This is a genomic window from Lysobacter sp. A378, from assembly GCF_054052125.1.
Map to the genome: position 1 here is coordinate 56,314 of NZ_JBSVRK010000005.1, position 57,671 is coordinate 113,984.

The window sequence follows — 57,671 nt, forward strand, 5'->3', positions numbered from 1 at the left end:
TCCTACAACGGTGAGCCGATCCATCACTACATGGGCTGCAGCACGTTCAGCGAGTACACGGTCGTGGCCGAGGTGTCGCTGGCCAAGGTCAATCCCGACGCGCCGCTGGAGAAGGTCTGCCTGCTCGGCTGCGGGGTGACCACCGGCATCGGTGCCGTCCACAACACAGCGAAGGTGAAACCGGGCGACACGATTGCCGTGTTCGGCCTGGGCGCGATCGGGCTGGCGGTGATCCAGGGCGCGGTGCAGGCGAAAGCCGGGCGGATCATCGCGATCGACACCAACCCGGACAAGTTCGAGCTGGCGAAGTCGATGGGCGCGACCGACTGCGTCAACCCGAAGGATCATGACAAACCGATCCAGGACGTGATTGTGGAGATGACCGACGGCGGCGTGGAGTTCAGCTTCGAGTGCATCGGCAATGTCAACGTCATGCGGGCCGCGCTGGAGTGCTGCCACAAGGGCTGGGGCGAGTCGGTGGTCATCGGTGTCGCCGGCGCGGGCCAGGAAATCAGTACCCGGCCCTTCCAACTGGTCACCGGCCGGGTCTGGCGCGGTTCCGCGTTCGGCGGCGTCAAGGGACGCTCCGAGTTGCCGGGCATGGTCGAGCAGGTGATGCGCGGTGAGATCGACCTCGATCCGTTCATTACCCACCAGTTGCCGCTGGAACGCATCAACGAGGCCTTCGACCTGCTGCATGAAGGCAAGTCGATCCGCACGGTGATCCACTACTGACGGGGAGCGCACATGCAACGTATCGAACAACACGCATGCTTCGGCGGCAGTCAGGAAGTCTGGCAACACGCCTCCAGCACGCTGGGCTGCGACATGAAATTCGCGGTCTACCTGCCGCCACAGGCAAGGCAGGGCCCGTGCCCGGTGCTGTACTGGCTGTCGGGGCTGACCTGCAATGAGCAGAACTTCATCACCAAGGCCGGTGCCCAGGAGTACGCCGCGCAGCATGGCGTGATCCTGGTCGCCCCCGACACCAGTCCGCGTGGCGAGGGTGTCGCCGACGACGAGGCCTACGACCTCGGCCAGGGGGCGAGCTTCTACCTCAACGCCACCCGCGAGCCGTGGGCGGCGCAGTACCGGATGTATGACTATCTGGTGCAGGAACTGCCGGCGCTGGTGGATTCGCATTTTCCAACCACTACGGCGCGGGCGATCAGTGGCCATTCGATGGGTGGCCACGGCGCACTGGTGATCGCGTTGCGCAATCCCGGCATGTACCGCAGCGTATCGGCGTTCGCGCCCATCGGTGCGCCCAGCCAGGTGCCGTGGGGCGAGAAGGCCTTCAGCAACTATCTCGGCGACGACCGCGAACAATGGAAGCAGTGGGACGCCAGCGCGCTGATTGCCGGCGCCGGCGAACGTCTGCCGTTGTTGATCGACCAGGGCGATGCCGACGACTTCCTCCAGACCGAGCTCAAACCCGAACTGCTGCGTGCCGCCTGCGAAGCCGCCGGCCATCCGTTGACGCTGCGCCTGCAGCCCGGTTATGACCACAGCTACTACTTCATCGCCAGCTTCATCGGCGAGCACATCGCCTACCACGCGAAGGCGCTGAAGGGCTGAGCCGCCGGGGTTCAGAGCAGCGGTTGCGCCGGGTTCGCCAGATGGAAATCGGTAAACGCGAACCGGCCGTCACGCAACACGGTTTCCCCTTGTCCCAGGCGCAGTGCCGTGGCGAACATCGGGCCATCGTGAACCAGGGTGTGGAACTCGCCGTTCTCGCCGCAAGGGTCGCAGCGGTCGGGTAGCTCGGCCAGCAATGACGCATCGAGTGATCGACCGCTGAAGCCGGCGTCGAGTTGTTGGGTATCCACGCAACAAAGACGGGTGCGCAGGCCGCCGGCGATCATCTCCCGGGCCAGGGAAGCGGTATCGGCGCCGAACAGCGGGGTCTCGATCCGCCAGCCATGGCGATCGCACAATGCCTCTCGCCAGGCACGTACATCGGCCAGCAACAGGTCGCCGAAGGCGATGGTGTCGATGCCGGGCCAGCGTTCGCGCGCGGCCGCCAGGGTTGCGGCGAAGGCCGCCTCGTAGGTGTCGTTGTCGCCGCCGTGCGGGATCACCGACTCCAGCAACGGCAACCCCACGGCGGCGACCTGCGCGTAAAGCACATCCCGGCGGATGCCATGCATGGCGACGCGATCGAAGTCCCCGTTGAGCGTGGTCAGCAAGCCGACAACGCGGACATCGTCGCGCTGGCGCAGATGGTGCAGCGCCCAGGCCGCGTCCTTGCCGCCGCTCCAGGCGAGCAGGAGGTCCTTTTTCATGCGTACGGTAGCGGCGTGGCGCGCGGGCTCAAGCGGCGGTCACGTCGCGCAGTTCCCAGGCGCTGCCGGCCAGCAGTCGCAAACGTTGTTTGAGCACGTTGCCGGGGATGGACGTGGTGACCACCAGGTCGATGTGCAAGTCATCCTGGGCACCTTCCACGGTCGCCCCGGGGTCGGTCGCGGCAAGGGAGCGGTCGACCTCGTCGGGCTGGTCCTGCTTGCGGCGCCAACGCTCGAACAAGGCATTGCTGCGCAGTGCGTCCTGCAGCTCCGCGGCGAAGCCGGGGCCGCTGTGTGCGGTGAACGACAGGTCCGGATCAGCACCGCGGGCACGGGCCCCGTCGGGCAAGGTGATGTAGTAACGAGTGGCCATGCAGCCTCCTTCAGCGGTGGATGACAGCCTAGTCGCGACGGCATTGGGTCTTCGTGAAATCACGCCGTCGGTTCAATCCAGGTGCACGTGCGCGCCGTGGCCCTTGGGACAATGGCAGACCGCGGTAGGACCGAATTCGGTGCCGAAGGTCTGGCCGTCGCGGTGGCGCTGCCAGTAGAAATTCGGCTCCGGGGTCTGGTCGTTGCCGATCTCGGCCATGTCGGCGTCGACATCGAACAACCGACCGTCGACCATCACGTAACGGGTATCGATGGTGGCGCGGATGTCCTCCAGCGGGTTGCTGTTGAGCACCACCAGGTCGGCCTGCTTGCCGACTTCCAGCGAACCGATGTCGCCGTCCAGCCCGAGGTAGTCGGCACCATCGATGGTGGCCGCGCGCAAGGCCTCGAAATTGCTGAAGCCGCCGTGGGTCAGCAGCCAGATCTCCCAGTTGGCGCTCAGGCCCTGCAACTGGCCGTGGCCGCCGATCTGGATGCCGACGCCGGCATCGCGCAGGACCTTGGCGGCCTTGGCCACATCGACGTGGTGATAGTCCCAGTCCGGCGCGGTCTCGCGGCGGATGCTGCGCGCATCCAGCGTCTCGCGCGGGAAGAAGCGGTTGAGCTTGTCGTTCTCCCACACGTTGTCGCGCGCGTACCACCAGTACTCGCCCGACAGGCCGCCGTAGCTGACCACCAGGGTCGGGGTGTTGCGCACGTCGGTCTGCGACCACAGCTCGACCACGTCCTTGTACAGCGGCGCGACCGGGATGTTGTGCTCGATGCCGGTGACGCCGTCGAGGATCATGGTCATGTTGTGGTGGAAGGTCGAACCGCCTTCCTCGACCACCAGCATGCCCAGCTCCCTTGCGGCGGTGTTGATCTGCTGGCGTTGCTCGCGGCGCGGCTGGTTGTAGCTCTTGACCGAGAACGCGCCGTTGGCCTTCATCCGGCGCAGGTGGCTGCGGGCGTCGTCGAGCGAGTTCACCTCCGCCTTGAAGTCGCCATCGGCGCCGTACAGGATCGTGCCGGTCGAGAAGATCCGCGGGCCGACCATCTTGCCGGCCTTCTGCAACTCGGCCTCCGAGAACACGAACTCGGTGGTCGCCGACGGGTCGTGCATCGAGGTGATGCCGAACGCGAGGTTGGTGTAGTACGCCCAGTTTTCCTGCGGCACGACCCCCTGGCCGAAGTGCGCGGCGTGGGCGTGGACGTCGATGTAACCGGGCAGGATGGTCTTGCCGGTCGCATCGATGACGTTGGCGCCGGCCGGCACCTGCACCGCATCGCTGGTGCCGACCGCGACGATCTCGTCACCGCGCAGCACGATGGTGCCGTTCTCGATGACGTCCTCGGAATCCTCCGCATCGCGCATGGTGATGATCCGAGCGTTGGTGAACGCGACCAGTTCGTCGGGCGCGTCGATCGGCACGGTCAGCCCGACCGCGATGCCGCCGCCGTGGACCGGTGCGGGGATCTCCGTCGGCGCGCCGGGCAGGAATGCGACGCTCTCATCGAGCCTGCGCGAGTGGTACCTGTCGCCGACCATCCAATGCAACGATTCCGAGTCGGCTGCCCAGTGCAGGTAGCTGCCGACATCGGCGCTGACCGGCGTTACCGGGATTGCCTTGGAATCCTTGCCCAGTTCGATCGGCTTGCCGGTCGACACCATCGGTGCGACATAGGCGTTGAACAACTCGGTGAACGCGACCCACTTGCCGTCCGGGCTGACCTGCACCGCGTCGACGTACTTGAGGTTGAACACCTCGCGCGGGTCCTCGCCGTGCAGGCCGACCGACATCAACTTCTTCTCCAGACCGCCGCCGGTCAGGTACAGCACGCGGCTGCCGTCGTCGTTGAACTGCGGCGCGCTGCCCTTCTCGGCGACCCGCACCGGCTCGCCGCCGCCTGCAGGCATCACGTAAACGCCCCGATCAACCGACCACAGGCTGCCGGTCAGGCCGCTGCCGCCGGTCTTGGAGTAGACGATGCGCTTGCCGTCGGGCGAGAACCGCGGGTTGTAATAGAAACCCTTCTCGTCGGTCAGGCGGGTGCCCTTGCCGGAACCGTTGGCGTTGCGCACGTAGATCGCGCCCAACGCCGCGTCCGACCAGGTGGTGTAGAGCAGCTTGCCGCCGTCGGCGCTGAAGCTGGGCTCGTATTCGTACAGGCCCTCGTTGCCGGTCAGGCGTTTGGGCTCGCCGCCCGGCAGCGACTTGTGCCACAGCTTGCCGAGCGCGTGGAACACCAGCGTCTCGCCATCGGCCGAGGTGGCGACGTCGCGGATCATCTTCGGCGCGAAGCGGCCCTCGTCGATGACCTGCTCGAAGCGCAGCGGCTCGGTCACGGTCTGTTCGATCTGCGCGGTGAACGGAATTTCGGTCGCCTGGCCGCCCGGCATCGCGATCCGCCACAGCTTGCCCTGCGCCCACAGCACCACGGACCTGGAGTCGGGCATCCAGTCGAAGCCGGTGTACGGGCCGAAGATCGCCCAGGCTTCCTGCTGGTCGTGGCTGAGGCCGTCCCACACCGGTCGCACCTCGCCGCTGGCCAGGTCGAGCACGTGCAGCACCGACTTGTCGCGCACGCGCTTGACGAACGCCAGTGACTTGCCGTCGGGCGAGGGCTGCGGCCGCACCGCGCCACCGGGAGTCGCGAGCAGGGTGTCGGTCTTGCCGGTCTGGCGGTCGAGCCGCTTGATCGCGTAGATCACCCCATGCGGGTCGCGGTTGTAATTGAACGCGCCGCCGTCGCTGACATCCTCGGAGTAATACACGTAGCGGCCGTCGGGCGACACCGCCGGCTCGCCGAGATCCTGCTGGTCGTTCTTGCGCTCGGTCAGCTGCAGGCCTTCCTTGCCGCCGCTGACGTGGTACATCCACAGCTCGCCGGCGCCCAGTGAGCGCTCGGAGGTGAAGTGCTTGCGGCCGATGATGAAACGGCCGTCCGGGGTCCACGCCGGATTGTTGAGCAGACGGAAGTCTTCCTGCGTGACCTGCACCGGGTCGCTGCCGTCGGTATCAATGCGCCACAGGTTGTTGCCGCCGCCGCGGTCGGAGGTGAAGGCGAACTCGGCGCCGTCGGGCGAATAGCGTGGCTGCACGTCCCACGCCGGACCGCTGGTGATGCGCTGCGCCGTGCCGCCACCGATGGGCAGGCGGTACAGGTCGCCCAGCAGCGAGAACACCAGCTCGTTGCCATCGGGGGCGACATCGACATCCATCCAGGTGCCTTCATCGGTGCTGAAGCGCACCGTCCTGGTCGGGCCGTGCGCGGCGGTGATGTCCCATTTCTCTGCTTCTTCGTCCTCGCCATCGCGCTGGGTCCTGCCCTTGGCGGCGTCGGGCGCGGCCTGCGCGGGGTCGGTGCCGACCGGGTCGAGCGCGTCCTGCTCCAGTTGCACCGGATCCTCAGCGGTGTCGCTGGTGTCGCGATCCAGCGGCGGAGTCGGCGTCGGTTGCGGGGCGGGCTGCGGTGCCGGTTGCGGCGGCTTCGGCGGCGGGTCCTGCGCCAGCACGGGCAGGGCGAGGGACGCGGACAGCACGCTGGACAGCGCAAGGACAAGCAGGCGAGGGGTCATGGACAGGCACGCATGGCGGACGAATCGTGCAGCCTAGCCTGCATCCGACGCGCGGTCGTAGGCTGATAGTCCCGGATCGAGGCGTGGCCGTGTGACCGGCCACCCAGACTAGTCGAAGCGGATGCCGCCCTCGGACGCGAAGCCCACTACCACCGCGCCCTTGCCGACATTGACCATACCGGTCAGGCTCATCACGCTTTCGAACACCTCGATGTTGTTGGCGGCGCAGGCCGCGCGCAACTCGCCATAGCCCGGCAACTGGCGCATTTCGTCGAGTTCGCCGCCATAGCTAAGGCACACTGTCGGGGTCATCAAGCCGGTCTGGATGCGCTTGATGGTGCCGGCGAACACCTTTTCCACCGCCGCCTCGAAGCCCTTGATCTTGGCTGCCGGGCCAGTCTCGCCACGGTTGCAATGCAGCACCGGCTTGATGTCGAGCGCGCTGCCCAGCGCGGCGCTGAGCAGGCCGACGCTGCGATCGCCCTTCTTGCGGGCCCGGGCGCGCAGGTAGTACAGGTCGCGCGGCACCAGGTAGCCGTGGGTGTGCAGGGCGAGGTTTTCCAACCGTGCGCGGATCTTCGGCGCGCCCTCGCCGGCATCGCGTAACCGCACCGCCTCGACCGCGGTAATGCCCTGCGCGGCGAACAGGTTCTGGGTGTCGATCACGCGCAAAGCGAACGGCGTGTTGTTGCCAGCTGCGGCGCGCGTGGCCTTGTAGTCATTGAGGATCGCGAAGCCGGCCTGCTGGGCGTTGTCGAAGATCGGGCTGCGGCTCTTGGTGATGGTCATGCAGAACACGTAGTCGTAGTCGATCACCATCCTGCCCAGGAACAGCTCCTGGATCTGCTGCACCGTGAACGGCATGGTCTCGGCCTCGGCGCCGCCCTCGGCGACGTGCGCGTGCAGGAACTCCAGCGTCGCCTGCTCGTTGCGGTGATCGGCCAGCACCGCCTCCCCGATCCGCACCGTGATCGGCAGGATCGTCACGTCGTGTTGCTGCAGGTATTCCAGTGGCAAGTCGCAGGCCGAGTCGACAACCAGTCCAATGCGCATGAATCCCCCTGAAGGAAGTGACGACGGCGTCACAAAACACTTGCAGCATAGCGCCGCTGGGGTGGTCGTGCGTGGTGTCAGTCCGTGGTGTCAGTCCGACGCGCAGCTTGTCCGCTTCTGGCTGTTGGCGGTCCACGCATCTTTACGAAATCCTAACGTAACATTCCCTTCGTAGCCTATGCGGGCTCAGCGATGACGAGCTGATCCCCGCCCTCGATGGTTGGGTCGGTGCGCCGCTGCAGCGGACCCCTTTCAATCACGAGAACAGCATGTCGCATCGCAATCGGTCCACCCGCGTTTTCGCGCCGCAACCCAGGCCGCTGAGCCGGATCATCCACGGCCTGCTGATCGCCGGAATGGCATCGATGCCGCTGCAGGCCCTGGCCCAGAGCGAGTCGGACGCCCCGGCCGAGCCCACCGAACTCGACGCCGTCCAGGTGACCGGCAGCTACAGCCGCAGCCTCGAGCAGGCGGTGGATATCAAGCGCAGCAACATCGGCATCTCGGACTCGATCGTCGCCACCGACGTGGTCGACTTCCCCGAGCAGAACCTGGCCGAGGCGTTGCAGCGCATGCCCGGCGTGACCATCGAGCGCAACAAGGGCCTGGGCACCGCGGTCAACGTCCGCGGCCTGCCGTCCGACTACACCCACGTATCGATCAACGACCTGGCGACGGCCTCGGGCAGCGGCGGGCGCGACGTCGAGTTCGACATCTTTGCCTCGGAGATCATCCAGCAGGTCACGGTGCAGAAGTCGCCCATCGCCTCCGACGAGGAAGGCGGTATCGCCGGTTCGGTCAAGATCTCCACCGCGCGTCCGTTCGACTACAGCGAGCGCAAGCTGGCGTTCTCCGCGGAAGGTGCGCACAACTCCATCTCCGGCGAGACCGATCCCAAGTACTCGTTCCTGGCCAGCGACACCTGGGGCGACTGGGGCGCGCTGGTGTCGTTCTCCAAGGCCGAGCGCACCAACCGCACCGACTCCAACTCGGGCATCAACTTCCGCCCGATGTCGCGCTTCCTGGGTGCCGGCGGCGACCGCAGCGCGCAGGCGGCGTCGGTGCTGGAGCGCGATGCCGGGATCGTCGTGCAGGAGCCGAACAACAGCGACGAAACCAACCTCATCATCTTCCAGGACAAGGTCGGCGACCGCATCTACGTCAACGAGCAGGACAAGTGGGGCGCCACCGCGGCGCTGCAGTACCGGCCCAGCAGCGACTTCAGCCTGACCTTCGACGCCATGGTCGGCGGCTACGACACCACCGAGGACGAGTACGACGCCGCGGCCTACTCGGCCTCCAGCCGCAGCACGCTGGACACCATCCACGAGTACGACGCCATCACCCTGGACCAGTACGGCATGGTGGTGTTGCGTGACGTGTCCTACACCGCCACCCAGCACGAGTTCCTGAGCAAGGAGCGCATCAACAAGAGCGACTTCGGCCAGTACAGCGTGGCGCTGGACTGGAAGGGCGACAGCTGGACCGTCGATGGCCTGCTCGGCTATTCCGGTGCGGAAAAGACCCTGGACCACGCCAACCTGAAGCACGTGGCCTATGCGCCTTCGCGCACGCGTTGGACCGACACCGGCGGCGAGACGATCACCAGCGGTGACCCGGCCACCATCGACATGTACGACGCGCCGGAGAGCTACCTGTTCGAGGCGTACGAGACCAGCCTGGAAAAGGTGAGCGACGACAAGTACGCCGCGCAGGTGAACTTCCGCAAGACGCTGGACCTGGCGTTCTTCCCGGCGCTGCACAACGTGCAGTTCGGTGCCCGTTACACCGACAAGTCGAAAGAGCGCAATCGCGGCGAACGCAACATCAAGGGACCGGGCGCGGGCGATGAGTCATGGGCCGGCGACCGTACCCTGGCCGACAGCGAGCTGGAGTGGGTGACCGACATCGTTCCGGGCGGGAAGTACGAGGCGCGCGACCTGGCCTGGAAGCAGGTGTCCAATGACTACGCGCGGGCCACCTTCCGCTACCCCGGCTTCTCCACGCCGTTCGACGAGGGCGAGTACTACCGCGTCGACGAGGAAGCGACCGCCCTGTACGCGATGGCCGACTTCAACTTCGACCTCGGCAGGATCCCGATATTCATCAACGCCGGTGCGCGCTACGTCGACACCTCGGTGGTGTCTTTCGGCTACCACCCGATCCAGAACCCCGACGGCACGCCGGGCTTCACCGAGGACCCGGTGTCGCAGAAGGGCGACTACTCGGACGTGCTGCCCAGCCTGAACATGACCGCCGAGCTGTCCGACGGCCTGCTGCTGCGCGCCGCCGCGTCCGAGGCGATGATGCGTCCGGCTCTGAGCGACCTGGCCTACAAGCGCACCGCAAGCTGGAGCTCGTTCCGCTTCACCGACGGCAACCCCAACCTGGCGCCGACCTCGGCCGAGCAGTGGGACGTCGGCCTGGAGAAATACCTGGACAACGGTGGCCTGCTGGCAGCGTCGTACTTCCAGAAGAAGATCGACGGCGTGGTCATCAACGCGCTGACCGGGGTGGTCCCGGACGTGGCGGTGTACAACGCCAACGGCACGCTCGCCGGCTACTACGACTTCGACGTGTACCAGCCGGTGAACGCCAGCGGCTCCTACGATGTCGACGGCTTCGAACTGATCGCGCAGTTGCCGTTGAGCATGCTGCACCACTCGCTGGAAGGCTTCGGCATCAACGCCAACTACACCTCGCTGGACAGCTCGCTCGCCGGCGAGTCGGCGCTCGGCATCAAGACGCCGATGCCGGGTCTGGCCGAGGAGACCTACAACCTGACCCTGTACTACGATAACGCGCGCTTCGACGCGCGCGTGTCCTACAACTACAAGGACGAGTACGTCGAGAGCCTCGGCTACAACATGTATCCGATCTACCGCGATGCCTACGGCCAGACCGATATCTCGGTCGGCTATTGGATCACCGACAACGTCAAGCTCAGCCTGAAGGGCATCAACATCACCGACGAGGAGACGACCGGCTACACCATGGACCCGTCGTTCCCGACGATGCACGAGTTGTCCGGCCGCCGCCTCAGCCTGGGTGTCCGGGTCGATTTCTGAGCCGGCAGTCACGCGTGGCGATGAGTCGATGAGGGCGCGGATGTCCGTCGGCCGCGCGCTGGCGGTGCCGGCGCTGGCCGGACTGCTGGTGGCCTGTGCCGCCAGCCACGGCGGCCTGCCGGCGGTACGTGCGGACGCCGCGCCACCGACGTCCGCGCCCGTCCGCGCGCCGGTCCGGATCGCCTTCATGCCGGACATCCACTTTCACGATGTCTACGCGGAGTTCCAGGACGGGTCCTTCCCGGGGGTGCGCAACCCCCGCAACGGACGCAACGCCACCATCCGCACCATGCAGGCGCAGCTGACGTCCACGCGCCTGTTCAACGAGAACTACTTCGCGTTCATCGCTGCGCTGGACGACGCGGCGGCACGCGGTGTGAAGTACATCGCGCTGCCCGGTGACTTTTCTGACGACGGCCAGCCGGTCCACATGCGCGGACTCGCCCGGCTCATGGACGAGTACTCGGCCCGGCACGGCATCGAGTTCTTTGCCGCACCGGGCAACCACGATCCCGTCCGTCCATTCGACCAGGCTGGCGGGAAGGACGACTACCTCGGCGTCGATCCCGCCACTGGCGAGGTGGGTTTTCCGCAGCCCATCTACAGCCGCGGTGGCAATACCGACTGCAGCAGCGCGCCGTACGTGGGCGAGTGGGCCAGGTTAGGCGCGAGCTACTGCACGCAGGAAGTTCGGCACCTGGGCTACGCGGGCATCACGCAGATGCTGGCGCAGCATGGCTTCATGCCGAAGCCGCAGTACCTCTACTACGAGACGCCGTACAGCAGCTACACCTACGACGATTACGACTACCCGACGGCGCTGGAGCAGGCCAGCTGGGCGAACCGCCAGTACGAGATCTGCCAAACCTTCTGCAAGACGGTCACCGATACCTCGTACGTGGTGGAGCCGGTCGAAGGTGTCTGGCTGGTGGGCCTGGACGCCAACGTTTATGTACCAACCGGCCCCGGCCGCAACGACTTCACCGGCTCGGGCAACCAGGGCTACAACGCGATGCTCCGCCACAAGCCGCAGGTGGTCGAGTGGTTGCGCAGTGTCGTGGCCCGCGGCGAAGCCCGGGGCAAGCAGGTGATCGCATTCAGCCACTTCCCGATGGCGGAGTTCTACAACGGCGCCTCGGACGATATCGAGGCGCTGCTCGGCGCGGATGCGATGCAACTGGTGCGCCGTCCCGCCGAAGACACGACCCGCGCGCTGGCCGAAACCGGCCTGAAGGTGCACGTCGGCGGCCACATGCATTTCAACGACACGGCCGTGCGCGACTATGGCGGTGGTACCGCGCTGTTCAACATCCAGGCGCCGTCCCTGGCCGCGTATGTGCCGGCCTACAAACTGATGACGCTCGACCGCACCGACCAGATCGAGGTCGAGACCGTCCGGCTGGACGAGGTGCCGCGCTTCGACGAACTGTTCGACCTCTATCGCGCCGAGCATGCCTACACGCAGCCCGCGCTATGGAACCTCTCCATCCTGGACGCGACGAGCTATGGCGATTTCACCCATCGCTACATGACCGAGCTGGTGCGCCTGCGCCTGTTGAACGACGATTGGCATTGCGATATGCGCGAGCTCGTCAAAAGTCCGCTGACTGGGGCCGACCTGCTCGTGCTGTCACAGCTGCAGACCGAGGTCACGCTGAAGGAACTGGCCAACACCGGCGCGCGCGCTGAGCTTTCGACGGAGTTCTTCGATTGCCTGTCCGACGCGGGCGGAAGCGGTGCGGGCAATCCCGCGTTCGCAGCCGACTTCGCCGCCGCGGAAACCAAGGCGCGTGCGCTGGCGCAGGCAGACGGCATGCCGCTGGAGGATTTCGCCCGGTGGCAGGCACTCGAAATGGTCGGTGACTTCGTGCGCCTGGCCAATGCAGGCGATCTCGCGTTTGCCGACATCTCCACCGAGCGCGCGGCCCACTACCAACTGCTCGCCCGGGCCTTGCAGCAAACCGATGCGACACTGGTGATGCGCGGCGCGAGCGTCAGCAACGCCAACACAATCGGCGACGTGGTGCAGGCGCGTTTCAAGCCGTTGATGGCGATCCTGCTCAAGCTCGCCGCGGGCCCGCCGTCCGAGCATGTCCGGTTGGACCTGACGAGCAACGAACTGATCGACCTGTCGGACAATCCCTCGCCGTTCTGGCGGTGATGCGTTCGGATCTGTTTGACGCGCTCTTCGGCCGAACAAAGCACCTCGTGGGTCGAGCGGGTGTTCGATGTCAAAAGGTGGACGCCTATGCCCAAAGGCGGGCACTTCGCTGCCATGGAACAGCCGCAGCTCCTGGCGGAAGAAATCCGCGCGTTCTTCCGTCCGTTGGGGACTCCTGTTAGCCGCCAACTCAAGGTCGGCAGCTATTTCGTTGACCAGCGGTCGACCGGTATGGCTAACTGTGCCTTCCTGATCGACGGCCTGAAGGTCGTCCAGAAGAGGGTTTCATGTTGGAGCTTGTGACCGTCCGATAACCGCGCTCCGACCTTCCAAGGTTGGCCGGTTATCAATGCGCGAATCCTTCAGTGGGCACTATGTGTCCGCTGGTTTTGCCCATTCCGGATGAGTCCAGCACCCAATGAACATCTCCAGATCGGAACAGCGGGCACTGCATGTGCTCGCGAAAGGCGGCGCCATTGTCTACGGCCGCGATACGTCGGGACGCGTCACCACGGTGGAGTGTTACTCCGCCGACGGGTACCTGCTCGTCGATTGCACGTTGGCTGTCTTCAAGAAGCTCAGGTCCAGGCGCCTCATCAGGTCCGTCTCCGGCCAGCCCTACCGCATCAATGCGGCGGGCCTGAAAGCGGTCAGGCCGCAGCTCGACAACCGGTAACCACCACAACCGCCCATGCGTCGGCGTGATGGTTCGTGAGCGAACCTCACAGGCGCTCGGCGGACATCAACTGAGAGCTATTCCATGACGTCAAACCACACCCCAAACCACACCTCCAACATCGTGCAGCCGCAGGCCCTCTTCGAAGCCGGCGTGACCATCCGCGACGAGGCAGCAAAGGAAGCCGATGCCATCGGTCTGCTGACCCAGGTGGCCTTCATGCGCGAGACGTACTCGAGCCACACCGAGCAGTTCATCGTCGAGGCACTCCGTCGTGCAGGTCAGTTGACGGTTTCGCTGGTCGCGGCCAGCGGTCCCGGACTGATCGGACATGTCGCGGTTTCCCCCGTCAGCCTTTCGACGGGAGAAACCGGATGGCACGGCCTGGGGCCACTGTCGGTCCACCCGCAGTGGCAGAAGCAGGGAGTCGGATCCGCGCTGGTAAACACTGCGCTGGAGCGACTGCGGCAGCTGCACAGTGCAGGTTGCGTACTACTCGGGGATCCCGCCTACTACTCGCGCTTCGGGTTCAAAGTCTGGCCAGGACTGGTGTTGCCCGGCGTACCGGCGGAGTACTTTCAGGCCTTACCTTTCGGCCCCGATGTCCCACACGCTGAGGTGTCGTATCACACGGCGTTTGTTGCCACGTCGTAGTCGCTGGCGTCACCGGCTGCGGGTCGCGTCCCGCGTCCCGCAGCTTGTCTACGCGTGCGGTCGTAGTGAGCCGCCGTTCCGTCCCGGCTGAACGAGCTGCTGGTGCTGATCGGGTGGAATCTGGTTTCGACCCGAAGCGGGCCAGTTGCTCGACATCAGTCGCGACGAATGGCGCACCAGTGTCGTCGCCATCGACAAGGTCTGCGTTGCCGGCGGCAACAAGTCGGTCATCGCCAGGCTGGTGACTGAGCACGGAAAGCCGGGCATCGAGAGGGCGTAGGCATGAAACTGACACACATGTGCCCCGTCGTCCCCTACGGTGATCCCCCCGTGGAGTTGGCATTGAAGCCATCGTCTTGCTCATTGACGCGTCGCCACCCCCTCGGCGACACCCCGAGCACCGACTTGAATGCCCGTGACAGCGCGGCCTCGCTGCCGTAGCCGACCTCGCTGGCGATCAGCTTGAGCGGGCGCCCTTTGCGCAGCGCCTGCCGGGCCAGGCCGATGCGCCATTGCTGGAGGTAGGCGCCGGGCGTGCAGCCCACCGTTTCGCGAAAGCTGTTGGCGAATACACTGCGCGACATGCCGGCGCTGTCGGCCAGGCTTTCCAGTGACCATTCGCGTGCGGGTTGCTCGTGCATCGCCACCAGTGCGCGGCGTAGCCGGGTGTCAGCGAGACCGGCGAGCATGCCGACCTGCGTTTGCCCACTTTCCATCAGTTGGCGCAGGACCTGGATCAATACCACCTCGAAAAGCCGATTCACCAGGGCCTGGCGGCCGCAGCGATGCGCGAAGGCTTCCTCGAACAGCAGCCCGAGCACGCTGGCGGCGCCGTCGATTTTGGCCAGCGGCAGGCAAGTGAAGGCAGGAAGCGCGGCGACGATCGGATTGCCACCACCACCCTCGAACGACAGGTTCGCGCAGGCGAAGTCGGCCCCGCGCTCGGGGTCGGTGGAAAACCGGTGCGCCATCGGCCGCGGATACAGCAGCAGGCTGGGTACGGTGACCCGTTGCGCGACCGAGCCACCATGGATGACGTCCACCGGACCGCTTCGGATCAAGTGCAACTGGCCGGTGTCCCCTTCGGGCAGCAGGTCGTTGATGCCGCACAGCGCGCCAGCATGGAACACCTGCGCGGTGACGGAAAAATGCGCCAGCAGCGCTTCAAGGCGGTCGACTGCCATTTGATACTCTCAATCAATTATTAAGGACTATACGTTGCTTTAAGTCCTGGCCGCGCGTGCAACATAGACCTTGCCACGAGGCATCGGCATTTCCGCCGGAAGACTTTGATCAGGAGCTCATCATGCATACCATTGCCCGCACCCTCGCCGCCGCCATGGCCGTTGTCGTTGCTGCCGGCCCTGCCGCTGCGTCCCAGGCCGTGCAGCCCACCGCCGACGCCACCACCCAGACTGGCAGCTACATCAGCACGCCGGATGGCGTCCAGTTGTATTACAAGGACTGGGGCCCGAAGGACGGCCCGGTGGTCACCTTCAGCCACGGCTGGCCGCTCAACTCCGACAGCTGGGAATCGCAGATGCTGTTCCTCGCCTCCAAGGGCTATCGTGTCGTCGCCCACGACCGCCGCGGTCACGGCCGCTCCAGCCAGCCGTGGGACGGCAACGAGATGGACCAGTACGCCGACGACCTGGCCACGGTGATCGATACCCTGGATCTGGACGACGTGACCGTGGTCGGCTTCTCGACCGGCGGCGGCGAGGTCGCCCGTTACATCGGCCGCCACGGCACCGACCGGGTCAAGAAGGCGGTGCTGGTCAGCTCGGTCCCGCCGCTCATGCTCAAGACTGCGGCCAACCCGGGCGGGGTGCCGATCGAGGTGTTCGACGGCATGCGCGAAGCGTCGCTGGCCAACCGCTCGCAGCTTTACCTCGATATCGCGTCCGGCCCGTTCTTCGGCTTCAACCGTCCCGGCGCGGAAGCTTCACAGGGCCTGATCAACTCGTTCTGGGCGCAGGGCATGCAGGCCGGCCACAAGAACACCTACGACTCGATCGCCGCGTTCTCGGCCACCGACTTCACCCAGGACCTCAAGCGCTTCGACGTGCCGACCCTGATCATCCATGGCGATGACGATCAGATCGTTCCGATTGAAGGCTCCGGGCGCGCCGCGGCCCGGTTGATCGACGGTGCGCGCTTGATTGTCTACCCGGGTGCGCCGCACGGCCTGACCGACACCCACAAGGCCCGGTTGAACCAGGACCTGCTCGACTTCCTCGAAAAGTAAGCGGAGGCGAGGAACCGGCCGTGCACCATGCACGGCCGGTTCTTTGCATTTTGGGGCGCTACGTCGCACTGCCCGGGTCTTTCGGCACACTGCGCCGGCGGCATCGTTTACGGCATGATCAGCCTTCCGGGGGCGCCGCTCCCGCTTCAGTCCGGAGATCCTATGCGCCGCACCCTCGTCGTATCCGCCCTCACCCTGGCCCTGTGCGTCGCCTGCTCGCCCGGCGCGCCCACGGCTGCCACCGCTCCCGAAACCACCTCCGCCCAAGCCGGCGCCGCCACCACGGACGCGCGCCTCAACGAATGGTTCGAGCAGAAGTACGAGGAGCAACTGCAGTTCAGTCCGATCCGGATGGCGTTCCTTGGCCGCAAGGACCGCTACTCGGAACTCGACGACATGTCGCGCGAGAGTGCGGCCAAGCAGTTGGCCTGGCAGGTCGCGGCGACCGAGGAGATGAAGTCCACTTTCGATTACGACGCGCTGGGTGATGACGCCAAGCTGTCGTGGGACCTGTTCGTGTACCAGACGGAGGCGGCCAAGGCCGCCGACCGCTTCAGTGACCACCACTATCCGTTCGAGCAGATGGGCGGGGCGCAGTCGTTCCTGCCGACCTTCCTGATCAACTTCCACAAGGTGGATGAGGAGTCTGACTACACTGCCTACGTCGCGCGCTTGCGCGAGGTGCCGCGTGCGTTCGGGCAGTTGATGGACCAGGTCAAGCGTTCGGCCGGGCTCGACATCCGCCCGCCGCGCTTCGCCCATGAAGGCGTGATCGAGCAGGCCGGCAAGGTCATCACCGGCGCACCGTTCACCGATGGCGAGGACAGCGCGCTGTGGGCCGACGCACAGGCCAAGGCCGATGCGCTGGTGAAGGCCGGCAAGATCGACGAGGCGCGCGCGCAGGAACTGAAGGACACCGCCCGCGCGGCACTGGTGGAGGCGGTGCAGCCGGCCTTTGCCGATGTCATCGCCTGGTACAAGGCCGACCTGCCGAACGCGCTGGTCAACCCGTCGGGCGTCGGCACCACCCACCCGGACGGTGCCGCGTACTACGCCGAGCGCCTGGCGGCGTCGACCACCACCGACCTGAGCCCGGAACAGGTCCACCAGATCGGCCTGGACGAGGTCGCGCGCATTCGCGGCGAGATGGAGGCGCTAAAGGAGCGCGTCGGCTTCGAGGGCGACCTGAAGGCGTTCTTCCACTTCGTCCGCACCGACCCGCAGTTCAAGTATCCCGACACCGACGCCGGCCGCCAGGCCTACATCGACGACGCCACCGCGGCGATCGACACCATCAAGAAGCAGTTGCCCAATTACTTCGGCCTGCTGCCGAAGGCGGACCTGGTGGTCAAGCGGGTCGAGCCGTTCCGCGAGGTCGCCGGCGCCGCGCAGCACTACTACCCGAGCACGCCGGATGGCAGCCGCCCGGGCGTGTACTACGCACACTTGTCCGACATGAACGCGATGCCGAAGACCGAGCTGGAGGTCATCGCCTACCACGAGGGCCTGCCGGGCCACCACATGCAGATCGCTATCGCGCAGGAGCTGGAAGGCGTGCCGGAGTTCCGCAAGCAGGCCGGCTTCAGCGCGTACTCGGAAGGCTGGGGCCTGTACTCGGAGTGGCTGGCGCGCGAGATGCCCGGCACCTACACCGACCCGTACTCGGAATACGGCCGGCTCACTTCGGAGATGTGGCGCGCGATTCGCCTGGTGGTAGACACCGGAATGCACGCCAAGGGCTGGACCCAGGAGCAGGCGGTGGCGTTCTTCGCCGAGAACAGTTCGATTCCGCTGGAGGCGGTCCAGGCCGAAGTGCGCCGCTACATCACCTGGCCGGGCCAGGCGACCAGCTATAAGATCGGCATGATCAAGATCCAGGAGCTGCGCGCGAAGGCCGAGGCCGAGTTGGGTGAGGACTTCGATATCCGCAGCTTCCACGACGCTGTGCTTGGCGGCGGTGCGCTGCCGCTGACGCTGCTGGAGCGCAAGATCGACCAGTGGATCGAGGACGAGAAGCAGGCCTGAGGCCCGCAGAAGAAATAGGGAACGGCAGCAATCGACGCGCGCGATTGCTGCCGTCTCCAGGGCCCTGATTCGCAAGCGCCGCGGTTTGCGTCCGGGTCGAGAGACGACCTCACGCCAGCCTCTCCTTGAGCTCCTGCCGATAGCGCCGGCTCACCGCCACCGTACCTCCGCCCAGCAGGTGCGCGCGCGCATCGCCGGTGTCGAACGGCTCGATCTCGCGGACCCGGTCGAGGTTGACGATGGCACTGCGGTGCACCCGCGCGAAGCCCCGGTCGTCGAGCTTCTGCTGGATCCCGGCCATGGTCTCGCGCAGCGGGTAGACGCGCTCGCCGACGTGCAGGTTCACGTAGTTACCGGAGGCTTCGATCCAGTCGATCTGGTCGACCTTGACCAGGAACTCGCGACCGAGCTTCCTCACCAGGAAGCGGTCGGTAACCGGCTCGGCGGCCACGTCCTCGCGGCCCTCGCTGATGAACCCGGCCTCGCCCTGCCAGCGGCGCAGCACGAACCGGTACAGATAGATCACCGCCAGGAACAGCAGGTAGCTGCGCACGTCCTTCAGGTACTCGTAGACGAAGCCGTCGAACCAGCCACTGAACCAGCTGCCGAACTCGTAGTCGCTGCCCATGGCGGCGTACGCCAGTTCGCGCAATGCGACCATGCCGGACACGTGCAGCAGTGAGAGCGGCACCGAGAACAGCAGGTGCGCGGGCACGCTGCGCCGGAAATCCCCGCGTTGCAGGGGAAAGCGCTGGTTGAACCACACCAGCAGCGGGACCAGCGCCAGCCAGGTGATGGCGCTGGAGATCTCCCAGACCCACGGCACCCAGCGGGGGAGGTCCAGGCCGGAACTGGCGAAATCGATGCTGGTCGTGATGCTGTTGCCGGCGCAGTTGATCGCAGCCACCAAAATCCAGATGCCAACCTCGAAGGTGCGCCGGTGGCGAAGATAGGTCTGCGGGTTCACGCGGGTTCCTTATCGGTGGCACGGGCGAGTCTAGCGCGGCCCGCCCCCGTTCGTCCCGCGGTCCCACCACTTGTCCCACGGGCCCAGCGTAGCGTCACTTCACGCTACCAGCGGCTGCTGCGGCGGGGGAGGCTGCCCCCTCGATCCGAGGAGCCCCGCCATGAAAGCCGCCACTGGTAGTGACCGCCGCCGCTACGACATCGATGCGCTGCGCGTGTTCGCGTTCGCCCTGTTGATCCTGTACCACGTCGCCATGTTCTACGTGCCGGACTGGGGTTGGCACATCAAATCCGCCCATTCATTGGCGTGGCTGAAGCTGCCGATGCTCATGGTCAACCAGTGGCGCATGCCGTTGCTGTTCCTGATCTCGGGATTGGCGGTGCACTTCCTGCTGCGCAGTGTCGGCGCCGGGGGGTTCGCGTGGATGCGGACGAAACGCCTGCTGGTGCCGCTGCTGTTCGGAATGGCGGTGGTGGTGCCGCCGCAGGCGTACCTGCAGACCGTGTCGAATGGTGCATTCGAAGGCGATTACCTGGCGTTCCTGGTCCGCTACTTCACCTTCCAGCCGTGGCCGCAGGGCGCGTTCGACGGCGCGGACGTGGGCATCACCTGGAACCACCTGTGGTACCTGCCGTACCTGCTGGCTTATTCGCTGCTGCTGGCGGCGCTGCTGCCGTTGCTGCGCAGCCGCGCTGGAGTCGCGTTCACGCGGTGGTGGCGCGGACTCCGCGGCCTGCGGCTGTGGTTGTTGCCGGTGCTGCCGCTGGTGATGGCCAGCTGGGCGTTGTCGGCGCGTTTTCCAACCACCCATGACCTGTTGCACGACTGGCACATGCACGCGCAGTACGGGGCGATGTTCCTCTATGGCTACTGGATCGGTGCGGATACGGAGCTGTGGGCCGAGATCAGACGGCAGCGCTGGTGGCTGCTGGTGGCGGCGGTGTGCACGTTCACGGCGTTCTACTGGCTGCTGTTCAACACGGTGTCCGAGGTGAGTTTCGCGGGTGCGCGGTACGACTTCGTCCAGCGCCTCAACGGCTGGACATGGATCCTGCTGGTGCTGGCGTGGGGCCATCACCTGTTGGACCGGCCGTTCCGGTGGCTGCCGTACGCGACCGAGTCGGTCTACCCGTGGTACGTCCTGCACCAGTCGATCACGGTGGTGGCGGGCTACGGGCTGGCCAGGCTGTCGCTCGGTGCTTGGCTGGAGCCAACGCTGGTTCTGGCGGCGACCGCGTTTGGCAGCGTGCTGATCACCGAGTTCGTGATCCGCCGCGTCCGTTGGTTGCGGCCGCTGTTCGGGATGAAGCGCCAGCCGCCGCGGTCGTCAGCGCCGCGCTGCGGCACCTCCAGCGTCGGTGCGCGCGGTGTTGCCGATGATCGCGTGGCGGATCCCGATCGCCGTGACCAGCGGCCACAGCATCTCTTGCTCCCGGACCGATGAACCGGGGGAAAGAGTGACTGGCTTGGCTTTGAAGGTCGTCCCAGACGGCGTAACCGGACCCGGCCGGGGTGCGAAACCGGGGAATCGTAAGGCTTGGTCCCCGGTGGGGCTACTGGTCCGCGGCCGGATACGCCCGCGGCAGGCCGCCGTTCTCGCGCGGCACCTGGGGCCGCAGGTAACGGTCGCGCAACTCGGTCTGGCGGCTGCGCATCTCGATCGGCTTGCCATCGAACCACACCTGCAGTGCGACCGCGCTGACCTCCAGCGGGTCGCCGCTCCACAGCACCAGGTCGGCGCGCTTGCCGACGGCGATGCTGCCGAGTTTGTCGGCGACGCCGAATGCCTTCGCCGGCACCGAGGTCAGCCCGGCCAGGCCGTCTTCCCATGGCAGCCCATTGGCGACCGCGTTGCCGGCGAGCTGGCGGATCTTGCGCGCGTTGTGGCTGGCATCGCCGCCCTGGCTGAAGCCGACTGCGACACCGGCGGCATCCAGCCGCGCTGCGTTCTCCATGCTGGCGCCGAGTTGATCGAAGCTGGACGGGAGGTTGGCCAGCGGGTCGACGAACACGGGAACCTTGGCTGCCGCCAGTTGCGGGGCGAGCTTCCAGGCCTCGGCGCCGCCAGCGATTGCGACGTTGACGCCGTGGCGGTCGGACCAGCGCAGCAATTGGCGGATGTCGGCGGCGCGGTCGACCTCGACCACGACGCGGCCACCGCCATCGAGGTACGTCTTCAGCGTCGCGCGACCGGCCGGGGTCAGCAGTGCGGCGTTGGCGTCGGGCGCGATCTTGCCGCGCGCCTCGCTGATCAACTGGTCCAGGATCATCCATTGGGCGGCGCGCGAGCGGCCGCTGAGGCCGGCGGCGTCGCTGCCGAGGTCGACGAACAACACGTTCGGGCCGGCCGGGTCGACGCTGCCGTTCAGCCGCATCACTGCGCCCTGGCCGCCGATGATCGAGCCGCCTTCATCGCTGCCGGCGCTGATCAGGGTCCAGCCGATGCCCTCGATCCGGCTGACCGGGATCAGTATCGAGGCCGGGTTGAAGGCCAGGGTCACGTCGAACTCGGGGCGCACCGTCATCTGGTGGGTGTCGGCGCCGAGCGCGAGGGTGTTGTCGACGGTTGAACGCTCGCCGGAGACTTCCTCGATGCCGATGCCGGTGATGCCGCCGAACAGGGTCGGCGTCAGCCGCCGTTCCTGGGCGTCGACGACCTGGGCGCCGGCCGGGGCGGCCAGTGCGGCACCGATCGCACGGATGGTGCCATCGCTGACCAGCACATCGGTATTGGTCAGCGTCGCCGGGGTGCCGCCGGTATGCACGGTGGCATTGCGGATCAGCAGATCCTGCGCGCTGGCGCCCAGCGCCGTGAACGACAGCGTCGCCAATGCCAGCAATGTCATGGAGGCGCGAACAACCGGCCCCTTGCCGACGCGGCTCACAGCACACCTCCGGCGCGGATGCGGTCGCCGGTCGACTGGCCAAGCATGAAGTCGGAGGTCGGTTGCCGTGCCGGGTCATCGCGGTCGTACACGCGCGCGCCGTCGACATAGACCTGCTCGGCCTGTGCGTAGACGCTGAACGGGGTGCCGTTCCAGACCACCACGTCGGCCATCTTGCCGGTCTCCAGGGTGCCGGTCTGGTCGAGGATGCCCATCGACTTGGCCGGGTTGGCGGTCAGCCACTGGATCGCGTGCTCGGGAGTGATCTCCATGCCGGCCAGCTTCGCGTGTGCCATGACCTTGGCCGCCTCCTGGTTGAGCCGCTGGATGCCTTCCTCCGAGTCGCTGTGCACGATCGCGCAGCTGCCGGCCGGGCGATCGACGATCGCGATGTTCTCCTGGATACCGTCGAAGGCTTCCATCTTGAAGCCCCACCAGTCGGCCCACAGAGCGGCACAGGTGCCTTCTTCGGCCAGCCGGTCGGCCAGCTTGTAAGCCTCCACGCCATGGTGGAACGCGGCGATCTTGAAGTTGAACTCGTCGGCCAGGTCGAGCATCGTCGCCATCTCGTCGGCGCGGTAGCAATGGATGTGGACTTTGATGTCGCCGGCGATCGCGCCGGCCAGCGTTTCCATTTCGAGGTCGCGCTTGCCGCCGTTGCCTTTGTCCTTGCCGCCGTCGGAGTTCTCCTCCGACTGCCACCAGCGGCGCTTTTCCGACTTCTTCGCGGACTTGCCATGCTTCTCAAGGTATTCGGTCGCCTCGATGAACGCGGCGCGGTAGCCGGCGACGTTGCCCATCCGGGTCGACGGCCCGCCCTTGTCGCCATACACGCGCTTGGGGTTCTCGCCGCAGGCCATCTTCAGGCCCCAGGGAGCGCCAGGAAACTTCATCGCCTGATAGCTGACAGCGGGCACGTTTTTCAGGGTCACACCGCGTCCGCCCACCAGGTTGGCCGAGCCGGGCAGGATCTGCAGCGAGGTGACGCCACCGGCGCGGGCCGCGTTGAAGCCCGTGTCCTGCGGCCATACCGAATGCTCGGCCCAGACGGCGGCCGTCACCGGTGCGGTGGCCTCGTTGCCGTCGCTGTGGGCGCGCACGCCGGGGCTGGGGTAAACCCCCAGGTGCGAGTGCACGTCGATGATGCCCGGAGTAACCCACTTGCCGCTGCCATCGACCACGGTGGCGCCGGTGGGCGCGGCCAGCCCGGTGCCGACTTCCACGATGCGGCCATCAGCCATCACCACGTCGGCGTTGTCCAGGCGCACGCCGGTGCCAGTGAGCACGGTCGCGCCGCGGATCAGCACCGGTGGCGCGGCAATCCGTTCATAAGTACTGGGGTAGGGGTCATTGGCGAACGACGATGAGCGATCGCCGCTGTCAGCATGGGCGCCGCTGGCGAGCGCAAGCCCGAGCGCAACCGCTAACGCGGCAACAGGTAAACGAAGCATTTTGAAGTCCCCGGGGTTGAGTGCGTACGCTGGCGATGACGATGCGACAGTCTGCCTGCACCGTAGCGGTGGTCCGTGTTGGTGCCAACCCTGACGATGGTCATGGATACCGCAGCCATCGCAACTTCTGCGACGTGTGCACGGCACACTGTCGGCCTTGGGAGGACTGCGTCATGGAACAAGGGATCTATCTGCTGCTGGGTGCCGTGCTGACCTGGGCGTTCTACTTCGCCCGGCGCCGGGTCGAGCGGCGCAACACGGTTGACGCGATAGAACGCAACCAGAAGCTGCTGACCCTGAAGCAGGGCCTGGAGGGAGCCAATACCAGCCTGGATGAGCTGCGCCGGTTCGAGAGCCAGCTGATCGGCAAGGCCGAGGCCGCGGTCCGCATGGCCGACCGCTACGTCAGCCAGGTCGAGCTGGTCGCGCGGGAACGTGATGACCAGTCGCTGGACGAAGAGGCGATGAACCTGCGCGCGATCAGCTCTTTCCAGCAGGCCGACGCCCACCTGGACCAGTTGGTCGTGCGCCTGCGCGCCGAGCTGGATGGCCATGGCCTGGCGGCCTTCGAGGCGGTGCACCTGGGTTGGCTGGGGTATCGCGAGCGGTATGCGCGCTTCATTGCCGAGACCTATTCAGGCGGCGCCATCCAGCCGCTGATCCATGCCGTCACCCTGGAAAGCATCACCGTTGCATGGATCACCGAGCTGGAGACCCAACTGGGCGACGGAGATCTCGACGAGGACGTGCTCGACGAGGGCGTGTCGGGCTGACGCCGCGCCTAGGCGTTGCAGCGAAAAGCACTGCAGCGACAATAACGGGCTCCCTGATAATGTCGGTTCCCAAACCAGGTGATGAGGGCAGGCAATGGATATTACGGCGCAGGAAGTCGTCGAGTTCTGGCGTGATGCGGGACCGGAACTGTGGTTCAAGGGCGGTGCCAGGTTTGATGTCAGCTGCCGCGAACGCCTGCTGGATGCGCACATGGCAGCATCGCGGGGCGAACTGGAAAGCTGGGGCGAGTCGGCCGACAGTGCACTGGCGCTGGTGCTGCTGTTGGACCAGATACCCCGCAACGTATTTCGCGGGAGCGCGCACGTTTATGCGACCGACCCGATGGCGCGAGCGGTCGCCGAGCGCGCCATCGGCCGCGGCTTCGATGTCCAGGTGGAGGCGTCGCTACGGACGTTCTTCTACCTGCCGTTCGTGCATTCCGAGGCGATGCTCGACCAGCAGCGGGCGCTTGAGCTTTACCAGTCGATGGATCAACCCGATGCCGACAAGTGGGCCGTGCACCACCATGGCGTCGTCGAGCGTTTTGGCCACTTCCCGCATCGCAACCATCTGCTGGGGCGGGCAACCACGCCGACCGAGCAAGCCTGGCTGGATGAGGGCGGGTTCAGTGGCTGATTAACCAACCGCACCCCGGGGCATGACACGCATGTCCGGGGTGGTTGCCGGGCCGATCAGTAGGTCGGCACGCTGGAGTCGACTTGCTCGCTCCACGCGGCGATGCCACCTTCGACGTTGGACAGGCGGGTAAAGCCCAAGCTGCGGAAGTGCTCAGCAGCTTGTGCACTACGGCCGCCGGAGTGGCAGAGGAACGCGATCGCGGTGTCCTTGGGCAATGCTTCCAATTCGGTCCTGGCGTCCCCGTCAAGAGTCTTGAACGGCACCTTGATGGACGCTTTTTCGCGCTCATCGGCAGGGCGTACGTCCACCACCATCAGCTCACCGGCTGCCACCTTGGCCGCCGTGTCGCTGACACTGATCGAGTTGACCTTCGGCGGTGCGTTCGGGTTTTCGATCACCAGCCCGCGGCCGCGCGCGTCGTCGGCCCAGTCGATCGTCAGCCCGTGCGCGCGCTGGGCGCTGGCCAGGTCGAACTGCACCCGCAGGCCTTCGGTTTCGCTGGTGATCGCGGCGGCGTCCACCGGTGCCAGCTGCAGCTTGGCGTTGAAGCGGGTATCGATCTCGACCTGCAGCGCATAGCCGTCACCGGCGTTGGCCACCGCCTCGCCCAGCATTTTTGCCGCCGCCGGGGTGATGGTGATCGGTGGCGGGGTGCGGTCGGGAGCGGGAACGCCCAGCGCGGTGTACAGCTCGCCGGAGTTGGCGATCTGCTCGATGATGTCGCTACCGCCGATCAACTCGCCGCCGATGTACAGCTGCGGGATCGTCGGCCACTGGCCGTACTGTTTGATGCCTTCGCGGATATCCGGGTCCGACAGCACGTCGACATGCTGATAGGCAACGCCGGTGGCCCCCAATGCGCCGACCGCCTTGGCCGAGAAGCCGCACTGTGGCGCGTTCGGCTCACCTTTCATGAACAGGACGACGTTATTGGTGGAAAGCAGTTGTTCGATACGCGAACGCAGGGCGGGGTCGAGGGACATGGCAGGTTTCCGTAATGCGGGTGGAGGTGTCAGGCAATTATGCAAGTGTACCGAGGCGCGCCTGACGCTGGCATGATCCAGATCAGTTCCGTCCAGATCATGTCCGTCCAGATCATGCCCATTGCCCGCCTGCACCGCGTTCCGCGCCACCCCCATGCCTGCTGGATCGCCTTGCTGCTGTCGCAGTTGCTGGTTGCCGCGGCTTGGTGGCTGTGGAGTTGGAAGGTCGGGTTGCCCTTGATGCTTGCCAGCCACCTGCCGTTCCTGTGGGGCACGCTGAAGGCCGACTCGGCGCTGTTCAGCCCGGTGCTGTCGCGATTGCCGACCCGGCAGAAGCTGGTATGGCTGACGATTGACGACGGCCCATCCGACGATACCGCTGCGCTGCTGGAACTGCTGGACCGGCATGGCGCGAAGGCAACCTTCTTTGTCGTCGGTGAGCGCGCGCAGGCGCGACCGGAGCTGGTGCGCGAGATCGTCCGGCGCGGCCATGGACTGGGCAACCACAGCCACGGCCATCCGCAGGCGGTTTTCTGGGCGCTCGGTCCGGCGCGGATGCGCGCCCAGGTGGCGCAGGCGCAAGTGGTGCTGACCCAAATCAGTGGTGTCACGCCGCGCTGGTTCCGTGCCGTGGTCGGGATGGCCAACCCGTTTGCCGCCGCCGCGCTGCGCGATCAGGGTCTGGCCCGGGTGGCCTGGAGTGCACGTGGCTACGACGCCGTGGTGGCCGATCCGGCCAAGGTCGTGGCACGGATCGAGCGTGACCTCGCTCCCGGCGCGATTGTATTGATGCACGAAGGCGCGCCGCACGGTCGCAACGTGGAGACGATCGAGCTGTTGCTGCACCGGCTGGACGGGTTGGGTTACCGGACCGTGTTGCCGGAAATGCTGGAAGCCGATCTGCGGTGACGGCGTCGACCGGAGATATGCGTCCAGCGTCAGTCTCATCCAGGTCTGGCCGCCACCACCAGCCAGTTGTTGAACGGCGTGTTGCCATACAGCGGCGTGAACCGTGAGTGCAGGCCCGCCGCATTGAAGCGCTCACGCAACGTGGCTTCGTCCGGGTAACGGCGTGGACCGGTATTCATCCAGCCCACCAGCCGCGAGAACACGTCGACTGCATGGGTGATGCGGGCACGCGCGCTGCCGTCGTCCAGTCCGGTCCGGATCACCAGCCGGGCGCCGGGCGTGAGCATCGCGATGGTCGTGTCGAGGGTGCGGTGTTGTGCGTCGGGCGCGAGGAACTGCAGCACATCGAGGATCGCGACACTGCCGCGATGATCCGGCAGTCCGCGTGCAAGATCGATGCAATCGAAGGCGACGTCCACCAGGCCCTGTCGTTGTGCTGCGCTGCTGGCGCGCGCGATCTTGCCCGCGTCGTTGTCGACCCCGCGATAGCCCAGCTTCAGGCCATCCTCGCGCAACGCATGTGCCAGCAGGCCCAGGCCGCAACCCAGGTCCAGCAGCGGCTGGCTACTGCCGCGCAAGGCCGCACAGACGCCGGGATAAAGCGGGTCGCTGCCCAGCTTGCCGCGGCTGTAGTAATGGTCCCAGCGGTTGCCGTCGCCGCCCGGCCCGAATGCGCTGGCGATGCGTCGGGCGCGCTCTCGGGAGAACGGACGTACGGTCGGCCCCATCAGCGGCGGTCGGGATGATCGCCGGAACCTGAGCCCGGCGCGGCACCGAGGTCGGTCGTGTGGGCACCATCGCCCAGCAGTTCGCGTGCGATCGGAAACGCCTGCGTGGCCCATCGCTGGTACATCGGCGCCGATGGATGCAGGCCGTCGTCGACCAGCATCGAGACCTCACCGCCATGCGTACGGCTGACCGGGGTAATGTCGACAAACGCGACCCCATGGCGTGTGCACAGTTCGGCGGCGACCGCGTTGTAGGCATCCAGCTGTTCGGCAATCAGGGCGCCGACGCGGCCTTGTGCGATCGCGAACGGCGTCACCCCCCAATCCGGGATCGACAACACCAGCACCCGGTCGGCGCGTCCGTCCACCAGCGCGATCGCACGCCGCAGCAAGTCGTGGAACTCGCCGCGGTACTCGGCCACGCTGCGGTCGCGGTACTGGTTGTTGACCCCGATCAGCAGGCTGACGAAGTCCCAACAGCCCAGTGGCTCCTCCAGATCCATGGCGCTCGACAGCTCGTCGGTGGTCCAGCCGGTGGTGGCGATCACGCGTGGCGCGGCGACATCAATGCCGGCATGGCGCAGCTGTGCGGCCAGCACCACCGGCCAGCGGTCGACCTCGGACACGCCCTCGCCGATTGTGTAGCTGTCACCGAGGGCGAGATAGCGTAGCGGGCTCATGTCAGGCCACCGCGACCCGCGTTGGCAGGGTTGTGATGGCTGGCGCCGGGCGGTCGGCTGCGGACGGGTTCGTCCGCGCCGCGATCCGCTCCAGCACCCGCTCGATACGGCGGAACACCTCGGCCAGCTGCTCGGGCTGCGGCAGCAGAGTGACCCGGAAATGGTTGCGGTAGGGCACGTTGAAGCTGGAACCCGGGACGACCAGGACGTCTTCGGTCTCCAGCAATTCCAGCGCGAAGGCGTGGTCGTCGAAGCCGGCGATGCCGGTCACGGCCGGGAACGCGTACAGCGCGGCGGCAGGGGTGACCAGTTCCAGGTAATGGCTGGCGGCGACCGCCTCGATCACCATCCGGCGCGCCTCGTGCAGCCGACCACCCGGAGCGCACAGTTCGCTGATGGTGTCCTCGCCATGCAGGGCGGCTTCGATGGCGAACTGCCCGGGGACGTTCGAGCACAAGCGCAACGCGCCCAGCAGGTCCATCGCGTGGTGGAAGTCCGCGCTCAACGCCGGATCGCCCGACAGTACCGCCCAGCCCACCCGCCAGCCACAGGCACGATGGACCTTGGACAACCCGCCGAACGACAGGCACGGCAGGTTGCCGGCCAGCGGCGCGATCGGCTCGAACCTGGCGTCGTCGTAGAGAATCGAGTCGTAGATCTCGTCGCACATCAGCAACAGGCCATGACGCGCGGCGATATCGACCAGCTGCAACAGCAACTCGCGCGGGTAGCTCGCTCCGGTCGGGTTGTTCGGGTTGATCAGCACGATCGCGCGGGTGCGCTCCGATACCAGTGATTCGATTTCCACCGGGTCGGGCAGGAAGGCATTCTCCGGCGCGCAGCGGTAGTACACCGGACGGCCGTCGTTGAGGATCGTCGCGGCCGACCACAACGGGTAATCGGGCGATGGCAGCAGCACCTCGTCGCCGGGGTTGAGCAGGGCGCGCAGTGACAGGTCGATCAGCTCGCTGACGCCATTGCCGATGAACACCCGCTCCGCCGCCACGCTGGGCGTGCCACGTTGCCGGTGGAATTCCGCAATCGCCTCGCGCGCCGCCGGCAGGCCTTGCTGATGGGTATAGGGGTCGGTATCGGCAATACGTCCGGCAATCGCCCGTTGCAGGTGCGGCGGGGCACGGAAGCCGAACGCACCGGGGTTGCCGATATTGAGCTTGATCAGGGTGCGGCCCTGCGACTCCAGTTCACGTGCCCGGCGGGCGAGCTCGCCGCGGATCTCATATCGGACTTCAGACAGACGGGCACGGGTTTTGAGCTGGGACGGAGGCATCGCGGTCAGGCTGGATAAGGATGTTCCGCCAGACTATCCGATTCCCGCGCGGTTTCGCAGCGGCCGGGTTTGCCCTGGCCATCGCAGTTGCGTCATCGCCACGTCTGCCAAGCGGTCCCGGCGCGCAGACGGGCAGGACATATAGGTAAAATCGCCCCATGCGCCGATTCCGCCACTTTCCGTGAGTCCCGAGCTCGCCCTGCAGGCGATCGGCTGGCCGCTTGACGACGACGGCCTACCCGCGGTCGCCGAATGGCGCGAGCTGATGGCGCAGTTTCCGCAAGCTCGCCCGGCGCGCGTGGTCGAGCAGCATCGCAGCGGCTATGTCGTCGCCGACGGGCCAGACCACAGTTTCCCGGTGGAGTCGTTGCCCGAATGGCAACGCGCGCCGAGCTACAAGCAGGGCATGACCCCGACCGAGCAGCGCGCCGGCGTGGGTGACTGGGTGCTGGTGCTCGATGCCATCGAGAAGGACCAGATCGTCGCCCTGCTGCCGCGACGCACCGCGATCAAGCGCGGCGCCGCCGGTGAGCATTACAAACAGCAGTTGATCGCGGCCAACATCGACACCGTGTTCGTGGTCTGCGGGCTGGACGCGGACTTCAACCCGCGCCGGATCGAGCGCTACCTGTTGCTGGTCAGCGGCAGCGGCGCAGAGCCGGTCGTGGTGCTGACCAAGGCCGACGAAGCGGACGATATCCCCGACTCACTGGCCGCGTTGATTGAACTGGCCGCGCAGGATGTCGCGGTGCGCGCCGTCAATGCCCGCGACCCCGACAGCGTCGCATCCCTCAATCCATGGTTGCGGCCGGGCACCACCGCAGTGCTGGTGGGCAGCTCCGGCGCGGGCAAGTCGACCCTGACCAACACCCTGGTCGGCAGCGAGCGCATGAAGACCGGTGCGGTGCGTGAAAGCGACGAGCGCGGCCGCCACACCACCACCCATCGCGCGCTGATTCCGTTGTCGACCGGCGCCTGCCTGATCGATACCCCCGGCATGCGCGAGTTGAAGCCAACCGGGGAGGAGGTTGTCGCCGAGAACTTCGGCGATATCGAAGCGCTGGCAGAGCGCTGCAAGTTCCGCGATTGCAAACACGACCAGGAGCCGGGCTGTGCGATCCGCGCGGCCATCGAGGCCGGCAAGCTGGACCCGCGCCGTTTCACCAACTACCTCAAGTTGGAAGAGGAAGTTGCCGGCGCCGCGGAAAAGCTGGCAGCACGTCGCGCGCAGAACGTCGCGGCCACCCCGGCTGCCACGGCAACGGGAAAGAATGCGGCCGCCAAGCCTGCGGGAAAGTCGCCCGGGAAACCCCCCGGAAAACCCCCGCGGCAACGGCCCCAGGTCGACGACGACTATGGCGAAGACTGACCCCGACATCGCCCACCACACCGCGCTGGACGCGCGCATGGTGCAGGCGGCGCGCGGGATCAAGGTGCTGACCCTTGCCAGCTGGCCGGCCGCAACCGCGAGCACGTTTCTCGCCGACCACGCCCGCGGCGTCACCCGGTTGCCGCAGGTCGCCTATCCCCGCCACGACTTCAGCGAAGCCCGCACCGAGTTGGCCGCGATCGCGCGCGAAGCCGATGCCAGCCACCCGCTGGGCCAGTACCTGATCGACGCCACTTCCAGCTGGGAAACCGCGGCCCGGCTGTGCGAGGCGCTTGGGACCCCGGCAGTCACCGAGCTGTCGCAACAGCTCTACGGCAGCGTTGATGCACCATTGCCAGGTAACGGACCAAGCGCGCGCGTGGCGGCGCGGCATTTCATCGAGATCGCGGACCAGTTCGACCGCGAACTCGTCTCGCCCGCCGAGCAGGTCGAGATTTCCGCCACCGCCCTGCAACTGCAATTGCAGGGCGACCTGGACGACTACTTCAACGACCGCATGATCGAGGTCGTGCTGGATCCTGACCTGATCGCCAAGGCCGCCGCCGGTGCGACCCGGATCCGCCTGCGCACCGGCGCGGCTTTCACCGATTACGATCGCCACCAGCTGTTGCAGCACGAAGCCTTCGTCCACTCGCTCAGCGCGCTCAACGGCCGCGAGCAACCAGTGCTGGGTAGCCTGGCGTTGTCCTCGCCACGTGCAACCGCGACCCAGGAAGGGCTGGCGACCTTTGCCGAGCAGATCACCGGCGCCATCGATATCAGCCGGATGAAGCGCCTGAGCCTGCGTATCGAGGCCATCGCGCAAGCGCTGGAAGGTGCGGATTTCATCGAGGTATTCCGCTTCTTCCTCGACAGCGGTCAAACCCCGCAGGAAAGCTTCGCATCAGCCCAGCGCGTGTTCCGTGGTGTGCCGACCACCGGCGGTCACGCCTTCACCAAGGACACCGTCTACCTGCGCGGCCTGATCGGCGTCCACACGTTCTTCCGCTGGGCCCTGCGGCGACGCCAGCTGCGCCTGTGCCGCTGGCTGTTCGCCGGCAAGATGACATTGGGCGACGTGCAACGGCTGGCGCCACTGTTCGAGTCCGGCGTGCTGCTGCCACCGCGCTGGCTGCCGACCTGGGTCGCCCGCGCCAACGGCCTGGCCGGCATGCTCGCGTTCTCGCTGTTCGCCAACCAGATCCGGCTGGACACGATCGACGACACGGACTTTGCGGATATCTGAGGATGAAGCTGTGACAGCCGGCGGGCAGTGCTTATTGCCCGTCGTCAGCCACCAGGGCAGGTGATTCGGTCTCGGCAGAGTCGCTTTCCGGTCCGTCCTGGATCTCGCCGATAATCGACTTGAACAGGCTGATGAACTCCTCCGCCGCTTTCGACGGTCGCCGGTCCTCAAGAAAGACGCAATCCACGTTGAACCGGATCGGCGGTGCAAACGGACGGAAAGAAACATCGTCCTGCACCGTGGCGCGGGCGGTGAACTCGTCGACCACCGTCATCCCCGCGCCATGGCGGGTCAGTGCGGCAGCGGTATAGAAGGTCTGGTTCGACACGACTTCGCGGATGGCCACGTTGCTGCGCCGCAACTCGCTGGCGAGTGCATCACCGACCGGCCCGCTGGCGGTCAGCCCGACCACCTCGCGTCCATGCATCAGCGACAGGGGAACCGATTCACCCACGTCGGGGACATCGTCGTTCTGGAAAAGCAGCATCATCTGCGCGGTTTTCAGCAGACGTCGCTTCATGCGCGGGTGCAGTGGCGGCGCGTAGGCGATCGCGATGTCGCAGGTACGCTCATAGAGCGCCTGGAACAGTTCGTCGTGGTGCAAGGTCTGCACGTCGAAAGTGATTTCCGGATGCATACGGCGAAAACGGGCGACCGCCAATGGCGCGACATGTAAACCCAGAGACGGCACCACGCCAAGACGGATGTGGCCACCGCCGATATTCTTGATGTTGCTGATGGTCTTCTGCAGCGATCCCAGGCGCTCGAATATCTCGTTGACTTCCACAAACAGCGCATGCGCTTCGTCCGTGGCAACCAGACGACCCCGCACCAGCGTGAACAGCTGCAACCCGAGCTTGGACTGCGTGTGGTGCAGCACCTTGCTCACCGAAGGCTGGGATACATGCAGTGCACGCGCAGCGGCACTGATCGAGCCGGTCGTATAGACGGCGTGGAACACTTCAATTTGACGAAGGCGCATCCCCTGATCTTAGGGCAGCCAGATCAAACATGACAAAACATGCCCAAAGCGACCACGCGGCGCAGATGCCGGTGGCGCGCCCGGCTACTTCTCCAGCAGCGCTTGCATTGCCCGCTCGCCGGCACCCATCGCCAGCGTCCAGCCCAACATGCCGTGACCGACGTTGACCACGAGGTTGGGTTGAATCCGCTGGATGATCGGCACCGAGCTGGGCGTCATCGGACGCAGACCCGCCCACGTACTGTCGACCGCGTCGTACTGGGCGGCGGCAGGAAGGGATTCACGGGCCATCGCCACCAGATGCTCCGCCCTGCGTGGGTCGACGGCCGCGCTGCGATTGCCGACCTCGGCCAGGCCCGCCACGCGCAACTTGTCACCCAGCCGACAGAACACCAGCTTGCGATCGATGTCGGTGATGCTGACCCGCGGCGCCATGGTTCCCGGCGTGGCCGTGAACGAGTAACCCTTCACCGGCAGCAGCGGCAGTCGCATGCCCATGTCCCGCGCAAGCGCCACAGCATCCACGCCAGCGCAGGACACCAGCTTGCGCGACCGCAGTCGCCGGCCGTCGCGCGCTTCCAGGTAGACACCCTCCGGCGTGGTCGCGAGCTTCGCCACGTCGAAGTTGAAGCACGCCGTCACCCCGTAATCGGCCACCAGCAACGCCAGCAAGCCCACGCAGAATCGCTGCGGATCACCTGCCTCCTCCGCCGGCGAATGCACCACGCCGACCAGGCCGGACGCGCCTGCCAATGCCGGCTCGATGTCGATCGCCTGCTGCGGGCTGAGGATACTTTGCTCTACGCCGTGCTTCTGCTTGGTCGCCACCATGGCGGCGGCGGCGTCCAGCGCGCCAGCGTCACGGAAAAGGTGCATCTTGCCCGGAGTGGTGTGCTCGAAGGCGATGTCATGGCGCTGCAGCAGGTCGTCCATTGCCGCGCGCGACTGTGCCGCCAGATCGAGTACGGCAAGCGTGTTCGCGCGGAATTTTTCCGGCGTGGCATTGGCGAGGAAGGCGATGCCCCAGCGCAGGAAGTCCGGATCCAGCGACCAGCGCATCGACAACGCCTGGTCCATGCCCAACGCAATCGATGGCAGCTTGGTCCAAAGCGATGGGCTGGCCATCGACTCGGTGTAGGCGTAACTGAGTTGAGCGCCGTTGGCGAAGGACGCGCCCATCGCCGGGCCGGATGCGCGATCAACGATGCGCACCGACAGACCGCGGCGGGCCGCTGCGTACGCGGTTGCCATGCCGACCACGCCCGCGCCCACGATGGTGACGTCGACGAGGGCATCATCGACGTCGCTGCTTGCGCTCGCCGGAGTCTCAGGCCCATCCGGGGCGGAGCGGGGCGGTTTGACGGTGCTGGCCATCAGTGCGTTACCAGTTTGCCCACGCCTTCACGCCGAGGGTCGGCGGCCCATTCGAGCACGCCATCGCGGTAGAACACCCCATGCAGGCCGGAATCCTCGCCGGAACCCGCGCGTATCGTCACTCCACGCTGCGAAAGCGCGTCCAGCACGGCTTCCGGGAAACGGGACGCTTCACCGTTGAAGTGGCTGCCGCGCGCAACCAGGTTGGGCAGGTCCACCGCGTCCTGCAGTGGCATGTCCCAATAGACCAGGCCGACCAGCGCCTTGCCAATATAGGCCGGGATGGCAGACCCGCCGGGCGAGCCCAGGGCGCCGACAAAGCGTCCGTCGCGGTCGAGAATGATGATCGGCGTCATCGAGGACCGCGGGCGCTTGCCGCCGGCGATCGCATTGGCGGCACCGTCGTCGCCAGCGCCGCTGGACCAGGAGAAATCCGTCAGCTCGTTGTTCAGGAAAAACCCGTCAACCATGCGGCCAGACCCGAAAAACGACTCGATCGTGGTGGTGACCGAGGCAGCATTGCCCCATTGGTCGATCACGACAAAGTGGCTGGTGCCGCCGGGCTCGTCGGTACGGTCGGGTCCACGCGCACCCGCGCCGGGTGGCTGCCCATGTTGGGGGGCCGGGCCTGCCGTGTTCCCGATCAACCCGCGGCGCTGGTCGACGTAGGCCGGGTCGAGCAGGCCATCGACGGGGACGTCGTCAAAGGCCGGATCGCCGACATAGTGGTCACGATCGGCGTACATGATGCGGCTGGCTTCGGCGAACAGGAACCATGACTGCGGGTCTTCGGGACCGCGCTGGTCGATGTCGGTCTCGTCCAGCAATGCCATGAGCTGCAGCAGCCCCACGCCACTGGTCGGCGGACGCGGCACGCAGATGATGTAGGCGCGCAGGGGGCGGCACAGCGGCTCGGTCTTTTCCGCTGTGTAATCCGCCATGTCCTGCATGCTGAGCTGCCCGGGACGCGGCAGTTCATGGGTGCGCGCAACAATGGCGCTGGCAAGCTCACCGCTATAGAACGCCTGCTCGTTGCCCTGCGCGATCTTGCGCAGGGTCTCGGCATAGTCGGGGTTACGCAGCAGGTCGCCGGTCCCCTTCAATTGGCCATCGGGGGTGGAGAAAAATTGGCGCACGTCCGGCGCGGACGCCTGCGGGAACGTGCCCTGGATGTGTTCCTCAAGCCGGGGGGTGATGACGAAACCCTGCTCGGCCTGCTGGATGGTTTCCGTGAACAACTCTTCCCACGCCAGCTTCCCGTGCTCGCGCTGGGCCTGTGAGAAAACCGCAACGGTACCGGGAACGCCCGTGGAGCCACCCGAAAGCATCGCGTCACCGCGCGGCAGTGGCTGGTGGTTTTCGTCCTCGAACAAAGTGCCGTCGGCCAGTGCAGGCGCGGCTTCGCGGCCGATGTAACTGGTCACCGCCTGGCTGCGCGCATCGTAGGCCATGATGATGGCGCCGCCGCCAATGCCGGAACTCTGCGGCTCCACCAGACCAAGCATCATCTGGACGGCAACGGCGGCGTCCATGGCGGTCCCGCCGCGGCGCAGCACCGCCGTTCCCGCATCCACGGCAAGCGGGTGGGCGGCGACCACCACGCCTGCGGTCTTGCCCTCGCCAGCGTCGGTCCCGGGGTCGCGGGGCAATGCCAGGCAACCGAGCAGCAGCGTCGTGCCGACCAGTGCAAGCAGTGCGCGGGCAGGCCGGTTGAAGCTGGCGGCGAAATCGGGACGGCGGGCGGCTACGCCGTTGGCGGCAGAACGGGGTTTGCTCATGGGCAAATCGTAGCCGCACAGCTGAATGGGCGCCCCTCACATTCAATGGCACGCGGATAGCTGTCAGTTATGGGTGTGGGCGGCCGCCCTATTCAAGGAAGTTCATGAAGCCGGTAATGATCAGGGCGTTGGTGAAGTCGATGAAGAACGCGCCCACCAGCGGCGCGACCAGGAAGGCGCGCGGCGCCACCCCGTAGCGCTCCACCAGCGTTTTCATCACCGCCATCGCGTTGGCGGTGGTGCCGAGCATGAAGCCGATGAATCCGCCGCTCATCACCGCGGCGTCGTAGTCCTTGCCCATGGCGCGGAATACGACCACGCAGAACGCAACCACGATGGCGACCTGGATGACCAGGTTGATGGCCAGCGGCATGGCCATTCCGGCCAGCTCCCACAGCTTCAGGTTCATCAGTGCCACGGCCAGGAACAGGGCGAGGCAGATGTTGCCGATCAGGTCGGTGGTGCGCACCGACAGGCCGATCCAGCCCGTCGCGTCGTCGAGGTTTCGCACCGCCGCGCCCACCAGCATCGCGCCGATGTAGGCCGGCAGGGTCAGGCCCAGTGCCTCAAAACCCCGACCGATCCAGACCCCCAGCCACATCGCCACGAGGATGAAGATGATGCTCTTGAGTGCGCTGAACTCGCGTTGTGCGTCGCTCAGCTCCGGATCCACGCTCAGCTCGGTCACATCCGGCACTTCCGTCGGATGGCCGCCGGGAGTCTTCAAACGCCAGCGCCGGATCATCACGGTCGCCACCGGACCACCGACCAGGCCACCGCAGACAATGCCGGCCATCGCCGAGGTGATCGCAATCGACTCCGCGCCGACCAGCCCGGCCTCCTCGAACAATGGCGCGAACGCCAGCCCGGTCGCGGGACCGCCGGCCAACGTGGCCGATCCCACCAACACCCCGAACAGCGGATGCAGGTCGAACATCGCCGCCACGCCCAGGCCAACCAGGTTCTGCACGACGACAAACCCCGTCGCCAGTCCCAGGAAAATCGCCACCTGGCGCCCGCTGATGCGTAGCAGTGCGAAGCTCGCGTTGATGCCCAGCGTGGTGAAAAACGCGACCATCAGCGGTGTCTGCAGCGACGTGTCCAGTTCAAACAGCGTGGTGCCTTGCCCGTGGAAGAACATCACGATCAGCGCAACCACCAGGCCACCCACCACCGGCTCGGGAAGGTTGTAGCGCCGGAATACCGGAATGGCGCGACACAGCGCGTATCCACCCATGAGTGCCAAGCCGCCCAGGGCGACGGTTTCCACCGCGTCAAGTCGAAGCAATTGATTTCTTCCCGTGTTCTCGAAAGGTGATCAGGCGTTTATCCAGTGTCATGGACAAGTGCCAATGGTTGGCGCGTGGTGACGCCCTCTCAAAACAGAGCAATGGGACTCGACCATAGGTCAGTGGGGCGGTTGACGTAATTGATAAAACACGGCCCTTCCATAGCCATGCGTTATGGGCTGTGTGTATGCGATCAGGGCGCGGGCGTCAGCCGGCCGTCGGCCTGGATCACCTGGTCGGCGTCGCCCGACGGGACCAGTTGCACGCGCGACCGGATCGGGACGCCGTCGTAGCTCGGGATGTCGTGGGTCAGGCGCCGGAAGATCCATGGCGGCACATCTTCGGCGACCCGCAGCCTTGTGACGGCCGCGTCCTCGTGCCGCAGCAGCTCGGCCAACGCCGGCGAGAACACCGCCTGCAGCTCGCCGACGTGGCGGACCTGCCGCATCACGTTGATCCCGTGCCAGAGCGACAGCACAGCCAGCAGCACCACCAATCCACGGCCCCAGCGTGCCAGCCGCGGCCAGGCGCAAGCGGCCAAGCCGACGGCGAATGCGGCGAAGCCATAGCCGTACTGGTTGCTGGCACCAGCGAGCACCAGCACCGGGCCCAGCGCGGCGGCGCCACCGGCGAGCAGGGCGACGGCCCAGCGCCAGCCGACCCGCCACAACGCGGCCAACAGCGCCAGCATCAGCACGCAGGAGACGATGAAACGCGTGTTGCCGAACCCCCGTGAGAGCGTCGTCTGGGCTTCGAACACGCTGATCTGCGGCAGGAAAGCGTAGTACTCGAGCCAGCGCTGCGGGATGTTCGCCAGCGACCAGGCATAGGCGTCCGGCCCGTCGACACCGGCCAACATGGAGAACCGCAGCAGCAGGTAGGCCAGCGCCGGCACCACCGACCCCGCGAACGCCCAGCGCCAGCCCCCTCTCGTGCGGTCCAGCAACCACGCCACGGCCAGCAGCGCGGGGATCGAGAGCGCGGCCTCCTTCGCCAGCAGCGCGACCGCGGTCAGCACGGCGGCGGCGATCGCGATGTGCCATCCCGGCCAGCGCGAGGTCGCGACCCACGCCACCAGCAAGCCGCAGCCCACCCAGAGCAGGTCGCCGATCGTGCCGACCCAGCCGTGCACGTACATCGCGTAGGGCCCCAGCGCGAACATCAGCGCCGCCAACGCCGCCCGTCGCGGCAAAACCTCCAGCCGGACCAACAGGCCGGTCAGCAAGGCGGCATTGAGCGCCCCGGCAGCTGCGATTACGGCATGGAATGCCTGCGGCTGGTCGAACAGGTGGTGCGACAGCCAAAGCCACAGGTTGAAGGTCAGCGGACGGTACTGGAACACCACCAGGTCGAACCAGCCGACCCACGGCAGCGTCGCGCCGGGCGCAACGTTCGCCGCCGCCGCCCATTGCAGCTCGTCATGGCTGAAGTAGCCGGGGTTGGAAAGCAGCGGCCACTGCACCAGCACCGTCAGCGCGGCCACCAGCAGCATCCAACCGCCGGCCTTCAGCCGGTCCCGCGTCCATTCCTGCATGCCTGTCCCCATTGAAATGTGCCCCGATTCTCGGTCAATCGCGCTGCCGTTGCCACGAACGGTAGAATCGAGTGTCCTTCCAGCCGTGCCCTCCCGTTAATGTCCAATACCGACGATTTCAAGCAAGCCGCCCTCGACTACCACAGCCAGCACCCGCCCGGGAAGATCAAGGTCACCCCGACCAAGGCGATGGTGACCCAGCGTGACCTGGCGCTGGCGTACTCGCCCGGGGTGGCCTATGCCTGCGAGGCAATCGTCGACGACCCCAACACCGCCCGCGACTACACCGCGCGCGGCAACCTGGTGGCGGTGATCACCAACGGCACCGCGGTGCTGGGCCTGGGCGACATCGGCCCGCTCGCCGGTAAACCGGTAATGGAAGGCAAGGGCATCCTGTTCCAGAAGTTCGCCGGCATCGACGTGTTCGACATCGAGCTGGACGAGCGCGACCCCGACAAGCTGGTCGACATCATCGCGGCGATGGAGCCGACCTTCGGCGGCATCAACCTGGAGGACATCAAGGCGCCGGAGTGCTTCATCGTCGAGCGCAAGCTGCGCGAGCGGATGAAGATCCCGGTGTTCCACGACGACCAGCACGGCACCGCGATCATCGTCGGCGCGGCGGTGTTCAACGCCCTGGAAGTGGTCGGCAAGAAAATCGAGGACGTGCGCATCGCCACCACCGGCGTCGGCGCGGCGGGCATCGCCTGCCTGGACATGCTGGTCGCGATGGGCGCACGGCGCGAGAACATCTTCGCCTTCGACCGCGATGGCGTGCTCTACCGCGACCGTCCCGGGCTGGACCCGGAGAAGGCGCGCTACGCCCGCGATACCGACAAGCGCGAGCTGGCCGAGATCGTGGCTGGCGCGGACGTGTTCCTGGGATTGTCCGCCGGCGGCATCCTGAAGCCGGAAATGGTCGTGACCATGGCCGAGCAGCCGATCATCCTGGCGCTGGCCAACCCGTACCCCGAGATCCTGCCCGACGCCGCCAAGGCCGTGCGCCCCGACGCGATCCTCGCCACCGGCCGCTCCGACTATCCCAACCAGGTCAACAACGCGGTCTGCTTCCCGTACATCTTCCGCGGCGCGCTGGATGTCGGCGCAACCGTGATCAACGAGGAAATGAAGCTCGCCTGCGTGCATGCGATCGCCCAGCTGGCGCGGATGGAAGCCGGCGACCTGGCTTCGGCCTACGGCGGCGACGTGCCGACCTTCGGCCCGGAATACCTGATCCCGCGCCCGTTCGACCCGCGCCTGATGGTGATGGTGTCGTCCGCCGTGGCGCGTGCGGCGATGGCGTCCGGCGTGGCCACCCGCCCGATCGAGGACATGGCGGCCTACGAGGAGAAGCTCGGCCAGTTTGTCCACCGCACCGGCCTGCTGATGAAGCCGGTCTACGACCGCGCCCGCAGCGACCGCAAGCGCGTGGTCTATGCCGAAGGTGAGGAAGAAGTCGTGTTGCGCGCGGTGCAGACGGTGATCGACGAAGGCCTGGCCACACCGATCCTGGTCGGCCGCCCGGAAGTGATCCAGACCCGCATCGACCGGCTCGGACTGCGCATGCGACAGGGCGTGGATTTCGAGCTGACCAACATTCACGACGACCCGCGCTTCCACGACTATTGGCAGCAGTACCACGCCCTGACCGAGCGCCGCGGCGTCACCATCGAGGCGGCCAAGAGCCTGATCCGCTCGCGTCCGAGCCTGATCGCGGCCTTGATGGTGGAGCGGGGCGAGGCAGACGCGATGATCTGCGGCATCGTCGGGCGCTTCCACAAGAAGCTTGGCTACCTGCGCAGCATCTTCGACTTCGATCGCGGCATTGCCGGCACCGCCGCGATGACCGGGGTGATCAACGACGCCGGCGCGTGGTTCTTCCTCGACACCCACGTCCAGCTTGACCCCAGCGCCGAGCAGATCGCCGAGGCAACCCTGCAGGCGACCTACCGGCTGAAGCTGTTCGGGGTGGAGCCGAAGGTGGCGCTGCTGTCGCATTCCAACTACGGCAGCCACGACAACCCGTCGGCGGCGAAGATGCGCAAGGTGCGCGAGCTGCTCAAGGCACGCCAGCCCAAACTCGAGGTCGACGGCGAGATGATGGGCGACACCGCATGGAACGAGGCGTTGCGCAAGCGCATCTTCCCCAACACCACTCTGAGCGGACGCGCGAACCTGTTCGTGCTGCCGAACCTGGACGCGGCCAACATCACCTACAACATGTTCCGGGTCGCCACCGATGGCGTGGCGATTGGCCCGATCCTGATGGGGTTGGACAAACCGGCCCACATCCTGACCTCGGATGCGACGTCACGCCGGGTGATCAACATGACCGCGATTGCGGCGGTCGACGCCCAGATCCGCGCCAGCCGTGGCGGATAGGTAGGCGCGCCGCCATCGCGGCGGCGCGGTAGAATGACGGCATAGATCCCACTTGATTATGAGGCGCGGCCAAGGGGTCGCGAGGCGCATGACCCAGACCTACGAGAGCCCGCTCAACGAGCTGCTGCAGAACGATCCGGACCCCACCGAGACCAAGGAGTGGGTCGAGTCGGTCGAGGCGGTAATCCAGCGCGACGGTACCGACCGCGCGCACCAGTTGCTGGAGCGCATGGTCGAAGTCTCGCGCCGCGCCGGTGCGCACCTGCCGTTTGACCCGACCACCGAGTACATCAACACCATCCCGACCCAACTGGAGGCCAAGAGCCCCGGTGATGCGGCGATGGAGTGGAAAATCCGCTCGATCATCCGCTGGAACGCAATGGCGATGGTGGTGCGGGCCAACCGCAAGCCCGGCGACCTGGGCGGCCACATCGCCACCTTCGGCTCCTCGGCGACGCTGTATGACGTCGGTTTCAACCACTTCTGGCGCGCGCCGAGCGAAGACCATCCGGGTGACCTGCTGTTCATCCAGGGCCACGGCTCGCCGGGCATCTACGCGCGCTCGTTCCTGGAAGGCCGCTTCAGTGAAGACCAGCTCGACAACTTCCGCATGGAAGTCGACGGCCGCGGCATCAGCTCCTATCCGCACCCGTGGCTGATGCCGGACTACTGGCAGACCCCGACCGTGTCGATGGGCCTGGGCCCGATCAGCGCGATCTACCAGGCGCGCAACTTCAAGTACCTGGAAGGCCGCGGCCTGATGCCCAAGACCGACCGCAAGGTCTGGTGCTTCCTCGGCGACGGCGAGACCGACGAGCCCGAATCGCTCGGCGCGATTTCGGTCGCTGGCCGCGAGGGCCTGGACAACCTGATCTTCGTCGTCAACTGCAACCTGCAGCGCCTGGACGGCCCGGTGCGCGGCAACGGCAAGATCATCCAGGAGCTGGAAGGCAACTTCCGCGGCGCCGGCTGGAACGTCATCAAGAACATCTGGGGCAGCTACTGGGACCCGTTGTTGGCCCGCGACACCAGCGGCAAGTTGCGCCAGCTGATGATGGAAACCGTCGACGGCGAATACCAGAACTGCAAGGCCTTCGGCGGCGCGTACACCCGCGAGCATTTCTTCGGCAAGTACCCGGAGACCGCGCAGCTGGTCGCCAACCTCAGCGACGAGGACGTCTGGCGCCTCAACCGTGGCGGCCACGACCCGCACAAGGTCTACGCCTCCTACCACCAGGCGGTGAACACCAAGGGCATGCCGACCGTGATCCTGGCCAAGACGGTCAAGGGCTACGGCATGGGCGTGGCCGGCGAGTCGCTCAACCCGGCCCACGGCACCAAGAAGATGGACGACGACGACGTGCGCGCGTTCCGCGACCGCTTCGCCATCCCGGTGACCGACGACCAGCTCAAGGACGGCGCGGTGCCGTTCTACCACCCCGGCAAGGACTCGCCGGAGATCGAATACCTGCTCGAGCGCCGCAAGTCCCTCGGCGGCTTCCTCCCGCAGCGCCGTCGCAAGGCCACGCAGCAATTTGAAGTGCCGCCGCTGGCGACCTACGAGCGCTTGCTCAAGTCCACCGGCGAGCGCGAGATCAGCACCACGATGGCGTTCGTGCAGATGCTCAACATCTCGTTGCGCGACAAGCAGGTCGGCCCGCGGCTGGTGCCGATCGTCGCCGACGAGGCGCGCACCTTCGGCATGGAAGGCCTGTTCCGCCAGATCGGCATCTACGCCCCGTTCGGCCAGAAGTACAAGCCGGTCGACCGCGACCAGCTGATGTACTACCGCGAGGACACCGCCGGCCAGGTGCTGCAGGAAGGCATCACCGAGGCCGGGGCGTTCGCCTCCTGGCTCGCCTGCGCTACCAGCTACAGCAGCAACGACCTCGCCCTGCTGCCGTTCTACATCTACTACTCGATGTTTGGTTTCCAGCGCGTCGGCGACGCCGCCTGGCAGGCCGGCGACATGCGCGCGCGTGGCTTCCTGCTCGGTGCCACCGCCGGCCGCACCACCCTCAACGGCGAAGGCCTGCAGCACGAGGACGGCCACAGCATGGTGCAGGCCGGGCTGATCCCGAACTGCCGCAGCTACGACCCGACCTTCAGCTATGAAGTGGTGACCATCATCCAGCACGGCATGCAGCGCATGCTCGCCGAGCAGCATGACGAGTACTACTACGTCACCCTGATGAACGAGAACTACGTCCACCCGGCCATGCCCGAAGGCAGCGCCGAAGGGATCATCAAGGGCATGTACCTGTTCCAGGATGCCGGCAAGCCGAAGAAGGACCAGCTGCGCGTGCAGTTGCTGGGTAGCGGCACCATCCTGCGCGAAGTCATCGCCGCGGCCGAACTGCTGGAGAAGGACTTCGGCGTGATCGCCGACATCTGGTCCTGCCCCAGCTTCAACGAACTCGCCCGCGACGGTGCCGACGTCGAGCGCCAAAACCGCTTCCACCCCGAAGCCAAGACCCCACGTAAGGCGCACATCACCGGCCTGCTGGAAGGCCGCCAGGGCCCGGCGATCGCCGCGACCGACTACATCCGCACCTACGCCGAACAGGTCCGCGCCTACGTCCCGATGCACTACACGGTACTGGGCACCGACGGCTTCGGCCGCAGCGACACCCGCGCCAACCTGCGCCGGCACTTCGAGGTTGACCGCTACTACGTCGCCCATGCAGCGATCGCGGCGTTGGCAGCGGAAGGGAAGATGACCGCGAAGGATGTGGCAAGAGCGATCAAGACGTACAAGATCGATGCGGAGAAGCCGAACCCGTTGGGGGTTTGAGGCGGGTTATTAGGAATTATAAAGGCGGCCGATGGCCGCCTTTTTCTTTAGTGTTTTGAATGGCGCTGTCGACCCGAAGCGGGCTGTCACATCGTAGGATAGGATGGTCGCTCAGGCGGTGGCGGGTCGCCGTTTCTGCTCGTGCGGCGTGAGGAATCTGCCAAGAACACTTCGGGCAATTGTCGCCTATGGGTTCGGTGAGCCAAGTAGCCGCTGCGAGGACGACACAACGTAATCGGTAAAACTGTCGAGTTGTGATTTTGGACTAAAAGATCCAGAATTCGTTTGCGTCTACACCAGAAACCTCAGCGGGGCGGCGGATGAAGTTGATAAGTTACCGAGTAACTAATTTTCGCTCGGTGAAAGATAGCGGTGATATTGCAGCTGATGATGTTACCGCGCTGATCGGTGTCAACGAGTCCGGAAAGACGAACTTGTTGCTACCGCTTTGGAAGCTTAATCCCGCCCGTGAAGGAGAGCTGCAGCCGACATCGGACTACCCCAAGACGATGTTCGCTGATGTGCGTGCCAATCCAGAAATATTTCGCTTCATCACTGCCGACTTCGATGCCAGCTCGATCAGCGTAAGCCTGTCGGAGCTCACGACGTTAGATGCTGCGCAGATGGATGTCGTGCGTGTTGGCAGATACTTCGATGGAGAGTACGACGTCTCATTCCCGCAGTATGTGCCCAAGACAACTGTTGTTGCTTCAGATATCAAGAGTGAGTTGACCGCCTTAGCCTCAGTAGTTGAACAAGCAGATGCGCTCAAGAGCGAGGAGTCCCTGAAGGCAACGATTATCGAAGCTGTTCAGGCTTTGTCTGACTCCATTAGCCAAGACTGCGCGGCACACGATGTCGATGCCATCATCGAATCGCTGAAGAGGTGCCTTCCAGACCCGCCGGCCAAGACATCGGCGATCGTTCCTCGCGCACAGCAGACAATCGAAGTTCTGAGGAGATGGTTGTCGCAGCTCAGGTTGCCGGCGCCCGAGGACATCGACGGGGTGCGAAATCTGGTCTTGAAAGAGCTTCCGAAGTTTGTCTACTACTCCAACTACGGGAACTTGGACTCCGAAATTTATCTCCCGCATGTGGTCCAGAACCTCGAGCGAAAGGACTTAGGTGCCAAGGAAGCAGCGAAGGCGCGAACCCTCCGTGTGTTGTTCAGCTTCGTTCGCCTCCTGCCCAAGGAGATCCTTGAGCTTGGTCGAGACTTCAAAGACCCGAGCAATCAAAATCGCCAGCCCACACCGGACGAGATTGCCAATATCGCTGAGCGCAAGCGAGAGCGCTCTATTCTTTTGCAGTCCGCTGGCACAACTTTGACCAAGGAGTTCAAGTCTTGGTGGAAGCAAGGAAACTACCGTTTCCGCTTTGAAGCAGACGGTGATCACTTCCGCATTTGGGTATCAGATGACCGCCGCCCAGAAGAAGTTGAGCTTGAAAATCGTAGTACGGGACTGCAATGGTTTCTGAGCTTCTACCTCGTGTTCTTGGTCGAAAGCCAGGGCGACCATGATGGCGCTATTCTTCTACTTGATGAGCCAGGGCTATCTCTTCATCCCTTGGCGCAGCGTGATCTATCAGGCTTCTTCGATGGTTTGGCCAAGACCAACCAGATTCTGTACACGACCCACTCGCCCTTTCTGGTCGACCCCGACCGATTGGATCGGGTCCGGAAAGTCTATATCGCAGCGGACGGTTCGACCGAGTCGTCGCCCAATCTGCGGCAATCGGGTGCGGACCAAGCGCAGGCTGGTGCGGCATATGCCGTGTACTCGGCGCTCAATTTGAACGTCGCCGAGAGTCTGCTTCTGGGCTGTCTTCCTGTCGTTGTGGAGGGGGCCTCCGATCAGCACTATCTGACGATGATCAAGGCACTTCTAATCGGCGCCGGAAAGATCACACCTCGTCGCGAATTAGTGTTCCCTCCCGCCGGAGGAACGAAGACGCTTAGAATAACGGCGGGAATCTTGACTGGGCGGGACGAGACGCTTCCGGTCGTTCTTCTGGATGGTGATCAGATGGGCGCTAGGATGGCGGTAGAGCTGAAGAGTAGTCTTTACAAGGGCGAGGAAGCGAAAGTTCTCTCAACAAATGAATTCGTCAGCTTCGATGGGTCCGAGGTAGAGGATCTGATTCCCCACCAGCGCTTCGTGGAGGCTGTGGACCGCGTGTTCCGAGCTCCGGAGCAGCAGTTTTCGGAAGTAGCGGTGATAGGTAAGTCCATCGTGCCGCAGGTTGAAGCGTGGTCTAAACGTGAAGGCACGGAACTCACACTTGGTTGGAAAGTAGAAGTTGCTAAGCGCGTAAAAGCAACATTGCTATCCAGGGGAATCGGTGACGTCGAAAACGATCTGATCGAGCGATGGGTGCAGCTCTTCAATCGGTTCGATCCTTCTTCTGATTGAGGTTCACTTCTCTCGACGATTTTGACGTTATGCATGGATTGCCGTGAGGCGGTGGTGCTCCCATCTCACCTAGAGCGGCCCGTGGTGCCTACGCACTCGGTGTATTTGCGTCATGGGATGTCCTAGACGTCTTCCTCAAGACTCTGCCCATGCTCGCGCAACCAATCACGGGCGCGATCCATGGAGGGCAGTTGCGCGCGCACGACGTTCCAGAAGCGGGGCGTATGGTTCGCTTCGATCAGGTGCGCCAGCTCGTGCACGATCACGTAGTCGATAGCGAACATCGGCGCCTTGATCAGCCGCCAGTTGAAGTTGAGGTTGTTGCTCGGCGTGCACGAGCCCCAACGAAAGCGACTGTCACTGATCTTGGCCTGTTCGTAGCTGACGCCAAGGTTTTTGGCGTGCAGCTTCACACGCGGAAGGATCTTCTGCTGCGCGCGCTCCATGTACCACTGCCGCAACACCCGCTTGCGTTCGCTGGCGCGTGAGCGCGGGATCAAGAATTGTCCAGCGAAGTGAACGGCGTCATCGGACGCATCCACCAGCTCGATGCGGTAGGCACGGCCCAAGTACAAGACGGACTCGCCGTTCACCAGTTCCTTGCCGGGTGCGTGCGGCAAAGGTTGGTATTTCTGTGCATCGTTGAGTTTTTCGAACAGCCACTGGCGCTTGCTGTCCACCAGTTGCCGCAGTTTGTCCTCCGGCACGCCAGCGGGTGCGTGCACCACCACCGTTCGATCGCGCTCCACCGTGATGGTGACGTTCTTGCGCTTGGCCGAACGGCGGATTTCGTAGCTCAGGTCCATCGCATCACGCCGCGTGCAAAATGGTGTCGTTCTTGGCTTCGGCCAGCTCCATCACACGGCTGATGATTGCCTCGCGTTTCCTCACCAGCTCGGGCACGTTCGCAAACTGCGGTGCCAGCAGAACCCGTTGCAACTCGGCCTTGAGCTTGTTGCGCGCCGGAATGCTCTCCCAGAAACCGGTCAGCTTCAGCTCACGCTCCACCGCGTTGTAGACCTGCTGGGTCAGGTCCACCAGTACGGCAATGCGTTCGTCAGGCTTGCCGGCGTAGTCCGAGTGCTGATCCATGGTGGTTTTCAGTTCACTCTGGAACAGCCGGAAGAACGGCATCTGCTTCTTGCGGTTCAGCCCGTAGGTCGGCTCATTGCCGGCGTCCTTGATGCGCTGACGCAGCTTTTCCAGCTCATCAAAGATCTTCTGCCAGTTGTCCTTGAACTCCTGGAAGATCGACGCCAGCGCCTCGGCAAACGAGGCCTGTAGATCCGGGTCGTCATCCAGCTCGACATCAAGATGATGGCGAATGGCGTGCTCCACCTCAGCGGCCTTGGTCTTGCTGCGCTTGTGTTCCTTGACGTCCTTCTCGAAATCCTCGTCCAGGATGGAAATGGGCGCGACCTTGGTGTCGATGCCCTTTGAGACAAGGTGTGCATCCGCGATGGCGCGCAGCTTGGGCGGAATGCCCTTCATGCTCAGGCGGGCATCGCGGAAGTGCTTGCCGGCAAGGATGTTGACCTCGGTGAGCGCCTGATAATCCGGCATGTAAGCCAGCGCTTCCTTGGCCGGAAACAAGGTGTTCAGTGCACGGGTGAACTTCTTGAACGCCAGCATGAAGGCGAAGCGGATGTTCTCGTCGTAGAACACGTCGAAGCACGCGTCGAGGTCGGTCAGGTCGGTCAGGCCGTGCTTTTTCAGCAGCGCCATGATCTCGGCATGGGCGGCCTGAAGCTCGCGCAGTTCCCGCTCGGGAAAGCTCAGGCTGCCGGTGATTTCCTTCTGCTCGCGCTCGTCGTAGTTGTCCAGCGCCTTTTTCAGGTGATGGCCCACGCCGACGTAATCGACGATGAAGCCCTTGTCCTTGGCCGCGCCGCCCACGCGGTTCACACGCGCGATGGTCTGCAAAAGGTTGTGCGCCACAACCACCTTGTCCAGGTACATCACCTGCTCCACCGGCGCATCGAAGCCGGTCAGCAACATGTTGTTGACGATCAGGATGCCGACCTTGCCGTCCACGCCTTCATCGGTCGTATCGAAGGCCAGCTTGAAGCGCTTGATGCTGGTCTCGTGGCGGCGACTGTCGCCGTAGGCCTTCAGGTGCGGCAGGTCGTTGTGGCCGGAGGAGATGACCACGTCGGTCTCCAACGCCTTGAGCGTGGCCAGGTCCAGCCCGTAGGGGTTGCTCTGCTCAAGCCGTGCCACAGCCGCTGCCAGCGCCGCGTCGACGTGCTGCTTGTAACGCACCGCCGCCTCGCGTGAGGTGGCTACCACCTGTGCCTTGTAGCCGTTGGGGAACACGTGGGTGAGGTAGTGCGCAACCATGTCCGCGGCTTTGGCGGCAATGGTGGGCTCGGCCTCCAGATAGGCCTGGCGCGAGCCGTAGCCGAGGATTTCCAGCCGCTCGTCCAGCCTGTAATCGCTGAACACGTCCTGGAAGGTCGTGTCCATCGCCTTGGCGTCGTCCAGCTCGGCGTTGTGGGTGCGGCCCTCGTAGACGATTTCCAGGGTCACGCCGTCGGCGATGGACTGGCGCATGGTGTACTTGTCGATGTAATCGCCGAACACGCGCTCAGTCTTGTCGATGGGCGTGCCGGTGTAGCCGATCTTCGAGGCGTTGGGGATGGCGCGGTCCAGGTTCGCCGCCAGCAGCTTGTACTGGGAGCGGTGCGCCTCATCGGTCAGCACCAGAATGTGCGGGCTGGTGTTGAGTTCGGGGAAGCTCGCTTCCAGATCCGCCTCGCGGAACTTGTGGATCATCGCCATCACCAGATCCGATGACGTGGACGTCAGTAGTTCCTTCAGCTTCTTGATGCTGTCGGCCACCTTCACCGTAAAGCCGATCGCCTGGCTGGTTTCGGTGAGTTGCTGCTCCAGTTGGGTACGGTCGGTGACGAACACCACCTTCCAGTGCGCCAGCTGCGTATGGCGATAAAGCTCGCGCACCATAAACATCATGGTCAGGGACTTTCCCGAGCCCTGCGTGTGCCAGATAATGCCGCTGCGCTGACGCGGGGTTTTGCCATCCAGCAACCGTTTGACTGCCAGCTTCACCGCTCGGAACTGCTGGTAGCGGCCGACGATTTTGATGGTCTGCCCACGGCCGCTCACGGAAAACAGGGTGAAGGTGCGGATCAGGTCCAGCAGGTTCTGCCTGTCCAGCATGCCCGCCACCAGTCGCTGCTGGTCGTTGGGGCTGCCGGCGCCGTGGTCCAGGTCTTCCACTGTGCGCGGGTAGGGGTCAGCCCAGCGGTAGAAGTATTTTTCGGTGTGGGTGGAGATGGTGCCGAACTTGGCCTGTTGGCGGCAGGTGGCGATGATGAACTGGTTGTACCAGAACAGTTGTGCATGGCCTTCGCCCTTTGCGCCGCGCTGCTCGCTGTAACGCAGCATCTGGTCGATGGCGCTGGCCAGCGCGTCGTTGACCTTGGGCGACTTGCACTCCACCAGCACCACCGGCAGGCCGTTCAGGAACAGCACGATGTCCGGCAGGATGTGACGTTCGGTGCCCGGTACGCGCAGCTTGAACTGGCACACGGCAGTGAAGTCGTTCTTGGCCGAGTTGCCGAAGTCGATGAAGCGCACTGTCGGGCTGCTCTCGCCGGTTTCCCGGTTCTCGGCCACGCTGGTGCCTTCCAGCAGCAGGTGCAGCAGGTGCTGGTTGTTCTTCATCAGGTCGTTGCCGGGGAAGCTGGCGGTCAGTTGCTTCACCACGTCGTCGATCTGGTCCTCCGCCAGCCAGGGGTTGATCACCTTGAGCTGCGTCTGCAGGCGCGGCTCAAGCACTACCTCAGTGAAGCTGGTGCGCCCGGTGTGCGCCGGCGTCTGCTGCTTGTCGGTGAGGTCTAGGATGTTCCAGCCCAGGCCCGCCAACTGATCAAGCAAGGGCTTTTCGACGTGGTTACGCTCGTCGAGCCTGATATGGGCGGGCGTGGACTTGGTGCTCATGCGCTTTCAGCCTCGGTGTCGTCTTCGCCAAGTTGCCGCTCCAGTGCTTGCCGGACCAGGCCCATCACATAGGGCAGATCGGCTTCACTCTCCAATCCCACTTCCACACATCCGTTGCCCCAGCGGCCCAGGTCCGTCACGTCAATACACAGCTTGCGCGGGTCGTCGATGTCGCTGAACGCCATGTTGAGCGACAGGCGCAGCCGTTTGGCTTGCGGGACGACATCCACGAAGTTCGTCTCCGCCTTGTACGCCACATAGAGCTTCAGAAACTCTTCGTGTACACATTCGTCCAGCGCGAGGACTTGTGTGCGGAAGTGTTCGAACAGCGCGCGCACGGGGCCGGCAGCAAGATTCGGGTGGTCGACGATCGTGTACGCGGGCGCACTTTTTGCGGTTTTTTCGTGATAGCTGTCCAACACGTCGTCGGCAAGCCTGGGCGCATCCCAGATTCCGATGGCGCGTTCGGCCAGGCGGGATGCCCGTTTGATGATTTCCTGCTCGTTCCAGTCCGCGCAGCTGCCCAAGCCTTCATTGAGCTTGAGCGGGCTCTGCGCAAAGCCGCCTTCCATGTCGCGTTTTTCGGCGAAGGGCCGGTCGCTGTATTCCGAGTTGTAGCCGGTCAGCGTGAGGTTGCCCAAAGTGTGCAGATACTGCTCTTGCACCCGCGCCCAGTCCTCGCCCAGGGATTGCTGCCAGGCGGCGCTCAGGTTGGCGTTCTGCGGCATGATGTGTTCGATGGTGTAGTCCTGCACCATCACGCGTTCCTTGCGCCCGAAGTTTTCGAAGCGGCGCAACCAATAGCTGCGACGATTGAACTTGTACAGGTTGCGGATCTGCAATTGCCGGCGGAACTCGTCATCGCCGGGGAAGCGTCGATACGAGGGCAGCAGCATGAAAGCGGCCTTGACGCTTTCCAGATAGCGGCTCTTGTCCAGCTTGCGGCAGAAGGTGGCAAAGGTCTGGCGCAGTGAGTTGGTGGGTACATCACAGATCGCACGGCGGAACACGTAACTTTCGACCAGCTGCAGCGTGTTGACGAACGCGTCCTTGCCTAGCCGCGCCTGCGTGTAGTCGTGGTACACCTCCATCAGCATGGGGTAGCAGACATCCGCACGCAGTTCGCGGATGTCCTGAAACGCGGTGGCAAGCTCCGCGTCTTTCTCGTTGCCCAATGCCATGCGGCAGTAGTAGCCGGCAAACTGCAGCAGCGCGGCCAGCAGCGGTTCGTCCTGCTGGTCGCGCGAGTAGAGCTTGAATTCGTTGTAAACATCATCCCTGCGGATGCGGTGGTTGCCGGTGTGGATGACCAGGAAGAACCGCATGAACTCGTCGAATTGCTTGTTGTAGTTCTCCGCGCCAAACAGCGTTTCCATCGGGCGCCAATAGTCTTCGTACAGGCGCGTCTGAAGTTCGTGCGGCAGGCCCATCAGCACGTAGTTGCGGATCAGGTCGGCCTGGGTCAGCGCCTTGCCGGTGGAGTTCATGCTCTCGAAGATCATCTGCGGGTTGTCGATGCCCTGTTGCAGGCGGACATCTACGATCATCAGCTTGCCGATGCCGGCATAGACAACGCCCAGATCGGCATCGGCAATCTTGCGCGTGAAGAACTCGAAGTTCTCCACGATGCGGTGGGAGGCATTGTCCGGCACCGCCTTGCCGTCTAGCAGGGCAATCAACGTGTCCTTGTCGGTCTTGGTCAGCAGCATCTTGTAGCGCTGTTCGCCCTTGCCGTAGCGGTTCATCAGGAAGTAATCCTCGACTTCCGCCGCCGATACCGGCGTGTCCAGCCCTTCGGCCTGCAAGCGCTGCTTCAGCGCCAGCAACAGCAGGGTAAGGGTGGTGATGCGTTGCTGGCCGTCGATGACCAGCCAGCGGGAGATGGCGGCGCTGGTGTCCTGCTCGGGGATGTACACCGCCGAGCCGATGAAGTGGCTGTCCAGTTCCGCGTGGCCGCCCACGCGCAGGATGTCGTTCCACAGCTGTTCGCAATGCACGGTTTCCCAGCTGTAGGTGCGCTGGAAGATGGGGATGATGAACTGCTTGGCACCCTGCAGCAGTTGGGTGAACTGGAGGTCCTGGGCTTTCATGCGGTGGCGTCCTCGGCGGGTTGCAGCAAGGGTGTGACGCGGACCTTGCCGGTGAGCAGGTCTTGCATCAGGGCGGTCTTGAGGTGGTGCAGCTTGGTCAAAGAAACGCTGTGGTCAGCAACAGCTGCGTCCATTAGTTCGATTCGGCTGTAGACACGGGCAAATTCAGAGCTGTCGGTGGGCCACGGAACCTGGAAGTTCCGGACCTGCTGGTAGTTCAGACCTTCTCGATTTCCCCCGGCATTCATTAGAGCAATCTGGTGTTGCCCGATGTGTGACTTCAGGATTGCGGTCAGGAACCCCGTCCGGGCCTGATCCACGTCTCGTAGTCGAATGGTGCAAACGTGTTGATTTACGTTCGCACGCGCTCCAACATTTGGCATCGGGCAGCAGCGCCCGATAGACGCTCCGGTGATGTTTAACAGGACATCATTCTCAAACACTTCACTCCGCATCATCGAATGATGGATGTGGCTCGGAATGTATGCCACGTCATCGAGCCGCAAGCCATCGAAATGCACGTTCTGGCTCCGAATGAAGAGTACGCCGTCGGCGGTATAGACGCTTTCTCCGCCTGTAGGCGTGACTCCGCTGCCAACTCGGGAAACGAGATCGTCAATATGCTTCACTTCCCACTCCACCGGGATGCGGCCGAGGGGGGAGTCCTTGAAGGCGTGGGTGGCTTCGGAGCGCAGTTGGCCGTGTTCGTCGATGCCGCAGGTGAGCAGGTCCTGCATCAGGCCGGTCTTGATGCGCTGTTGCTTGGCGATCAGTGCCTCGGTCTGCGCCATCGCCCGATCCACCGTGGACAGCACTTCCGCGATCTTGGATTGTTCGGGCTTTGGCAAGCGCGGCACGGTGAAGCTGCTGAAGAACGATGCAGGCACACGTTGCTGGCCCGCCGAACCTGTCATCGATGCCGCAGCTTTTCGCCGCAGCAAAAGATCTATTGACCACTGGAAAATAAATCCCGCATCGGCATCATCCTTCGCGCGGAGAACATGAAACTCCGTAGATGCAAAGCCGATGCCACCCACGAGGCCGGTCGCATGACAACCTTTCCCGTTCTCTGTGCAAGGTGTGATTTTTGCGAACAGCACGTCGCCGCCATTGAAGCACGTGTAACCACTACGGACTTCACAGTAAGGCCGCGTTTGCCTGTGAACCCAGCGTCCGGATTCGGAGACATCACTCATCGGAATGAACGTGACGAGTTCGTCGCCCGTCGCATGCACGGCAGCGCGCTTCGGATTTACGTCCGCGAGCACCGAGAGCGCGACATCAATCAACATAGCCAAGCCCCGCCAACATTCCATCCAGCGCCTTTAACGTCTCGCCTCGCGCGGCTTCAAGCTCACGGCTCGACACCGCGTACTTGTCCCACAGGTTCTCCACGCTGGAGATCAGCGCGCGCTTCTCGGCGTTGAGGTAGCGGGTGAGTTCGGCGCGGGCCAGATTGTCGATCTTCTTCAGGATCAACGTGCGCGCTTCCTCGGCAGTGAGTTGCCCGCCAATGGCGGTGAGCAGCGCGTGGGTGCGGGCGATGCGCGCTTGCAGCGCTTCTCTGTCGCCGGCCAGTTTGGCGGCCTGCTTGAGGTCGGCCAGCTTGTCCGCGTCCAGTTTGGACATGCGCTGCTGGATCTGCACGATCTGCGCTTGCTGCTCAGCTTTGAAGGCCTCGCCGCCGCTGCGCTTGAGTGCCAGCTTTTCGGTCAGGTCCGCGCGCTTGGCCTTGTGCCTGGTTTTGACGTCCTTGATGCGGGTTTCGATGCCCTTGATGGCCTTGTCCTGCGCTTTCAACGCCGCGCGTTCCTTGTCGGCGCTGGCACCGGCGGTATTGGCCAGATCGTCGATCAGCGCCTTCAATGCTTTCTTGATGACGGCAGCGGTGGCCTTTTCGTCGACTTCCGGTTCCCACCCGGCCACTTCCACGGCCGTCTCCACCGCCTCTTCCAGCTCGGCCTGCGCTTCGGCTAACTTCGCTTCCAGCGCATCGATGGCGTCGGCGTCTTTCTGAAAGAATTCGGCAATCAGGTAGGCATCGGGAATCAAGCTGTGGTGCCAGCCGCTGGCGATGATGGTCTTGATGTCGTAGCGGATCTGCTGCCACCAGTTGACGAACACGCCGGCGCTCTTGAACTCGTCCAGCACGCCCAGCGGAATGAGCTTGTCCTTCAGCGAGGCAATCAACTCGCGGCGGATCTCCGGCGTCTTGCGGCCGCCGTTGCCTGCGTTCTCCAGTTCGGCAAAGTCGCCGCTGGCCTGCTGCCACCAGTCGGCCAGCGCGCTCTGGTGGCGGGCAAGCGTTTGAGTGAGCGCGGCATCGGCTTCCAGTGCGCGCTTGATGGCGGGCTTGTCCTGGATGCTTTCGACAAAGGTCTGGTAGCCCATGCGTTCGCTGCGGAACAGGTGCGCCGGCGTGATGCCGAACTGGCCAAACTGCGGGCCAAGGGCGTCGATCTCCGCCTGCGGGATGCCGCCGATCAGGTGCGCTTGCACGTCTTCGGGTTCAGGGTCCGGCGTGTTGTCCACGTAGCGGCGGATGTTGAGGTTTGCGTCGTGCTGATCGAGGATTTCGGTCTTGCCGACCAGACGCGAGTACTTGGGCAGTTCACGCTTGTGGGTGAACACGAAGTCGATCTTCTCGATGTCTTCCGGGCGCAGTTTGTTCTGTGCCTTGCCCTCGCCGTACTCGCGGTCGGCGTTGATGAACAGGATCTTGTCGCGCAGGTCGTCAGGCTTCTGCTTGTTGCATACCAGCACGCAGGCGGGGATGCCGGTGCCGTAGAACAGGCCCGGCGGCAGGCTGATGATGGCTTCGATGCAGTCGTCGTTGAGGAACAGCTCGCGGATCAGCTTTTCCTTGCCGCCGCGGAACAGCACGCCGTGCGGCATGACGGTGGCCATGCGGCCGTTGGGCTTCAGGCTGGCCAGCATGTGTTGCACGAACATCAGGTCGGCCTTCTTGCCGGTTTCCGGACACCACTCGCGGAAGCGGCTGGGGAACTTGACGCTGGCGCGGCTGTAGTTCTGCGAGAACGGCGGGTTGGCCAGCACGCGGTCGAATTGGCGTATGCGGCCGTCTTCCAGAATCTGTGGGTCTTCCAGCGTGTCGCCGTTTTCGATGGTGAAGCGGGTGATGTTGTGGAGGATCATGTTCATGTTGCAGATCGACCACACGGTGCCGTTGGAATCCTGCCCGTAGAGCGCAAGGTCGTTGGCGTCCTGGCCCTGTTCCTCCACGTACTGGTGGGCCTGGATCAGGAAGCCGCCGGAGCCGACCGTGGGGTCGTAGATGGTTTGCCCGGCGGCGGGCTTGGTGATCTGCACCAGCAGGCGCACCACTTCGGCTGGTGTGTAGAACTCGCCACCTTTCTTGCCGGCGCTGTCGGCGAAGTACTTGATCAGATATTCGTAGGCCGCGCCCAACAGGTCGGGGAACTCGAAACGGTCATTGACCAGCGGGCCGAAGGCGTTGAAGTGGTCGAGCAGGTCCTTCCACTTCTGGTCGGCGATCCTGGTCTTGCCTTTGACTTCGTTGAAGTTGATGTTGCTCTTGAGCACGCCGGCCAGCGAGTCGTTGTTGTCTTCCAGCGCGGCGATGGCCTTGTTGAGCATCGCGCCGATGTCGTGCTTGAGGTCTTTCAGCGCCGGAACGGTATCGCCGTTTTCATCCAGCCAGGTTTCGTTCCAGCGGGCGCGCACCGGCACGTAGAAGGTTTCGCCGTAGCTGGTCTGGTCCTCCAGCAGCTCCGCCAGCAGCTCGGGCTGGTCTTTCAAGTGAGCGAAATCGTGCGTGCGCAGGCGCTGGCGTTTGGTGTCGAACTCGTCGGAGAGGCGCTTCAGGAACAGCAGGCCGAAGATGAACTCCTTGAACTCGGAGGCATCCATCTTGCCGCGCAGGATGTCGGCTGCCCCCATCAGGAAGGATTCGAGCTGCGACAGGGTGACTTTATCGGGGGTCAAAGCGGGGTTCCTTTGAGGCACAGGGCGTGGCCCTGGCGGCGTTTATGTGGTGTGTAGGGATAAGTGCGTAAGCGAATTGGCTGGTTGTCACAGCCCCGCGATTCGTGGCATCAACCGGCTGTCGTCTCCAGAATGCGCCGCAGCAGCACCGCGCGCAGGTCGCGGCGCGCACCCAGCCAGAATTTCATGCTGCACCCCGAGGAGAGCGGCTCCGTTCCCGAGAGCGTTTTGAAGTGGGCCGGCGGTGCGGATACTTGTCCTTGCACTCGGCAACCAGATCGGTCAGTCGTGACACAGCGCCCCCCTGTAACGTGTTCATGGTTTCCCCAATGGCAAATACAGTGTTTGCGCTTTTGCGGCCGTGGGTCGGAAGCCGAACGCAGTGTAGAAGGCGGCCGCGCGGTCGTCCTTGGCATCCACCACCAGCAGGCGGACGCCCAGCTGTTCGCGTAACTCCAGGCAACGCTTGACGGCATCTTGCAGCAGCGCTGCACCCAGGCCTTGACCCTGTTCACTAGCGGCTACGGCCAGCCGCGCCAACCGCGCGGCGGGGACCGGGTGGCGGGGCAGGCGGCGCTGGTCGTCCGGCTTCAGGTCGGGCAGCGGTAGCTGTGCGGCCGCGAGGGTGTAATAACCGAGGATCTGCGAGGGCGCGTCGTCATCGATCAGCACATGGGTGGTGGCGATGCCGTCGCGATGATGCTGGCTGGCCTGTTTTTGCAGATAGTCGTTCAATGCGGGGGCGCCGCAGTCGAATCCGTTCCGATCGTGCTTTCGGCCGTCCAGCCGCGCAATCAGCAGCACGGGTCAGCGCCGCGTCAGGCCGCGCTCCATCGCCTTCTTCAGCTTGGCATTGGGCTTGAACGGCTTGTCCAGTGCTGCGAGGAAACGCCGCGATTCTTCTGCCGACAGGGTGACCGTCAGTTCCGCGGCCATGACGCTTTCGGCTTCGCGCAGCACGGCGTCGCGCACGAAAGCGGACAACGGCACGCCCCGCAGGTCGGCGGCACGGGCAATACGAGCCTTGTCGGTTGGGTTCAGGCGCAAGTCGAGACGAGCGGCGG

43 protein-coding genes (2 of these 43 only partly in view) are annotated in these 57,671 nt (G+C 64.9%); 19 read left to right on the plus strand and 24 right to left on the minus strand.

Features of this window, described 5'->3' with window-relative positions; all coding sequences use genetic code 11:
- Together ACW7G1_RS14345 and fghA are read left to right on the plus strand one after the other, a co-directional pair.
- On the plus strand, positions 1-735 hold the 3' portion of the coding sequence (locus tag ACW7G1_RS14345; protein WP_456980437.1) for an S-(hydroxymethyl)glutathione dehydrogenase/class III alcohol dehydrogenase. 375 nt of this gene lie to the left of the window's left edge; 735 of the gene's 1,110 nt are visible here — the last part of the coding sequence; the start codon falls outside the window, past its left edge; the stop codon is at positions 733-735.
- Between the two features lie 12 nt (positions 736-747).
- Positions 748-1,578 carry an S-formylglutathione hydrolase gene (gene fghA / locus ACW7G1_RS14350; RefSeq protein WP_456980438.1) on the plus strand — a complete coding sequence of 277 codons (831 nt, stop codon included), beginning with the start codon at positions 748-750 and terminating at the stop codon, positions 1,576-1,578.
- A gap of 11 nt (positions 1,579-1,589) precedes the next feature.
- On the opposite strand, the gene ACW7G1_RS14355 is transcribed toward fghA, so the two are convergent.
- From ACW7G1_RS14355 to ACW7G1_RS14370, 4 genes are all read right to left on the minus strand, one after another.
- The gene (locus ACW7G1_RS14355) at positions 1,590-2,285 is read right to left on the minus strand and encodes a Dph6-related ATP pyrophosphatase (RefSeq protein ID WP_456980439.1); all 696 of its coding nucleotides are present in this window, start codon (positions 2,283-2,285) and stop codon (positions 1,590-1,592) included.
- Between the two features lie 28 nt (positions 2,286-2,313).
- Positions 2,314-2,658 carry a hypothetical protein gene (locus ACW7G1_RS14360; RefSeq protein WP_456980440.1) on the minus strand — a complete coding sequence of 115 codons (345 nt, stop codon included), beginning with the start codon at positions 2,656-2,658 and terminating at the stop codon, positions 2,314-2,316.
- 72 nt (positions 2,659-2,730) lie between these two features.
- Positions 2,731-6,237, minus strand: a complete 3,507-nt coding sequence (locus ACW7G1_RS14365) for an amidohydrolase family protein (RefSeq protein WP_456980441.1) — start codon at positions 6,235-6,237, stop codon at positions 2,731-2,733.
- A 108-nt stretch (positions 6,238-6,345) separates the two neighbouring features.
- Positions 6,346-7,290: a DegV family protein gene (locus ACW7G1_RS14370; protein ID WP_456980442.1), complete on the minus strand. Its 945-nt coding sequence runs from the start codon at positions 7,288-7,290 to the stop codon at positions 6,346-6,348.
- Positions 7,291-7,559: 269 nt separating this feature from the next.
- Between ACW7G1_RS14370 and ACW7G1_RS14375 the strand changes: the two genes are divergently transcribed.
- From ACW7G1_RS14375 to ACW7G1_RS14400, 6 genes are all read left to right on the plus strand, one after another.
- Entirely contained in the window at positions 7,560-10,358 is a 2,799-nt protein-coding gene (locus tag ACW7G1_RS14375) for a TonB-dependent receptor (protein WP_456980443.1), read from the plus strand.
- A 40-nt stretch (positions 10,359-10,398) separates the two neighbouring features.
- Positions 10,399-12,519 carry a metallophosphoesterase gene (locus tag ACW7G1_RS14380; protein ID WP_456980444.1) on the plus strand — a complete coding sequence of 707 codons (2,121 nt, stop codon included), beginning with the start codon at positions 10,399-10,401 and terminating at the stop codon, positions 12,517-12,519.
- Between the two features lie 87 nt (positions 12,520-12,606).
- Entirely contained in the window at positions 12,607-12,822 is a 216-nt protein-coding gene (locus ACW7G1_RS14385) for an alpha/beta fold hydrolase (RefSeq protein WP_456980445.1), read from the plus strand.
- Between the two features lie 115 nt (positions 12,823-12,937).
- Entirely contained in the window at positions 12,938-13,195 is a 258-nt protein-coding gene (locus ACW7G1_RS14390) for a YjhX family toxin (RefSeq protein ID WP_456980446.1), read from the plus strand.
- Between the two features lie 84 nt (positions 13,196-13,279).
- The gene (locus ACW7G1_RS14395) at positions 13,280-13,849 is read left to right on the plus strand and encodes a GNAT family N-acetyltransferase (protein WP_456980447.1); all 570 of its coding nucleotides are present in this window, start codon (positions 13,280-13,282) and stop codon (positions 13,847-13,849) included.
- A gap of 145 nt (positions 13,850-13,994) precedes the next feature.
- Positions 13,995-14,129 carry a hypothetical protein gene (locus ACW7G1_RS14400; RefSeq protein WP_456980448.1) on the plus strand — a complete coding sequence of 45 codons (135 nt, stop codon included), beginning with the start codon at positions 13,995-13,997 and terminating at the stop codon, positions 14,127-14,129.
- A gap of 34 nt (positions 14,130-14,163) precedes the next feature.
- Here the strand turns inward: ACW7G1_RS14400 and ACW7G1_RS14405 are convergent, their stop codons facing one another.
- Positions 14,164-15,033 (minus strand): cupin domain-containing protein, encoded by an 870-nt coding sequence (locus tag ACW7G1_RS14405; protein ID WP_456980449.1) that lies wholly within the window; start codon positions 15,031-15,033, stop codon positions 14,164-14,166.
- Positions 15,034-15,155: 122 nt separating this feature from the next.
- Between ACW7G1_RS14405 and ACW7G1_RS14410 the strand changes: the two genes are divergently transcribed.
- Together ACW7G1_RS14410 and ACW7G1_RS14415 are read left to right on the plus strand one after the other, a co-directional pair.
- Positions 15,156-16,097 carry an alpha/beta fold hydrolase gene (locus ACW7G1_RS14410; protein ID WP_456980450.1) on the plus strand — a complete coding sequence of 314 codons (942 nt, stop codon included), beginning with the start codon at positions 15,156-15,158 and terminating at the stop codon, positions 16,095-16,097.
- Between the two features lie 162 nt (positions 16,098-16,259).
- Positions 16,260-18,122, plus strand: coding sequence for a DUF885 domain-containing protein (locus ACW7G1_RS14415; RefSeq protein WP_456980451.1), 1,863 nt, complete (start codon positions 16,260-16,262; stop codon positions 18,120-18,122).
- A gap of 109 nt (positions 18,123-18,231) precedes the next feature.
- Here ACW7G1_RS14415 and ACW7G1_RS14420 read toward each other — a convergent pair whose 3' ends face one another.
- The gene (locus tag ACW7G1_RS14420; RefSeq protein WP_456980452.1) at positions 18,232-19,089 is read right to left on the minus strand and encodes a LytTR family DNA-binding domain-containing protein; all 858 of its coding nucleotides are present in this window, start codon (positions 19,087-19,089) and stop codon (positions 18,232-18,234) included.
- A 160-nt stretch (positions 19,090-19,249) separates the two neighbouring features.
- Between ACW7G1_RS14420 and ACW7G1_RS14425 the strand changes: the two genes are divergently transcribed.
- Entirely contained in the window at positions 19,250-20,533 is a 1,284-nt protein-coding gene (locus ACW7G1_RS14425; protein WP_456980453.1) for an acyltransferase family protein, read from the plus strand.
- 109 nt (positions 20,534-20,642) lie between these two features.
- Here the strand turns inward: ACW7G1_RS14425 and ACW7G1_RS14430 are convergent, their stop codons facing one another.
- Positions 20,643-21,935, minus strand: coding sequence for an amidohydrolase family protein (locus tag ACW7G1_RS14430; protein ID WP_456980454.1), 1,293 nt, complete (start codon positions 21,933-21,935; stop codon positions 20,643-20,645).
- 35 nt (positions 21,936-21,970) lie between these two features.
- Positions 21,971-23,425 carry an amidohydrolase gene (locus ACW7G1_RS14435; RefSeq protein ID WP_456980455.1) on the minus strand — a complete coding sequence of 485 codons (1,455 nt, stop codon included), beginning with the start codon at positions 23,423-23,425 and terminating at the stop codon, positions 21,971-21,973.
- A gap of 173 nt (positions 23,426-23,598) precedes the next feature.
- Here ACW7G1_RS14435 and ACW7G1_RS14440 point away from each other — a divergent pair, with 173 nt between their 5' ends.
- Both ACW7G1_RS14440 and ACW7G1_RS14445 read left to right on the plus strand, forming a co-directional pair.
- On the plus strand, positions 23,599-24,198 hold the full coding sequence (locus ACW7G1_RS14440; protein ID WP_456980456.1) for a lysozyme inhibitor LprI family protein: 600 nt from the start codon (positions 23,599-23,601) through the stop codon (positions 24,196-24,198).
- Positions 24,199-24,292: 94 nt separating this feature from the next.
- Positions 24,293-24,835, plus strand: a complete 543-nt coding sequence (locus ACW7G1_RS14445; protein ID WP_456980457.1) for a DUF924 family protein — start codon at positions 24,293-24,295, stop codon at positions 24,833-24,835.
- 56 nt (positions 24,836-24,891) lie between these two features.
- On the opposite strand, the gene grxD is transcribed toward ACW7G1_RS14445, so the two are convergent.
- On the minus strand, positions 24,892-25,821 hold the full coding sequence (grxD, locus tag ACW7G1_RS14450; RefSeq protein ID WP_456980458.1) for a Grx4 family monothiol glutaredoxin: 930 nt from the start codon (positions 25,819-25,821) through the stop codon (positions 24,892-24,894).
- 72 nt (positions 25,822-25,893) lie between these two features.
- On the opposite strand from grxD, the gene ACW7G1_RS14455 reads away from it, so the two are divergent.
- Complete coding sequence (locus tag ACW7G1_RS14455) at positions 25,894-26,730, plus strand: polysaccharide deacetylase family protein (protein ID WP_456980459.1); 837 nt, start codon at positions 25,894-25,896, stop codon at positions 26,728-26,730.
- A gap of 35 nt (positions 26,731-26,765) precedes the next feature.
- On the opposite strand, the gene ACW7G1_RS14460 is transcribed toward ACW7G1_RS14455, so the two are convergent.
- From ACW7G1_RS14460 to ACW7G1_RS14470, 3 genes are read right to left on the minus strand one after another with little or no spacing between them, the layout of a single operon-like run.
- Positions 26,766-27,458, minus strand: a complete 693-nt coding sequence (locus ACW7G1_RS14460) for a methyltransferase domain-containing protein (RefSeq protein ID WP_456980460.1) — start codon at positions 27,456-27,458, stop codon at positions 26,766-26,768.
- A complete protein-coding gene (locus tag ACW7G1_RS14465; RefSeq protein ID WP_456980461.1) occupies positions 27,458-28,138 on the minus strand; it encodes an SGNH/GDSL hydrolase family protein in 681 nt (226 codons plus the stop codon). Before ACW7G1_RS14465 ends, ACW7G1_RS14460 begins: the two co-directional genes overlap by 1 nt.
- Position 28,139: 1 nt before the next feature.
- Entirely contained in the window at positions 28,140-29,426 is a 1,287-nt protein-coding gene (locus tag ACW7G1_RS14470) for an aminotransferase class I/II-fold pyridoxal phosphate-dependent enzyme (RefSeq protein ID WP_456980462.1), read from the minus strand.
- A gap of 181 nt (positions 29,427-29,607) precedes the next feature.
- Between ACW7G1_RS14470 and rsgA the strand changes: the two genes are divergently transcribed.
- Both rsgA and ACW7G1_RS14480 read left to right on the plus strand, forming a co-directional pair.
- The gene (gene rsgA, locus ACW7G1_RS14475) at positions 29,608-30,795 is read left to right on the plus strand and encodes a ribosome small subunit-dependent GTPase A (protein WP_456980463.1); all 1,188 of its coding nucleotides are present in this window, start codon (positions 29,608-29,610) and stop codon (positions 30,793-30,795) included.
- On the plus strand, positions 30,782-32,041 hold the full coding sequence (locus ACW7G1_RS14480) for a flavohemoglobin expression-modulating QEGLA motif protein (protein ID WP_456980464.1): 1,260 nt from the start codon (positions 30,782-30,784) through the stop codon (positions 32,039-32,041). The genes rsgA and ACW7G1_RS14480 overlap by 14 nt, the downstream gene beginning before the upstream one ends.
- A gap of 31 nt (positions 32,042-32,072) precedes the next feature.
- On the opposite strand, the gene ACW7G1_RS14485 is transcribed toward ACW7G1_RS14480, so the two are convergent.
- From ACW7G1_RS14485 to ACW7G1_RS14505, 5 genes are all read right to left on the minus strand, one after another.
- The gene (locus tag ACW7G1_RS14485; protein ID WP_456980465.1) at positions 32,073-33,023 is read right to left on the minus strand and encodes a LysR family transcriptional regulator; all 951 of its coding nucleotides are present in this window, start codon (positions 33,021-33,023) and stop codon (positions 32,073-32,075) included.
- A gap of 84 nt (positions 33,024-33,107) precedes the next feature.
- Positions 33,108-34,397, minus strand: a complete 1,290-nt coding sequence (locus ACW7G1_RS14490) for an FAD-dependent oxidoreductase (RefSeq protein ID WP_456980466.1) — start codon at positions 34,395-34,397, stop codon at positions 33,108-33,110.
- Positions 34,397-36,175: a gamma-glutamyltransferase family protein gene (locus ACW7G1_RS14495; RefSeq protein ID WP_456980467.1), complete on the minus strand. Its 1,779-nt coding sequence runs from the start codon at positions 36,173-36,175 to the stop codon at positions 34,397-34,399. Before ACW7G1_RS14495 ends, ACW7G1_RS14490 begins: the two co-directional genes overlap by 1 nt.
- Before the next feature lie 88 nt (positions 36,176-36,263).
- Complete coding sequence (gene gltS, locus ACW7G1_RS14500) at positions 36,264-37,463, minus strand: sodium/glutamate symporter (RefSeq protein WP_456980468.1); 1,200 nt, start codon at positions 37,461-37,463, stop codon at positions 36,264-36,266.
- Positions 37,464-37,657: 194 nt separating this feature from the next.
- Positions 37,658-38,998 carry a hypothetical protein gene (locus ACW7G1_RS14505; RefSeq protein ID WP_456980469.1) on the minus strand — a complete coding sequence of 447 codons (1,341 nt, stop codon included), beginning with the start codon at positions 38,996-38,998 and terminating at the stop codon, positions 37,658-37,660.
- 99 nt (positions 38,999-39,097) lie between these two features.
- Between ACW7G1_RS14505 and ACW7G1_RS14510 the strand changes: the two genes are divergently transcribed.
- The 3 genes from ACW7G1_RS14510 (at position 39,098) to ACW7G1_RS14520 (ending at position 46,588) form a co-directional block, all read left to right on the plus strand.
- On the plus strand, positions 39,098-41,380 hold the full coding sequence (locus ACW7G1_RS14510) for an NADP-dependent malic enzyme (RefSeq protein ID WP_456980470.1): 2,283 nt from the start codon (positions 39,098-39,100) through the stop codon (positions 41,378-41,380).
- Between the two features lie 88 nt (positions 41,381-41,468).
- Positions 41,469-44,174, plus strand: a complete 2,706-nt coding sequence (aceE, locus tag ACW7G1_RS14515) for a pyruvate dehydrogenase (acetyl-transferring), homodimeric type (RefSeq protein ID WP_456980471.1) — start codon at positions 41,469-41,471, stop codon at positions 44,172-44,174.
- A 320-nt stretch (positions 44,175-44,494) separates the two neighbouring features.
- Complete coding sequence (locus ACW7G1_RS14520; RefSeq protein WP_456980472.1) at positions 44,495-46,588, plus strand: AAA family ATPase; 2,094 nt, start codon at positions 44,495-44,497, stop codon at positions 46,586-46,588.
- A gap of 122 nt (positions 46,589-46,710) precedes the next feature.
- On the opposite strand, the gene ACW7G1_RS14525 is transcribed toward ACW7G1_RS14520, so the two are convergent.
- The 7 genes from ACW7G1_RS14525 to ACW7G1_RS14555 all read right to left on the minus strand — a co-directional run.
- Complete coding sequence (locus tag ACW7G1_RS14525; RefSeq protein ID WP_456980473.1) at positions 46,711-47,394, minus strand: M48 family metallopeptidase; 684 nt, start codon at positions 47,392-47,394, stop codon at positions 46,711-46,713.
- Positions 47,395-47,398: 4 nt separating this feature from the next.
- On the minus strand, positions 47,399-50,551 hold the full coding sequence (locus ACW7G1_RS14530) for a type I restriction endonuclease subunit R (RefSeq protein WP_456980474.1): 3,153 nt from the start codon (positions 50,549-50,551) through the stop codon (positions 47,399-47,401).
- Positions 50,548-52,641, minus strand: a complete 2,094-nt coding sequence (locus tag ACW7G1_RS14535) for a GmrSD restriction endonuclease domain-containing protein (protein ID WP_456980475.1) — start codon at positions 52,639-52,641, stop codon at positions 50,548-50,550. Before ACW7G1_RS14535 ends, ACW7G1_RS14530 begins: the two co-directional genes overlap by 4 nt.
- Entirely contained in the window at positions 52,638-53,933 is a 1,296-nt protein-coding gene (locus ACW7G1_RS14540; RefSeq protein WP_456980476.1) for a restriction endonuclease subunit S, read from the minus strand. The genes ACW7G1_RS14535 and ACW7G1_RS14540 overlap by 4 nt, the downstream gene beginning before the upstream one ends.
- The gene (locus tag ACW7G1_RS14545) at positions 53,923-56,607 is read right to left on the minus strand and encodes an N-6 DNA methylase (RefSeq protein ID WP_456980477.1); all 2,685 of its coding nucleotides are present in this window, start codon (positions 56,605-56,607) and stop codon (positions 53,923-53,925) included. Before ACW7G1_RS14545 ends, ACW7G1_RS14540 begins: the two co-directional genes overlap by 11 nt.
- Before the next feature lie 315 nt (positions 56,608-56,922).
- Positions 56,923-57,342 carry a GNAT family N-acetyltransferase gene (locus tag ACW7G1_RS14550; RefSeq protein WP_456980478.1) on the minus strand — a complete coding sequence of 140 codons (420 nt, stop codon included), beginning with the start codon at positions 57,340-57,342 and terminating at the stop codon, positions 56,923-56,925.
- Positions 57,343-57,414: 72 nt separating this feature from the next.
- Positions 57,415-57,671 carry the 3' portion of a type II toxin-antitoxin system TacA family antitoxin gene (locus ACW7G1_RS14555; protein WP_456980479.1) on the minus strand. It continues 10 nt past the right edge of the window, so the window shows 257 of its 267 coding nt (coding positions 11-267); its start codon lies beyond the right edge, outside the window; it ends in the stop codon at positions 57,415-57,417.

Coding starts and splice junctions, on each gene's coding strand:
- ACW7G1_RS14435 (WP_456980455.1), bottom strand. CDS start 23,425: ATGCTTCGTTTACCTGTTGCCGCGTTAGCGGTTGCGCTCGGGCTTGCG.
- ACW7G1_RS14485 (WP_456980465.1), bottom strand. CDS start 33,023: ATGCGCCTTCGTCAAATTGAAGTGTTCCACGCCGTCTATACGACCGGC.
- ACW7G1_RS14495 (WP_456980467.1), bottom strand. CDS start 36,175: ATGAGCAAACCCCGTTCTGCCGCCAACGGCGTAGCCGCCCGCCGTCCC.
- ACW7G1_RS14480 (WP_456980464.1), top strand. CDS start 30,782: ATGGCGAAGACTGACCCCGACATCGCCCACCACACCGCGCTGGACGCG.
- ACW7G1_RS14355 (WP_456980439.1), bottom strand. CDS start 2,285: ATGAAAAAGGACCTCCTGCTCGCCTGGAGCGGCGGCAAGGACGCGGCC.
- ACW7G1_RS14415 (WP_456980451.1), top strand. CDS start 16,260: ATGCGCCGCACCCTCGTCGTATCCGCCCTCACCCTGGCCCTGTGCGTC.
- fghA (WP_456980438.1), top strand. CDS start 748: ATGCAACGTATCGAACAACACGCATGCTTCGGCGGCAGTCAGGAAGTC.
- ACW7G1_RS14380 (WP_456980444.1), top strand. CDS start 10,399: ATGTCCGTCGGCCGCGCGCTGGCGGTGCCGGCGCTGGCCGGACTGCTG.
- grxD (WP_456980458.1), bottom strand. CDS start 25,821: ATGTCCCTCGACCCCGCCCTGCGTTCGCGTATCGAACAACTGCTTTCC.
- ACW7G1_RS14535 (WP_456980475.1), bottom strand. CDS start 52,641: ATGAAAGCCCAGGACCTCCAGTTCACCCAACTGCTGCAGGGTGCCAAG.
- aceE (WP_456980471.1), top strand. CDS start 41,469: ATGACCCAGACCTACGAGAGCCCGCTCAACGAGCTGCTGCAGAACGAT.
- ACW7G1_RS14410 (WP_456980450.1), top strand. CDS start 15,156: ATGCATACCATTGCCCGCACCCTCGCCGCCGCCATGGCCGTTGTCGTT.
- ACW7G1_RS14460 (WP_456980460.1), bottom strand. CDS start 27,458: ATGGGGCCGACCGTACGTCCGTTCTCCCGAGAGCGCGCCCGACGCATC.
- ACW7G1_RS14470 (WP_456980462.1), bottom strand. CDS start 29,426: ATGCCTCCGTCCCAGCTCAAAACCCGTGCCCGTCTGTCTGAAGTCCGA.
- ACW7G1_RS14360 (WP_456980440.1), bottom strand. CDS start 2,658: ATGGCCACTCGTTACTACATCACCTTGCCCGACGGGGCCCGTGCCCGC.
- ACW7G1_RS14520 (WP_456980472.1), top strand. CDS start 44,495: ATGAAGTTGATAAGTTACCGAGTAACTAATTTTCGCTCGGTGAAAGAT.
- ACW7G1_RS14430 (WP_456980454.1), bottom strand. CDS start 21,935: ATGACATTGCTGGCATTGGCGACGCTGTCGTTCACGGCGCTGGGCGCC.
- ACW7G1_RS14370 (WP_456980442.1), bottom strand. CDS start 7,290: ATGCGCATTGGACTGGTTGTCGACTCGGCCTGCGACTTGCCACTGGAA.
- ACW7G1_RS14540 (WP_456980476.1), bottom strand. CDS start 53,933: ATGTTGATTGATGTCGCGCTCTCGGTGCTCGCGGACGTAAATCCGAAG.
- ACW7G1_RS14375 (WP_456980443.1), top strand. CDS start 7,560: ATGTCGCATCGCAATCGGTCCACCCGCGTTTTCGCGCCGCAACCCAGG.
- ACW7G1_RS14395 (WP_456980447.1), top strand. CDS start 13,280: ATGACGTCAAACCACACCCCAAACCACACCTCCAACATCGTGCAGCCG.
- ACW7G1_RS14385 (WP_456980445.1), top strand. CDS start 12,607: ATGCCCAAAGGCGGGCACTTCGCTGCCATGGAACAGCCGCAGCTCCTG.
- ACW7G1_RS14505 (WP_456980469.1), bottom strand. CDS start 38,998: ATGCAGGAATGGACGCGGGACCGGCTGAAGGCCGGCGGTTGGATGCTG.
- ACW7G1_RS14490 (WP_456980466.1), bottom strand. CDS start 34,397: ATGGCCAGCACCGTCAAACCGCCCCGCTCCGCCCCGGATGGGCCTGAG.
- ACW7G1_RS14465 (WP_456980461.1), bottom strand. CDS start 28,138: ATGAGCCCGCTACGCTATCTCGCCCTCGGTGACAGCTACACAATCGGC.
- ACW7G1_RS14530 (WP_456980474.1), bottom strand. CDS start 50,551: ATGAGCACCAAGTCCACGCCCGCCCATATCAGGCTCGACGAGCGTAAC.
- ACW7G1_RS14365 (WP_456980441.1), bottom strand. CDS start 6,237: ATGACCCCTCGCCTGCTTGTCCTTGCGCTGTCCAGCGTGCTGTCCGCG.
- ACW7G1_RS14510 (WP_456980470.1), top strand. CDS start 39,098: ATGTCCAATACCGACGATTTCAAGCAAGCCGCCCTCGACTACCACAGC.
- ACW7G1_RS14390 (WP_456980446.1), top strand. CDS start 12,938: ATGAACATCTCCAGATCGGAACAGCGGGCACTGCATGTGCTCGCGAAA.
- ACW7G1_RS14525 (WP_456980473.1), bottom strand. CDS start 47,394: ATGGACCTGAGCTACGAAATCCGCCGTTCGGCCAAGCGCAAGAACGTC.
- ACW7G1_RS14455 (WP_456980459.1), top strand. CDS start 25,894: ATGATCCAGATCAGTTCCGTCCAGATCATGTCCGTCCAGATCATGCCC.
- ACW7G1_RS14445 (WP_456980457.1), top strand. CDS start 24,293: ATGGATATTACGGCGCAGGAAGTCGTCGAGTTCTGGCGTGATGCGGGA.
- ACW7G1_RS14425 (WP_456980453.1), top strand. CDS start 19,250: ATGAAAGCCGCCACTGGTAGTGACCGCCGCCGCTACGACATCGATGCG.
- ACW7G1_RS14440 (WP_456980456.1), top strand. CDS start 23,599: ATGGAACAAGGGATCTATCTGCTGCTGGGTGCCGTGCTGACCTGGGCG.
- ACW7G1_RS14405 (WP_456980449.1), bottom strand. CDS start 15,033: ATGGCAGTCGACCGCCTTGAAGCGCTGCTGGCGCATTTTTCCGTCACC.